Origin of the sequence: uncultured Microbacterium sp., from assembly GCF_963528945.1 — a bacterium.
Classification (GTDB): domain Bacteria; phylum Actinomycetota; class Actinomycetes; order Actinomycetales; family Microbacteriaceae; genus Microbacterium.
In genome coordinates, this window is the sequence record NZ_CAURWX010000003.1 from 112,361 (window position 1) to 167,739 (window position 55,379).

A 55,379-nucleotide genomic window follows, 5' to 3' on the forward strand; every position below is an offset into this window, starting at 1 on the left:
GTGAACACCTCGTACCTGACCCGGACGATGGACCTGAGCGAGATGACGGTATGGCGCGCACTCGATGCGCTCACAGAACGCGGGGTCCTCACCGAGACGACCGGGCGCGGACGCAACCGCGTGTGGCAGCACCGAGGGATCCTCGGCGTCCTCGACGGATACGCCGAACAGATTCGCCGCATGACCGCATCGACCGGCTGAGGCCCGCCGCAGGGCCGGTACACAGCCGGGGCGGGCAGGATGAGCCTATGGATGCTGCTCCCCTCGACTCCCGCCCGTGGCTCAGCGCGTACGCGGAGGGCGTTCCCGCTCAGATCGACGCCCCGACGCAGACCCTCCCCGAGATGATGGCGGAGAGCGTGCGGCGTTTCGCCCGGCGGCCCGCGCTCGAGTTCTTCGGCGCCGTCACCAGCTACCACGACCTCGGCGAGCAGATCGAGCGGGCGGCCGAGGGGCTGCGTCGTCTCGGGGTCGGGCACGGCGACCGCGTCGCCCTGGTGCTGCCGAACTGCCCGCAGCACGTCGTCGCCTTCTACGCGGCGCTGCGGCTCGGGGCGATCGTCGTGGAGCACAACCCGCTCTACACGGCCCGCGAGCTGCGGCATCAGTTCGAGGACCACGGCGCCCGCGTCGCCATCGTCTGGGACAAGGCCGTCGACACGATCGCGGGTTTCCCCGACGACCTCGCCGTCGAGCACATCGTCAGCGTCGACCTGGTGGCGGCGATGCCGCTCTCGAAGCGTCTGCTTCTGCGGCTGCCCGTGCCGAAGGCGCGGGAGTCGCGCGCGAAGCTCACCGCCGCGCCCCGCGCCCGGGGCATCGTGCCGTGGAAGAAGCTGGTCGACCAGCGCCGACTCCCCCGGCGCATCGCCTCGCCCGCGCTCGACGACGTCGCGCTGCTGCAGTACACGAGCGGTACGACGGGCGTTCCCAAGGGGGCGATCCTCACCCACGCCAACCTGCGGGCCAACGCGATGCAGGGCCGCGCCTGGGTGCCGGGTCTGGACGAGGGAAAGGAGACCTTCTACGGGGTGCTCCCCCTCTTCCACGCCTACGGCATGACGCTGTGCCTGACGTTCGCGATGAGCATCGGAGCGAAGCTCGTGCTCTTCCCAACCTTCGACCTGGGCCTCGTCACCGACGCCGCGCGCACGAGTCCGCCGACGTTCCTCCCCGCGGTGCCCCCGATCTACGACCAGCTCGCCCGCGCGGCCGGCCGTCGGAAGCTCGACCTCTCGACCGTCCGCTTCGCGATCTCGGGCGCGATGAGCCTGCCCGTCGCGACCGTCGAGCGCTGGGAGGAGGCGACCGGCGGTCTGCTCGTCGAGGGCTACGGCATGACCGAGGCCTCCCCGGTGGCACTCGGCAACCCGATCGGCCCCACCCGGCGCCCCGGAACGGTCGGCGTACCGTTCCCGAGCACCGACATCCGCATCGTCGACCCCGCCGACCCCACCACCGACGTGGGGCCCGGAGAACCGGGCGAGCTCCTCATCCGCGGCCCGCAGGTCTTCCAGGGGTACTGGAACAAGCCGGGCGAGACCGCCGCGGCCCTGCTTCCGGGCGGCTGGTTGCGGTCGGGCGACATCGCCGAGGTCTCGGCCGACGGGTTCGTGACGATCGTCGACCGCCTGAAGGAGCTCATCATCACGGGCGGGTTCAACGTCTCGCCGAGCGAGGTCGAAGACGCCCTGCAGGCGCATCCCGACGTCGCGTCGGCCGCGGTCGTGGGCCTTCCCCGCGAGAGCGGCGGCGAAGAGGTCGCGGCGGCGGTCGTGCTCCGCCCGGGCGCCGCGCAGGATGCCGAGGCGCTGCGCGACTTCTGCCGCACCCGCCTCACCCCCTACAAGGTGCCGCGGCGCATCGTGCTCGTCGACGACCTGCCCCGCTCGCTCATCGGCAAGGTGCTGCGCCGCGAGGTGCGCGACCAGCTGCTCGCACGCCGCTGATCGTCGCGACCCGTCGCGGCTCGTCGCGACCCGTCGCCAAGGCTCGCGGCGGTGTGTCCCGCGGCCGGGGCCGCGATGCGCCAGACTCGTCGTCAGGGGAACCGCGCCGCGCTCGACGCGTGCGCGGACGACGCACGTCGAAGCGGAGGGCCGAAGACATGAACGCAGCACCGGGATGGTACGACGCGGGCACGCCGGGGCGCGTGCGCTGGTGGGACGGCCAGCAGTGGACGGCCCACGAGGCGGATGCTCCCGCCGCGGTCGCGGCGCCCGCAGCGTCGGCGCCGGCCACCTCACCCGTATCCGCCGCACCGGCATCCGTGCCCGCACCGGCACCGGCACCTGCATCCGTGCCCGCGCCGACACCAGCACCCGCATCCGCGCCCGCCTCCCCCACGACGCAGCCCGGTTGGTACCAGACGCCCGCCGGCCCCGCCCGCTGGTGGGATGGCACGAAGTGGACCGCGATGCGCACCAAAGACGGGGTTCCCGGCACCGACTGGGCGAACGTCGAGCAGGTGGGCTTCGCCTGGGTGCTGGGAGTGGTGTTCCTCATGCTCGGAGGCACCCAGCTCTCCCTCGCCCTGATGTCGCCCTCGGTGTCGTTCTCCGCGGTGCCCACGCTGCTCCTCGCCGTTCTCTGGTTCGCGATCGCCGCCCAGACGACCGCCATCGTGCGCATTCCGGCGCCGACCTCCGCGCCGCTGATGCTCGACGTCTTCCGTCCCCTCCCGGGTGAGCAGGAAGGTGCGGGCGCGGGGTGGTACCCCATCACCGCCAGCACGACCCGCTGGTGGACGGGCACCCGGTGGAGTCAGTACACGCACGCCCGCTTCGGCATCCGGCCGACCTTCCACTCCGAGAAGACCCGCACGATGATGCGTCGGATGATCGTCGGCATCTTCGTGCTGGCCGCGGCTGTCGTGGTCGCCGGCATCATCGGCATCGTCGTCGGCTCCCTGCAGGGCACCGATGACCTGTGGACGCCGATCGGCTGGACCCTCGCCGTGGGCGGCGTCGTGTTCGCCGGGGCCGGCGGGCTCATCGCCGCCATGATGGCCACGCAGGTGCGGCTGCTCTTCCCGCCGAACGAGCCGCCGCGGGTCGCGGGGTACTGATGCCTCCGCGCATGCCGGAGGCCGGGCGGGAGTCGGCGAACGTGATCCTCGACGCGGTGTCGGCGTTCGACGTCGACCGGCCGGACAACAGTGCCGCGATGGATCTCGCCGTGCAGCGCCTCAACGACATCGAGGGGGCGTACCGCGTGCTCGTGAACGAGCGCGACGAGGTGACGCTCGACCTGTCGAACCTGGTCGGCGGCAGCACCGTCACGATCATGCGGCTGGTGCAGCTGCTCGCCGAGGCGACCGGCGTGAGCCGCGAAGAGGTCATCTCCGACCTGCGGGAGTGGCTCGGCTGACGCCGGTCGCGCCGGCCGGGCCCGGTTACGACGCGACGCCGAGCACCGTGAGCACCGCTGCAGCGGTGAGGCCGATCAGCAGCGGCACGAGGCATCCGACAGCGGCGGTCTTCGCGACGGGCGGAGACGTGAAGAGGGCGTCGAGGTGCGATCGCGCGTCGTCCCCCGTCCCGATCGCCGGTTCCGCGGCCGGCTCGGGCGCGCCGTCGAGCAGCCGTACCATGCCGGCGAGCTCGCCGACCCACTTCCAGAACGCCGGATCAGCGGTCGGCACCGCGCTCCGGGTGACCACGAAGACCTCCGTGCCGGTGACCTCGATGTCGGCGTACGCGGCGAGCGCGAGCGCCCGCCGCACCAGCGGAGTCAGGATGCCCCGCACCGCGTCGGCATCGCGCGGTGCGCACCGCACCTCGAATCGTTCGTCGAAGGATGCATCGATCGGAAGGGTGTGCCACCACGGGGCATCCTCCCAGGCGCGAGCCACGAGGCCCCGCGTCTTCGTCGCGATGACAAACGACGGCAGCCGCGACGACAGGCCGAACCGCACCACCGTGTGCGCGTGGGGCATGCGGGTGCGGCCAACGAAGGTGTCGAACGCGTACGACGAGACCGTCGGCCCCTGCGCTCCCGGTCGGTCGATGATGTCGGTGGCCACTCGGTGCTTGCCGACCCGATAGATCGCGGCGGCACCCTGCGGGTCGGGCTCGATGAGCTGGAAGGTCAGCCCGTTGGCCGCGGCGAACCGGGTGAGGCCGTACCACGCGGCCTCCGTCGCGCGACGCGACGCCATCACTCCCCGCGCCCGGATGATCGCGAACGGCAGCACGATGAGCACCGCGATCACGATGGTGAGCACGTTCGCTCCGTAGGCGCCGAAGATCATCTGCACCACCAGCACGGCGAGCGCGACGAGGATGCCGAGGCCCGCGACGAGCACGACGCTCTGCACCACGACCCACCCGAGGCCGGCGACCTCGCCGACCCGGCCTCCTGCACGTCGCCGCAGCGAGCTCGCCTCCGCGCGTGCCCGGGTCGCGTCGACCGGTGCGCGCAGGGCCGTGTCGTCGAAGGTCAGCGCCGGGGCATCCATAGGTCTCTTTTCTACCAGCGGCTCCCTCATCGGCTCAGGCTCTCCCGGTCCACCCGAGTCCTCGACTCAGGCGGGGCGGCGCACCCGCACGACGGTGTCGGAGACCTCGATCGTGGTGCCGTCGGGCAGGGCCGCCTCTCGGGACACGACCGCGTTCCGCTCGACCACCCAGTCGGCCGGCAGCTCGAGGTCGGCGAGCACCTCGTCGGGGTCGGGCAGGGGCGGGCCGGATTCCGCGTGCTGCCGACCGTGATCATGCTCCAACCCGGGAAGCGGCGTGCCGTGCCCGACGATCAGAAGCGTTCCGCCGGGCGCGACGGCGCGTGTGGCCCGCCGCAGGATCTCCTTCCGCGGGAAGTCGAAGGGCGAGTGGAAGAACGCCGAGGCGACGAGGTCGTACTCCGTGTCGGGTCGCCACGTGACGAGGTCGGCCTGCATCCACGCGATGCGGTCGGCGACGCCACGGGCGGCGGCCTGCGCGGCCCCGACGGCGAGCGCGGTGGGAGAGATGTCGAGAGCGGTGACGGACCAGCCCTGTTCCGCCAACCACAGGGCGTCTCCGCCCTCGCCGCTGCCCAACTCGAGCGCGCTACCGGGAGTGAGGTCGGCCGCTTCGCGTTCGACCGCGGGGTTGACGCGCCCGCTCCACACCTGGCCGCGCTCGTCGCGGTGCGTGCGGTAGCGCTGCTCCCAGAACTCGGCGGGTTCGATCGGATGCTCGTCGGGCGCGGGGCGCCCCGTCCGTCCGTGCGGCTCATGCGGCCACCCCGTCCGTGTCGTGCGTGGCCTCGACGGCCGCGGCGGCGACCTCCTCGGCGACCATCTCGCCGTTGATGGTCAGGCCGGCGGTCGCTCCGGTCCCCATCGCGATCGGCACGAGCGCACCCGGATTCGCCGAGGTGCCGGCTGCCCAGACGCCGGGAACGCTCGTGCGACCGAAAGCGTCGACGGCGGTCCACGATCCCATCGGCCCGTCGGCCCGCTCCGCGCCGAGCTGCTGCAGTACGTCGTCGAGCGCGACCATCGTCGGCTCCGCGAACACGACGTCGACGGTGGCGACCGCGCCGTCGGCGAGCCGGAGGCCGGTGAGGCGGTCATCGTCGGTCTCGACGCCGATCACGGGGCGGTCGTCGATGCGGATGCCGCGCTGTGCGAGCACGCGGCGCTCGGACTCGGCGACCGGATCGGCCAGCGCGGTGAACACGGTGATGTCGTCGGAGTACGACCGCAGCATGTGCGCCTTGTGCACCCCGGCGGCCGACCCGAGCAGCACGCCGATGGCACGACCGGATGCCTCGTAGCCGTCGCAGTACGGGCACGCCACCACGCCGCGCCCCCACTGGTCGGCGAGCCCGGGGATGTCGGGGAGCGTGTCGCGCACCCCGGTCGTGACGAGGAGGCGCCGGCCGGTCAGGCGCGTGCCGTCGTCGGTCACGATCTCGAAGCCATCGTCGATGGCGCGGGCTTCGACCGCACGGGCATCCGCGATCACGCCGTCGACGGCCCGCACCTCGCGGCGCCCGTCGGCGACGAGGTCGAGCGGCGAGTATCCGTCGCGACTCAGCACCCCGTGCATGTGCGGGGCGAAGCGGTTGCGCGGCTCGCGGGTGTCGAGCACGAGCACGCGGCGGCGGGCGCGAGCGAGGATGAGGGCGGCGCTGAGGCCGGCCGCTCCCCCGCCGAGGATGATGACGTCCCAGTGCTCGCGGTCGAGGATGGGGGTGGAGGTGTCGGTGTCGTGAGGCATATCGACAGGATGCTCCGGTGCTACAGTTGCAGCAAATATCCATGCCGAAATGGCAAGCTCGATCGAAGGAGAGACGGATGCCCGATGCCTCGGTCGCCCTCGTCGGCCCTCGTCTGAAGAGTTGGCGCGAGAAGCGCAGCATGACCCTCGCCGACCTCTCCGAGGCGACCGGCATCTCGTCGAGCACGCTGTCTCGGCTCGAGGCCGGCAAGCGGGCACCGAACCTGGAGCTGGTCGTGCCGATCGCCCGTGCGCTCCGCCTGGAGCTCGACGACATCGTGCCCCGCAAGGCGCCCGACCCGCGCGTCGTGCGCACCACTCGGCGCACCGACGACGTGCTCTTCGAGACACTGTCGCCCGAGACGAGCCCCGTGCAGACCTACAAGGTCACGTTCCCGGCGAACCCCGCCGGCGCGACGACATCACCGCAGCTCAAGGTGCACGACGGCCAGGAGTGGCTCTACGTGCTCTCGGGTCGCTTGCGCCTCGTGCTCGGCGAGCAGGACGTGACTCTCGGCCCCGGAGAGGCCGCCGAGTTCGACACCCGCATCCCGCACTGGCTGGGGGCGGTCGGCACACGCCCGACCGAGATCCTGTCGATCTTCAGCAAGGAGGGCAAGCGCATCCACCTGCGCGCCCGCCCGGCGACGAAGGGCGACTGACCGCGGCCTACGCGGCGAGCGCGAGCCACGCCCGCGGTGAGCGCCCGAGGCGCTGGGCGAAGGCGCGCGAGAAGGCCGACGCGCTGGCGTACCCGAGTTCCGCGGCGATCGTGCCGACGGCGACGCCGGCGCGCAGCTGCTCCTGCGCGATCGTGAGCCGCCACTCGGTCAGGTAGTCGACGGGCGTCGTGCCGACCACGTCTCTGAACCGTTGCGCGAAGGCGCTGCGCGACATCGTGGCCGCTGCCGCCATGGTCTGCAACGTCCACGCGCCGCCGGGCTCCTGGTGCACGGCGACGAGCGCCCGCGCGAGACGCTCGTCGGAGAGGCCGGGGAGCAGACCGGGCGGCAGAGGCAGACGGGTGGGATGGTCGAGCATCCACCGCAGCACGTGGATGAGCACGACCTCGAACAGGCGATCGGCCAGCAGCGGATGCCCGCACCGCACGTTGTCGACCTCGGCGAACAGCAGGTCGAGCGCGGGACGCAGGGCGGCGATCTCGTCGAGCGGCAGCACGACGACCGGCGGGAGACCTTGCACGAGCGGATGCGTGGCACCGCCGTCGAAGTCGACGGTCGCGCACGCGAACCGCGATTCCTCGGTGGGCGGATTGAAGAAGACGTGGGCGGTGGGCCGAGGGAAGAAGATCAGACTCGGTTCGGTGACCGCGATGCGCTCGGTGGAGCCGTCGTCGCGCGTCACCGCCATGTCGAGCTCGCCCTCTCGCAGCACGTGCAGGAAGCCACGGCCGATGTCGGCGGGGAAGGTGGTCGCCCCGCACAGCGGTCCGCTGTGAAACAGCCGCGTGCGCAAGTGAAAGCGGTCGAGCAGCGGGGTCAGGCGATCGACAGGGGGCATGTGGCCAGTCTCTGGACGATGTGTCAAGAAGTCAAGACCCAGAGGTGCGTATCGTCCAGCCTCGGTGGTCAGGATGGAAGCACGGCCGATCCTCCGGCCGCCGAGAACAAGGAGCATCCCATGGCCAACGTCCCCCTCATCGACCGCACCGACGCCACCGGCGCCGTGAAGGACAACCTCGATCAGATCGCCGCGGCGTTCGGCACCGTGCCGGCGATGTTCCGCGCGGTCGCGAACTCCCCGGCCGCGCTCGCGAGCATGTGGGGGTCGTTCGGGGCCTTCGGCGGCGGAACGCTCGGTGCCGCGCTCGGTGAGCAGATCGCGGTCGCCGTCGCCAACCGCAACTCCTGCGACTACTGCCTCGCCGCGCACACGGCGCTCGGCAAGAAGGCCGGCCTGAGCCGTGAGGCCCTGGCCGCCGCACAGGACGGTGACTCCGACGACCCCCGCACGGCGGCATTGCTCGCCTTCGCCCTGAAGCTCGTGAACGACCGCGGCCAGCTCGCCGCCGCCGACGTGCAGGCGGTGCGCGACCAGGGGTGGAACGACGAGCAGATCGTCGAGACCATCGGACAGGTCGCGCTGAACCTGTTCACGAACTACGTCAACATCGCCCTCGACGTGCCGGTCGACTTCCCCCGCATCCCGCTGCGCCGAGCGAGCTGACGGAGGCATCCCATGTCCGATTCCTGGCTTCCCACCCTCCTCACTCCGACGCCCGAAGAGGGCTACGCGCTCGCCGTCAAGCTCTCCCGCACCGCGGTGAAGCTCACCCAGCCGTCTGCCGAGGTGCGCGAACGCGTGCGCGCGGCCTACGCCGACGACTTCGACGCCCTCATCGCGATCTCGCACGTGGTCGCGACGAACTTCCAGACCGTCGCGGCGGCGAACGGCTACTGGCGGGCGTGACCCGGATGCTCGTCGCTACCATGACCGGATGATCACACTGCTGGACGACGTCATCCGCACCGACTACGGCCAATTCACTCTGTTGCAGGGTGACACGGGTTTCGACGGCGATGTGGATCGGTTCTTCGCCGACCAGATCAACGGCTGGGTCGGCGCCGGCGTGGACGGCGCGGTGCACGTCGTCCTGGGGCGCCGGTCCGGTGGATCGTCCGTGCGGGTCGAGCTGCACGAGGCCGCGCCCCCGCTCGATGACGCCGAAGACATCGTCGAGGTGTCGTTCTCCGTCGGTGAGGGGCCGGTCCGGTTCGAGGGGTGGGCCGGTGATCCCAGTGGCTCGCTCGACATTCCCGCGGGTCGGTATCGGGTGAGAGTCAGCGCCCGGGGGCGGGACGCCGGTCACGCGCAGGAGACCGCCGACGCCCTCGTCGACTGGTACGTCCTTCAGCTCTGGCCGGCGCCTCCCCGCCCGGACGAGATCGTGCGCACGACGAGCGCCGACGCCGCCTACTGGAACGACTGCTGGGGCGGTCGTCGCATCGAGTGATCTGGGGCCGGTGGCACCTCGACCTCCACATCTGATCGCACGCCACGAACCGGCCCCGGCTACCGCGCGGCGAGCATCCGATCGGCGGTGCGCAGCGAGAGGGCCATCTGCGTGAGACCCGGGTTGGCGGTCAGCGCGCTGGGATAGGTCGAGTTGTCGCACACCCAGAGATTGTCGATGTCGTGCGATCGGCCGTCGGCATCCACCACACCCTCGCCGGGGTCGTCGCTCATGCGGCAGGTGCCGAGGGTGTGCGCGGTGCGCGCGAGCACCCGCGTGCGCGTCGCTCCCGCCGCCTCGAGGATGCGCGTCATCACGTCGATGGCGTGGGCGTCGATCGCCTTCTCGTTGTCTCCGGGCGTGAACGAGATCGTCGCGCGCGGCAGACCCCACTCGTCCTCCTCGTCCGAGAGCTCCACGCGGTTCGCGTCGGAGGGCAGGCATTCGGCGTTCATCCCGATGCCGGCGCCGTAGCGCCCCGCCTGCAGCTCGTCCATCAGCTCGGCACCCCAGAGGCCGCCGCCGCGCACGAGTGAGGTGGCGTAGGTGAAGGGCATGACGCCGAGGCTCTGCAGCAGGTAGCCGCCCGCGAAGTCGGCGTCGCGCGGGCGCACGAAATCCTCGGTGATGAGCGCCGAGGGGTAGCCGCGGTACCCGCGGATCTGCTCGTGGAAGCGACCCCACACCTGCACCGCGCCGTGCGCGAGGAAGTTGCGGCCCACCTGACCGCTGGAGTTGGCGAGACCGTTGTGCAGCAGGAGGCGCGGCGTCTCGATGCCGCCACCGGCCAGCACCAGGGCCGCGCAGCGCTGGCGGTGGTCCTTCTCGTCCTCCCGGTACACGACCGCGGTCACGCGCCCGGTCGCATCGCGCTCGATCGTGTGCACGACGGCATCCGGCCGGATCTCCGCGCCATGCGCGACGGCAGCCGGCAGGTAAGTGATGGCGGTCGTCGCCTTCGCCCCGTGCCGTTCGCCCTGATGGATCGACCCCACATTGGTCGTCGCGTGCCGCCGCCCGTGGTGCGGCTGATCGCGGTCGCGGGTGAGGATCGCCGTCGGTCCGTCGGTGGCGCGGATGCCGAGAGCCGCCGCACCCCTGGCCATGATGTCGGCGGCCGCGTTCCGCTGCGGGGGCGGCGTGAGGTAGGTGCGGGAGGGGTCCCACGGGTACGGGGTCGGGCCGGAGACGCCGATGTATTTCTCGACCTCGGCCACGTAGCGGGTGAGTTCGTCATGGTCGACCGGCCAATCGGCGCCGAGACCCGTCTCGGTGCGCAGGCGCAGGTCGCGGGCATCCGGTCGAGGCGTGAACGCACCCCAATGCACGGTGCCCCCGCCGACGCCGAATCCGCTGTTGTTGGGCCCGAACGCCGTCGGGGCCTCTCCGCCGCTGAAGCGGCTCGACATCCAGTTGATCGCGGTCGCGTCGATCTCGTCGGGCGTGTACTCGGCAGGGTCGTGGTTCGGCCCCGCCTCGATCGCCACCACCCGCAGACCGCGCTCGGCGAGGCGGGCGAGCAACGGCGCCCCGCCGGCCCCGGTTCCCACCACGACGACGTCGACCTCGTCGGAGTGGTCGTAGGTCTTCATGCCGTCGAGGTTCACGCGGCCTCCCCCTCGTCGATCAGGTCATCCTCGGTCACCGGTTCGCCCAGCTCCGACGGCTCCCACGCGTCACGCGCATCCGCCCGCAGGGTCTCGAACCCGGCGAACGCGAGGTCCTCCGCCCCCGTGGCGAACCCGTCGTACCCGATCCGGGCCAGTGACGCCGGGTGGCAAAGCCACTCCCGCACTACGTCGACACGCAGGTCCTCGAACCAGCGGCGCAGATCGTCGGGCGGGATGCGTCCACCCTCGACGCCCTTCCCGGCAGCGACCGCGGCGATGAGGGCATCCTGCTCCTTCGCACTCACCGGCCAACCGCGGGCGAGGTCGTCGAGTCCGACGCGATACGCCTCGTCGTCGGAGAGCGCGCCCGCGGGCCGCCATCCGTCGCCACCGCCCGCCGCGAGGTCAGCATCGACCCGTGCCGCGACGTCGATGCGGCTGCCGTCGGGCTGCGGTACGAGACGGTCGGCGATCTCGCGCAGCAGGTCGAGCTGCGCGGGGCTCAGCGTGCGCGGCCGGTACGCGGGGTCGTCGGGGAGCGCACGACGCGAGAGGGTGCGGCGCACGCGGTCGGTCGTGCGCGGCGACGAGAGCAGCCGTCCCCACTCGGCGGGCACCCGCGCACTATGCGCGACGATCTCGTCCCACAGCTGCTCGATCGCCTGGCCGACCTCGGCCGAGCGCTCGTACGGCAGCAGATGACCCGCCTGCTCCAGGGCGACGAAGCGTGCCCGGGGGTAGACGTCCGCCAGGAGAGCGGGCTGAGCCGCTGCCCCGAGCTGGTCGTCGTCGTCGCCGGCGAGCACCACGCACGGCAGATCGAGCACGCCCACCGCGTCCGCCACGTCTTCGCGGCTCCCCTGCTCCAGCCACCGGCGCCAGGCGACCGGCGACACGGCCTGCACGGCATCGAGCACGGCCTGCTCCGTCGTCGGAGGCAGCGGAGCCCCGAGGTTGTCATCCACGAAGGTGCGGGCATCCGCCTCGGCGATCGGGCCGTCGGCCACCCACGACAGCATCTCGCGGCGCTTCTCGTCGGGCATCGGCTCGGGCGTCGGCGGCGACGGCGCCAGCAGCACCATGCCGAGCAGACCGAAGGTCGGCAGCTCGCCGTCGCGGACGCGTGCCGCCAGGCGCGCGGCGACCTTGCCGCCCATGCTGTGCGCGCACAGCAGCCACGGGCCCCCGTCGGCGTGCGCCTCGATCACGGACGCCGCGGCGTCGACCTGCGCCTCGACCGAACCGTGCGGGGCGTCGGCCGCATCGCCGTGACCGGGCAGCTCGACCGAGACCACGCGGAAACGCGAGTCGAGTTCGCCCGCGATGGCGCGCGCGGCGGAACGATCGAGACCGAGACCGGGAAGAACGAAGACCGTGCAGTCGTGGGCGGTCACGGGGTGACCATGCCACCGTTGACGTTGAGGGTCTCGCCCGAGACGTACCCCGATTCCGCCGAGGCGAGGAAGACGTAGGCCGGGGCGAGCTCCGCCGGCTGCCCGGCGCGCTGATACGTGTTCTCGTCGTCGAACGCCGACATCTGCTCGTCCGACACTCCGCCCGACACCTGCAGCGCCGTCCACACCGGCCCCGGCGCGACGACGTTGACGCGGATTCCGCGCGGCGCGAGCTGCAGCGCGAGCCCCTTCGACAGGTTGTTGATCGCGGCCTTCGTCGCCGCGTAGTCGAGACGGTCGGGCGAGGGCTTGTACGCCTCGAGCGACGCGGTGTTGATGATGCTCGCCCCCTCGCCGAGGTGCGCGAGCGCCGCCTTGGTGATCCAGAAGTTCGCGAACACGTTGGTGCGGAACGTCTGCTCGAACTGCTCGTCGCTGAGGTCTTCGACCCGGTCGACCGCGATCTGCTTGCCCGCGTTGTTCACGAGCACGTCGAGGCCCCCGAGGAAGTCCGCCGCCTCCGACACCAGACGACGGCACTGCGCGGGGTCGGAGATGTCGGCGATGATCGCGCGGCCCCGGCGCCCGGCATCCGCGATGAGCGCGAGCACGTGCTCGGCGTCCTCCTCCTCGCCCGGCAGGTGCGCGATGACGACATCGGCACCCTCGCGGGCGAATGCGATCGCGGCGGCGGCGCCGATTCCCGAGTCGCCGCCCGTGATGAGCGCGCGGCGCCCATCGAGTCGGCCGGTGCCGCGGTAGGTCGCCTCACCGAGATCGGGCACCGGCGTCATGCGGGCCTGCACGCCCGGCTCGGGCTGATGCTGGACCGGCGGCTCCACGCGGTCGTACTGGGTGAGGGGGTTGGTCGGCTCGTACTGATCGCGCTGCGGCATGCGTTTCACGCTAAGTCAGACGAAAATCTGGGACGAGGCCTTGCTTTCGACCGCGCTAAGTGCAAAAGCATGCTCACGCATAGATCGCTGCGGCAGGAGAATGGCGGGATGGGATCGGGCGACTTCGAACTGACGGATGACGAGCTGCGGGCGGTCGTCCGCTTCGCCGCCGCCTGTGCGGAGCGCGTGCTGCCGGTGTTCGAGGCCGCCGCGCCACTCGATTCGCGGCCGCGCGCCGCGGTCGACGCGGCTCGCGTCTTCGCCTCAGGCGGCGCCCGTTCCCAGCTGCAGCGGACGACGGCCTTCGCCGCGCACCGTGCCGCGAAAGAGGTCGAGACCGAGACCGCACAGCTCGCCGCGCTGGCCTGCGGGGATGCGGCAGGGGCTGCCTACCTGCATCCGATCGCGCGAGCCACGCAGGTGGGCCACATCCTGCGCAGCGCTGCCTGCGCCGCCCGGGTGGCGGAGTTGACCTCCGGGGTCGACGACGCGAGCGCCCTCGACGACCTGGTCGCTCTGGCGACCGACCCGGTGCCCGACGTCCTGCGCCGATACCCTCCTGCGCCGACCGGGAGTTCGCGTCTCGCGCAGCTCATGCAGGCACTCGACACGGCCATCCGCGACCGGTGATCGGATGCTCGCCGCGACGGGCGACCCTCGATCGAGTTCCGAGCTCCGCGGTCACCCGTCGCCGCACCGCGGGCGATAGCGTCGGAACATGACCTCTCGACGCGCGACCCTCATCGCCTGGACGCTCGCCGCCGTGCTCGTGGGTGCCGGCCTCCTCATGACGATCGTCGGCGTGCTCACCCCGGTGTCGTTCGGCTGGTTCGCGTACCAGCCGGAATCCAGCGCGACGTTCTCGCCGGAAGGAAACGTCGTGATCCTCACCCGCACGGCCGTCATGGGAGCCGCGGTGCTCGGCCTCGGTCTCATCGCCCTCGCGTTCCTCATGGGGGTGCGTCGCGGCGATCGCCGGTCTCGCGCGACGGGAACGGATGCGGTCGGCGACTAACCGTCATCGCGTCGCGTCACGCCGCGTCGGTGGGCGCCGTTCCCTCGTCGCCATCCGTGAGGTCCATGCCCGGGGCATCGTCGGGCCGACGACGGAAACCGTTGCGCTCGTAGAAGGCCGCCCGGCCGCGCGCGGCGAAGAGCTGGATGTCGTCGACGCCGCGCTCCCTCGCCGCGGTCACCAGCATCCGAATGATCTGCGCACCCAGCCCGCCGCCGCGTGCGCTCTCGGCAACGAGCATCTCCGTCACGAAGGCGTGCAGCACGCCGTCGCTGATGAGGCGCCCCATGCCGACGACGGTGCCGTTCTCGTCACGGGCCGTGCACGCGAGCCACGTTCCCGCCAGCGCGGCTTCGCACGTCTCGAGCGAGACGTCACGCCATCCCGTCTGCTGGTAGAGGTCGCGAAACTCGGTGGCGGTCGGGGGCACGAGGGAGAGCTGCACGTCGGCGAGCCTATCGGCGCCGGCATGAGCATGCGTCCGACGAGGCGCGGCCGCCGCTCGCGCCGCATGTCCGCCGGGCTACCGTTGAGCCTCGAGCGCGCTCGTGCTGAGCGGATGCGGGGTGCTCCCGCCGCTCGACGGAGTCGACCGTTCCGAGACGCTGCCCGTCGCCGGGGGCGCGTGCGGCGGAGCGGCGCCCGACACCACCCCGCAGACCCCGGGGAAGACGGAACGCCCGGGAGGTGACTCCTCCCGGGCGTTCGCGTGGGGCCGTGCCGACGTCAGGGAACGATGACGGCGCGACCGCGGATGCTGTTCGACGCGAGATCCTCGTAGGCCTGCGGGCCGTCGTCGAGCGAGTACGTCTCGGTCTGCACGTGGATCTTGCCGGCGCGGGCGAGGTCGAGCACCTCGATCAGCTCGGCGCGCGATCCCCAGTACGGGATGCGCACGGCGGCGTCGTAGGCGATCGAGCCGAAGCCGAGCGTCATGCTGCCGCCGCCGATGCCGACGATCGTGATGTCGGCTTCGAGTGCCGCGACGCTCTGCGCGAGGGCGATGGTCGGGTTCGCGCCGACGAAGTCGAACACGGCGTTCGCGCCGAGTCCACCCGTGATCTCGCGGATCTTGTCGGCAGCGTCGGCGTCGCTGATGAGGGCGTGGTCGGCGCCGACCTCGGTGGCGAGTTTCAGCTTCTCGTCGTTCACGTCGAGGGCGATGACGGTGGCGCCCGAGATGGCCTTGAGGATCTGGATGCCGACGTGACCGAGCCCGCCGGTGCCGATGACGACGGCGAACGTGCCGGCGCCGAGCTTCGGCAGCGAATTCTTGATCGCGTGGTACGGGGTGAGACCGGCATCCGTGAGCGACACGTTCTGCACCGGGTCGAGGTCGCCGAGCGGCACGAGGTGGCGGGCGTCATCGACGATCATGTACTCGGCCATCGACCCCTGGCTGCCCAGCCCGGGAGGGCGGATGCCCTCGGCCGCGGCGTTCGTGCAGTAGTTCTCCTTGCCCATGGAGCAGTTGTGGCAGCGACCGCATCCCCACGGCCCGTAGACGGCGACGGCATCCCCGACCTTCAGCGATGAGTCGACGCCCTCGCCGATCTCGTGCACGATGCCCGCGCCCTCGTGACCGAGGGTCAGCGGCAGCGGGTACCCCTGCTCGAGGTAGTCCTTCTCGGGCAGACCCATGACGTAGTCGTCGGAGTGGCAGACACCGCCCGCCGTGATCTTGAGCAGCACCTGACCGGGGCCGGGCTGAGGAATCGGGATGTCGACGACCACCGGGGGCTTGCCGATCTCGACGTAACGGAGGGCTTTCATGTGCTTCTTCTTCCTGGCGCCGAGAGGTCTGCCGCGCGGCGCGGAGGCGGGGGCTCTCGAAACCGTCCCTTCCAGTATCCGCCCGAGATCGGACGGAGCGAATCGAGCGGTGGGCCTTGACGAGCGGCCGCCGGCAGCCCCTTCGCTCGGGAGCACGTGACGGCCTACCGCCACTCGCCTTGCCAGGTGTACAGATCGTGGGTGATCGCGTACTCCCGCAGCGCGGCGATCTTGCCGTCGCGGGCCGTGGCGATGGTGGCGCCCAGGAAGGTGCGCTCCTCGCCCGCCTGACGGTATTCGAACCGCCACTCGGCGACGATCCGGTCACCGGCTTCGAACTCGTTCGTGATTACCCAATCCAGAACGCGCGACCCATCGGCATTCCACTTTTCGCACCACTCCCTGACGCGCTCGCGACCGTCGTACACGGGGCCGAAGCTCTCGGTGATCACGACGTCGTCGGTGACGGTCGCAACGATCCGCTCCGCCTCGTTCGTCTTCCACGCTTCGATGTAGTCGGTGAGGGCGCTCATACGACCATCCAATCGCAGTCGTCAAAGGGCGGGACGGTGGCGCTGCTCGAACCGACCGGATCGCGGGTGCATGCACGTCTCACCGGCTGATTACGTGCCAGACGATGTCCGGCCATCCGTTCGCGAGGACGTGAGCCGTGACGATCGCGGTGAAGTTGCGGAACCGCATCCAGATCACTCCCATGAGAAGGCCGAAGCTTCCCTGCACGACGATCACCGACGCGGCGTCGAACAGAAGGTCGCCTGTCGCATGGCTACCCAGATGCATGAGAGCGAATGCTGCGCTGGCGACGGTCACTCCCGCCCAGGGACTGAGAGGCGCCTCGAGTCGCGTCTGCAGGAGGCGGCGATAGAAGAGTTCCTCGCCGAAGCCCGCGGTGACCGCCGTGGCGGTCGCGGCGATCAGCAGAGTGATGGCATCCACCTCGCTGTAGTCGGGCGACGAGCTGACGAGGCTGCGGAGAACCGCCCAGACGAGAATCGCGATGCCCGGGGCCCACCATCGCCAGGCCACCCGTTCGACGTCGATGGTGACCGATCCCCTGATGAGGGCGACGGCGATCAGCGGCGCCACGATGAGCAGAACCGCCTTGGTCAGGACGTAGTCCTCTCCGTTCATCCCTGACGCGACAACAGGGAAGAGCACCGCCAGCGCGCCGAGGATCAGGATGGTCGCCGTGAGTCTGCCTCGAGAGAGCGTGCGTGCGACGAGGCGCGGTCGCCGGTGCGAGAGCGTGAGAGCGATCGTGATGCCGACGAGGGCGGGACCGATCGCCCACAGCAGGGGGACCGCGGGTGCGCCCGCATCGCGAGAGAGCGTCACCCCTCCCGGTCGCCCCACGAGCAACAGGGCCAGGGAGACGCAGGCGGTGGCCGCTCCTGCGATGACCACGATCCGCGAAAGACGCGCTCTGACAGGGACCCGTGGACTCATCACCCGAAGCTAGCACGAGTGTGCTAGCTAGTGACAGGCGCCGACGACTGTCTCATGGGAGTCGGTGCGGGGCGGTCAGACGCTCGCGCGTGTGGAATCCCGTCAGACGCGAAGTGCCGCGCTCGACGTCAGGCTACGGATGCACCGGAGTAGCTGCTCCGGTGCCGACGACTGTCGTCCACGGCTTCGCCTCCCACGACACGACGAGTCCGCCCGTGACGTACGGGTCGGCTTCCGCGAACGCGCGAGCTGCGTTCAGCGGGTCCTCACCGGTGAAGATCAACAACGCGGTGAAAGGCCCGACGCCCACAGCGCCCCCGAGCAGCAGGTCACCCCGCTCCACCGCGGCCCACGCTTTCTCGAGGTGGGCGGGCCGCAGCGCATCGCGCCGGTCGAAGTAGTCGTCGACGTAGGTGTATTCCAGGATCGCGTGCATCCGATGCTTTTCTCTCTAACGGTCGACCGTGCGTCGATCGCCGCGGGTGTCGGGAGTGCTGATGACCAGGAACCAGGCGTCCTCTGTGCCGGAGTTCACGAAACGGTGCGCGAGACCGGGCGGGATCTGCACACCACGGCGCGGACTCAACGGGATGACGCCTTCCGTCGTCTGCATCTCAGGGCTGCCCGTCAGCACGTAGAAGAACTGCGTCGCCGAATCGTGGACGTGCCACTCCTCACCCGCCCCTGCAGGAACACGTTCCTCGATCACAGACAGCCCCGGGCTATCGAGCAGTCGCCAGCCATCGGATACCTCGCCCCAGACGTAGTGTTCCGAGTCGGAGGTGCCGACAGATTCGCGCATCCCTCGATTATCCCCGCCGCCCTCGGAGGCGCCGCCCTCCGGGCGACTCATCTGTCTGTGCGGCTGCTCGATCGTCCCTCGCTGCCTCTTCCAGCCCCAGCGTGTGCCTCGCCGATAGGTTCGTCGTATGACCACGACGCACGTCCCGCTCAGCGCGCCGCTCTACGGCGCCTCACTTCCGCAGGCCGTCGCTCGCTTCTTCCGCAAGTACGCGACGTTCAGCGGACGGGCCAGCCGGAGCGAGTACTGGTGGTGGGTGCTGGCGAACGCGCTCGTCGCCCTGGCATTCAACCTCATCGGCTCCCTGACCGACCCGCAATTCACGTCTCGCATGATCGACCTCCTCTCTCCCTTCGCTTCCGGGGGATCCCTCCCGCTCACGAGCCCGGTCGGGGTGGCGTTCCTCCTCTACGCGACGGCGATCGTGATCCCGGCATTGGCGCTCACCTGGCGGCGGCTCCACGACGTCGATCGCAGCGGCGCCTGGTTCTTCATCACCCTCGTCCCGATCATCGGCGCCATCGTGCTGCTGGTCTTCACCCTGCTGAGTGCACGCCCTGGCGGCGCGCGCTTCGATGCCTGACGCTGTCGCCGATATGGGCTGAGCTCTCCGCCTCGTGCGACGCTCGCCCGGGCGCCGAGTGCCAGCGCGGCGGACTATCTCCGTAGCGCGCTCGTCGATGGCGACCGCCTACGGAAAAACCCCCTCACGAGGAGGGGGTTTCCATGGCGGTGACGGTGGGATTTGAACCCACGGTAGGGGGTTACCCTACACAACTTTTCGAGAGTTGCACCTTCGGCCGCTCGGACACGTCACCGCGGACAAGCTTACGACACCGCGCGCTCCGGCGCGAATCGAGGGCGCGAGCCGCAGCGCACAGGGCCGGTCACCAGGCGGCGGCGACCTCGGCGTGGGTGCGCAGGATGCCCTCGGTCGAGCCGGCCGGGGCGCGGCCGATGCCGCACTCGGTCGCCACGCCGAACGCGGGCGCGAAGCGCTGGGCGGCGGCGATGCGACGCTGCGCGCCCTCGACGCCGTCTTCGCGATGCACGAGTCCGAGGTACAGCTCGTTGACGGGCGCGAGGCCGGCGAGCGGAGCGAAATACGCCTCGTCGTCGCGCTCGATCGGCACGGGAAGGTGCAGCCACGTGAACGGCCGCTCGGATGCCTCGGCCACCGCGTTCGCGTAGCGCACGAGGTTCGCGGCATCCGTCGGCTCGACGAAATGGCGCTCGCCGGCGTCGCCGTAACAGAGGTGCACCCCGACCTCGACATCCGCGGGCACTGCGTCGACCAGGGTCGCGAGCCGCGCGACGAGTCCGGTGAACACGTCGCCGTCCCACCAGGCATCCATCAGCGCGCCATAGCCCGAGGCACCCTCGAGGATGCCCATCTCGCTCGCCACGTCCCACTGGATCGCGAGGTCGTCGTGCGGGATCGCGGCCGTGATCTCGTCGAGCTCGCGCAGCATCGCCGCTGTGTAATGCACCTCGAACGCCTCGCGATCGGCGCCCTGGAAGAACGACGAGATCACCGCGAGCGGGGTCGGCAGCGCCACCTCGAAGCGGATGCCCGCGGGAATCGCGCCCTCGTCGCGCAGACGTCGGAACACCGCGTACGACTCGATCGCCGCGGCCGCGTACCCGAGCGGCGGGATGGCGATGTCGCCGGGATCGACGCCCTCGGCGAGCCGCAGCCCGCGGGCGTCGAGGCCCGCACCGAACGGGATGGGCTCGTCGCCCACACGCTCGATGCCCTCAGCCTCGCCGAGCACGTCGGGCTGGAACATGATCCAGTGGAACCGCTTGCCGACCTCGCCGTCGGGGATGCGGCGGAGGTGGCCGCCGAGCAGATCGGATGCCGTGCGCATCGTCGTCTCGGCATCATCGAAGTTCACACTGCCCACGAGAAGGGCACCCTGCGGCTGCGTCATGTGTTCAGGCTAGCGCCGGCATCCGACACCGGTTATGCCCGGTGACGCCCCGCGTCATGTCGGAGGCCCCAAGTTAGGATGACCTCAGCGAAAGGACGTGCAGCGATGGGATACATCACCTCGGAGGCGCTGGCCGAGACCGGGTACGTCGTCCTCGACGACCACGATCAGGCCGCCGACCCCGCCGAGTGGCTCGACCTGCAGTACATCCCGTGGCGGTCCTCCGGCATCACCCGCTTCGCGCCCCTCGCCAGCTACGCCGGCGACCTCGAGTGCAACGGCTTCTGGAACCACACTCCCCCGCGCACCGACCGCGACGGGGTGTGGGTCTCGTCGCAGGTCGCGCTGGCTCCCACGCTGCAGGCCCGGGCCCTCGCGCCCGGCGCCCCGGTCGGCCGCTGCCGGGTGATCGAGCTGCAGCCCAACGGGTACGCCGACGCCATCTACAACCTGCATCAAGACGACAACAACCGCCTCAACGACGAGGGCACCGGGTGGGTCGTGCGCGGCTACTACAACCTCACCGACGACACCGACTCGATGCTGATCCTGCGCACCGACCGGTTCGACCCGGCGACCGAGGTGCGCCTGCCGCTGCGAGCCGGCTCGCGCATCATCGTCGACACGCAGCGCTTCTGGCACGCGGTCTGGCACCGCGGAACCGCGCCCCGCTACTCCCTCATCACCTCGTGGACCTCCGGCCTCGAACTCGACGCCTACATCGCCGCGAACCACGGCGACCCGCATCCGCCGACCGTCCATCTCGACCCGGCGTTCGTCGACGCCGCACAGCTCGAACTGCACCGCCGCATCGAAGAGCGCCGCCGCGCCTTCGAGGCCCAGGGCATCGTCATGGAACCCCCGACCCCGCTCTACGGCTGACTTCACTCGTCGCTTCCCGCCCACCTGCACGGACGCCGCACACCTGCACGACCGATACCCCGGTTTCTCCGTGCACACGTGCGGTTTCCGTGCATCCGGCGCGCACCGGTGCACCTCCCGCGCACCGCGTCGTGAACTGCAGGCAGAAACCCCGGATGCAGGCACGAAACCCCTCCCCCGTGCCTGCATGTCGCCGCGACGCCTGCACGTCGCGGCGGCACCACCCGCCGGCCCCCCCCCATCGGCATCCACCCGACCCACCTGCACGGACGCCGCACACCTGCACGACCGATCCTCCCGTTCCTCCGTGCAGACGTGAGGTTTCCGTGCATCCGGCGCGCATCACGTCGCGAACTTCAGGCAGAAACCCCGAATGCAGGCACGAAACCGTCGCCCGCGCCTGCATGTCGCCGCGCCGCCTGCATGTCGCCGCGGCACCACCCGTCGTGTGCCCCGGCACCCGCCACCTGCACGGACGGCGCGCCGCGTCAGACGGTGCGACCGCCGTCGAGACGAACGACCCGGTCGACGGATTCGGCGGGCGGGGCGACGTGCGAGATCAACAGCACCGACTGCGAACCGGCGGCGCCGAGCAGGTCGCGCAGCAGGGCGTCGGAGGCATCCGGGTCGACGCCGGCCGTCGGCTCGTCGAGCACGAGCACGGGGAATCCGCGCAGCAGCGCTCGGGCGAGCGCGATGCGCTGGGCCTGACCGCCCGACACGAGCGCGCCGCGGTCGCCGACCCGCGCATCGAGCCCGCCCCGCTCACGCACCCACGTTCCCAGGCCGACGCGGTCGAGTACGGCGAGCAGGTCGTCGTCGGTCGCGGTGTCGCGCGCGAACAGCAGGTTCTGCCGGATGTCCTCGTCGAACAGCTGCGGGCTCTGCTCGCACAGCCCCACCACACGACGCAGCGCCGGACCCGACAGCGCCGCCGCGTCGACCCCGCCGACGCGGTACACGCCCTGCGCCTTCAGGAAACCCACGAGCACGGCGGCGAGCGAACTCTTGCCCGCCCCGCTCGGGCCGGCGACGAGCACGCGCTCGCCCGGCTGCACATCGAGCGAGACCCCGCGCAGCGCCGCCGCTCCGCCCGGCCAGGATGCCGTCACATCGCGCAGCTCGATCGTCGGCGTCGTCTCCGCGGCCATCTCGAGGCCGGTGGCCGCTGTCTCGGCAGTCGCCCCCGCGCCGCCCGCGACACCCACCGCGTCGTCCGAGCGCAGCTCCGGCGGCATCCGATCCGGCAGCACGTCGACGATGCGCGCCGCGCTCGCGCGCACGCCGCGCCACGACGCCGCCGCGATCGGCACCGCGCCGAACACCTCGAACACGACCATCGGCACCAGCACCACCACGGCGAGCCAGGGGCCGTCGATCGCTCCCGACGACAGCCCGGGGGATGCGGCGGCCAGGGCCCACACCGAAGCCGCGCCCGCGACGGCCGAGACCACGCCCGCGGCGACGGCCTGTGCGAGCGAGGCCCGGGTCACGACGCGGCGGAGCGCCGCATCGGCGGTTGTCACACGTTCGCGCGCCGCGGGCTCGGCGCCGTACGCGAGCAGCACGTCGAGGCTGCCGAAGTAGTCGACGAGCGCGGCCGAGAGGTCGGCGCGTCGCGCGGATACGGCTGCCTCGGCGCGCGCCCCGAACAGCCACCCCATGCCGACCGCGGCAGTACCCGCCACGAGAAGGCAGAGCACCAGGGTCACGGCGGCGACCGGCGACACGAATGCCACGAACACCACCGCGCCGACGGCGACCAGCCCCGAGACACCGAGGGGCTGCACGACCCGCAGCGGCAGGTTCTGCAGGTTCTCGACGTCGTCGACGAGGGCCGAGAGCACCTTTCCGCGGTCGGTGCGGCCGAGTCCGGCGGGCGACAGCGGAATGAGCCGCCGCACCATGTCGGCCCGCGTCGCCGCGAGTTGACGGAGCGCGGCATCGTGACCGCTCAATCGCTCCAGGTACCGCGTGACCGCGCGGGTGACCGCGAAGAACCGCACGCCCACCACCGCGACCGACAGCGGCACGAGCGAGTCGACGATCGAGGCGCTCACGATCAACCAGCCGCTGACCGCGAGCAGGCTCACGGCCGCACCCGCCGACAGCACGCCCCAGATCAGCCCCGGTGCGAACCGCCGCGCCGACGGCTGCGCCAGACGCAGCACCTCACGAATGCGGTCGGCACGCGTGCGATCCGCGCGGATGCTCTCGGCACCGCTCCCCTGCACCACGGTCATGCGTTCACCCCCAGCGCCACGACCTGGTCGGCCACGTCGCGGGCCGAGCGGCGGTGCGAGACGAGGAGCACGGTGGCTCCGGCATCCGCCCGCTCGCGCAGCGAACGCCACAACCGGGACTCGGTCTCGGGGTCGAGGGCGCTCGACGGCTCGTCGAGGAGCAGCACCCGCCGCGGGTCGGCGGCGTGCCGGTGGAGTGCGCGCGCGACGGCGACCCGCTGGGCCTGTCCGCCGGAGAGGCCGCTGCCCTGCACGCCGAGCTCGAGGTCGGGGTCGAGGTCGGCGCAGGCCGCGGCGAGCGCCGCACGCACCGCGGCGTCGTCGGGAGCCGGGTCGCCGAGCGCCACGTTCTGCGCGATCGTGCCCTGCAACAGGCCCGGGCGCTGGCCGGCCCACGCGGTCCAGTCGGCGGGCGACAGCGCCCGCACGTCGATACCGCCGACGGTAGCCGTGCCGTCGAAGGGCACCGCGCCGCGCAGCGCGGCGAGCAGGCTCGTCTTGCCCGATCCACTCGGCCCCTCGACGAGTGTGATCGTGCCGGGCTCTGCCGTGAATGAGACGGGCGGGAGATCGCGCACCCGCAGCCCGTCGACGATGAGGGCGGCGTGGGCGCCCCGCAACACCTCAGGACCGGCACCGTCGGACGCGCCATCGCGAGCCCGAATCGCCGCGGCAGACCCCGCCGGTCCTGAGTTGGTGTCACCGAGACCCGCGTCCCCGTCGGCCACACCCGCACGCGTACCCGCCACCACGCCAGCAGCATCCGACCCACCCGCCCCCGCAGCCTCATCGAGCACCGCGAAGATGTCCTCGGTCGCGGCGACCCCCTCCGCGGCGGCGTGGAACTGCACGCCGACCTGCCGGATCGGCAGGAAAGCCTCGGGCGCGAGCAGCAGCACGAACAGTCCGATCTCGAGCGACAGGTCGCCCGACAGCAGCCGGAATCCGACGGCGACGGCGATCAGCGCCACGGCGAGCGAGGCGAGCAGCTCCATCGAGAACCCCGAGAGGAACGAGAACCGCAGCACCTTCATCGTTTCGCGGCGGTACTCGTCGGAGGTGGCCTCGATCCGGTCGGCGGCGCGGCGCTCCCGGCCGAACAGCCGCAGCGTCGCGAGTCCCTGCACCGTGTCGGCGAAGCGGGCGGCGAGCTGCTGCAGCGTCTTCCACTGCCGCTGCTGCACGGTGCGGGTGGCGATGCCGATGAGGATGAGGAACAGCGGGATGAGGGGCAGCGTCACCGCGGCGATGAGGCCGCTCTCCCAGTCGAACCACCACATGACCGCGAGCAGCACGGGCGTCGCGATCGCTGTCATGACGAGCTGCGGGATGTAGCGCGCGAAGTACGAGTCGAGCGCTTCGAGGCCGTGGCCGGCGGTGATCGCGAGTCCGGCCTGATTGCGCTGGGCGAGCCACCCCGGTCCGAGGCGACCGACCGCCCGGATGAGCGCGGCTCGCAGCTGCATGCCGGTCTTGGCCGCCGCGCGGGTTCCGGCGGCGTCGGATGCCGCGATCAGCACGCCGCGCAGCAGCGCCACGAGCAGCAGCGCCACCAGAGACCCCGAGACGTCGCGGCCGGCCAGGGCGCCGGTGACGGCATCCGTCAGCAGCCAGGCGAAGGCGATGACGACCGCGGTCTGCACGACGCCGATCAGCGCGGATGCCGCGAGGAACACCCTCGCGGCACCCGCGTAGCGCAGCAGTCTCGGGTCGACGGGTTTCACGCGTGCGCCGGAGCCCCCTCGATCGACCGACGGGTGACGCGCTTGCGGAACACCCAGTAGGTCCACGCCTGGTAGGCCAGCACGAGCGGCATGGCGATCAGCGCGGTCCAGGTCATGATCTGAAGCGTATACGGCGTGCTCGAGGCGTTCGCGATCGTGAGGCTGTAGGCCGGGTCGATGGTCGACGGCATGACGTACGGGAAGAGCGCGGCGAAGAGCATCACGACCGCGAGCATCACCGTCACCATGCCCGACACGAACGCCCACCCGTCGCGCCGCACGAGCGAGAAGCCCACGGCGGCGATGAGGGCCACCGCGGCGAGCGCACCCGCACCGAATACGAGCCACAGCAGCGGCGCCTCGCGGTTCATCGCGATCACGGCGGTCCAGACGACCGTGCCGGCGGCGGCGAGGATGGTCGGACCCGCGGCGAGCTTCGCCAGCCGGTGCGCGTCTTCATGCACCGGGCCGTCGGTCTTCAGGGCGACGAACAGCACGCCGTGCAGGAAGAACAGCAGCAGCGTGGTGACGCCCACCAGCAGCGCATACGGGTTGAGCAGCGAGAAGAACCCGCCCACGTAGATGTGGTCGGCGTTCAGTGCGACGCCCTGCACGATGTTGCCGAACGCGACGCCCCACAGCAGCGCGGGCACGACGGAGCCAATGATGATCATGCGGTCGAAGCCCTGCTTCCACTTTCGGCCTTCGCGCTGGTGGCGGTACTCGAACGAGACGCCACGCAGGATGAGCGCCAGAAGGATGAGCAGCAGCGGCAGGTAGAACCCGCTGAACAGCGTCGCGTACCACTCGGGGAACGACGCGAACAGCACGGCGCCGGCGACGATGACCCAGGTCTCGTTGAGGTCCCAGACCGGGCCGATGGTGTTGATGACTTGCCGGCGCGAGACGTCGTCCTTGCCGAGGAAGGGCAGCGACATGCCCACGCCGAAGTCGAACCCGTCGAGCACGAAGTAGCCGACGAAGAAGAAGGCGACGATGAAGAACCAGAGCGTTGCGAGATCCATGACGTGTCTCCTTCTCAGTACACGACCGACGGCAGCTGGGCCGTCTCCTCGTGCGGTTGCTCGGTGGTGTCGGGCCCCTTCTGCGCGGCCTTGACGATGAGGCGGATCTCGACGATCGCCAGGGCGGCGTAGATCGCGGTGAACGCGATGAGCGAGATGAGCACGTCGACCCCGTTCACGCCGGGCGAGACGCCGTCGCGGGTCGACATGAGGCCGAACACCAGCCATGGCTGACGCCCCATCTCGGTGAACACCCACCCCATGATGTTGGCGAGCAGCGCGAGCGGGAACGACCAGATCGCGAGCTTCCACATCCACGGCGCCGGCTCGCGCTTGGCGTTCTTGCGGGTGAGCCACAGGCCGGCGACCGCGACGAGGGCGGCGGCCATGCCGAGGCCGATCATCCACCGGAACGCCCAGTACGTGACCCAGAGGATCGGGGCGAAGTCGGTGATGCCGGTGTCGGCGTAGGTGGTGAGGTACTCGGCGTTCAGGTCGTTGATGCCGTGCACGCAGGCGTCGAGCGAGTGGGTCGACAGCAGCGACAGCAGGTACGGCACACGGATGGAGAACAACTCGGAGCTGCCGTCGGGGGTGCCGAGCGTGAAGATGCTGAACGAGGCATCCGCCCCGCAGACGGTGTTGAACGTGGCTTCGGCGGCGGCCATCTTCATCGGCTGCGCGGCGTACATCGCGAGGCCCAGCTGGTCACCCGTGAGCACGACGCCCGCGGTCGAGACGATCATCGCCCAGAGGCCGAACTTCAGCGAAATGCGCATCGTGTCGACGTGCTGGCCGCGCGCGAGGTGCCAGGCCGAGACCGAGATGATGACACCGGCGGCGAACATGAGCGCCCCGAAGATCGTGTGCGGGAACGCGGCGAGCGCGACCGGGTTCGTCAGCAGCGCCCAGAAGTCGGTGAGCTCGGCGCGGTTGGTCTCGGGGTTGTAGACGTAGCCGACCGGGTTCTGCATGAACGCGTTGGCCGCGATGATGAAGTACGCCGAGAGGGTGCTGCCGATCGCGACGCACCAGATGGTCGCGAGATGCAGCTTCTGCGGAAGTTTGTCCCACCCGAAGATCCACAGGCCGATGAAGGTCGCCTCGAAGAAGAACGCGAGCAGCCCCTCGAACGCGAGCGGAGCGCCGAACACGTCGCCGACGAAGCGCGAGTAGTCCGACCAGTTCATGCCGAACTGGAACTCCTGCACGATGCCGGTCACGACGCCCATGGCGAAGTTGATGAGGAAGATCTTGCCGAAGAAGCGCGTCAGGTGCAGGTACTGCACCTTCGCGGTGCGCACCCAGGCGGTCTGGAAGATCGCCGCCACCAGCGCCATGCCGATCGTCAGCGGCACGAACAGGTAGTGGTAGACGGTCGTCAGACCGAACTGCCATCGAGACAGGACCAGGGGGTCGAGCCATTCCATGGAGCACTCCTCTTTCTCAGCCTGCTGCCACGCTAATGAGAGGCCTGTCGGCGCCATCGGGTCGCAGGCCGTGAATAAAGCGGATGCCGTCTACGCGGCGGCCATCGCCGCCAGTCGCAGCTGCACCGTGCAGTCCTCCGGGAGGGACGACGCGCGCACGGCCTCGGCCGAGAGCGGCCCGCCGGCTTCGGCGAGCACCCCCTGCATGAGACCGAGGTGCACGGTGCAGAGCATCGGGCGGTCTTCCGCGCGGCCCGCGGCGTGCGGGCACGGGCTGAGGTCGACGGTCAGCTGCTCGTCGTCGACGACGGGCTCGAAGCCGCTCTCCTCCAGGTGTTCGATCAGGGCGTCCAGTTGGTAGGTGGCGTCGCGTCCGAGGGCGGATGCCGTGGCCGGCAGCACCCGGCGCAGCAGGTCGCCGCGGCGGGCGGCGGCCGAGACCTTGTCGCGGGCGATGGGGCTCGATGCGTCGCCCATGCCGGTCGCCGCGCTGTAGAGCGTGCGGGGGCGGCCGCGGGTGGTGCGGTGCTCGGTGGCGGCGATCACGTAGCCGCCCTCGATGAGGCGCTGCAGGTGCTCGCGCACCGTGTTGGGGTGCAGGCCGGTTGCCTCGCAGAGTTCGCCGATGGTGCGCTGCGCACGCGTCTGCACGAGGTGCAGGAGCTGCACTCGTGAGTACGTGGAGATCGGCCCGCAGACGGGCCCGGCGCTGGCCATGACTCCAGTATGGCCGCGCCTCGGGGGTGCCCGACGCCGTTCGGCCGTGAAAAACCCCCGTCGGCGATAGGAGTGTCGGATGCCCGCGATAGCGGGCGTGCATGGGGGCCTCGTGGGGGGCCATCCGGCGGTGCGGTTCGCGGGTTCGCCGCCGCTCTGCACGGAGTTCCCCCGCCTGCACGGCCGATCCGGGCATCCCTCCGTGCAGGTGTGCGGAGTCCGTGCAGGTGGCCGCCGGCCGGCGGTGTCGGATGCCCCGGCTAGCCTTGCTGCATGGCCACTCGTCGTCCCGCCCCGCCCGCTTACGTGTGCACCGAGTGCGGGTGGACCACGGCCAAGTGGGTCGGCCGTTGCGCGGAGTGCCAGCAGTGGGGCACCGTGCAGGAGCAGGCGACGAAGACGGGCATCGTGCAGCGCGTGAGCGCGCTGCCGCCGTCGACCGATCGCGCCGCCCGCCCGATCACGCAGATCACCACGACCGATGCGCCTCGGCGCACGAGCGGCGTCGGGGAGTTCGACCGCGTGCTCGGCGGCGGCATCGTGCCGGGAGCGGCGATCCTGCTCAGCGGTGAGCCGGGCGTCGGCAAGTCGACCCTGCTGCTCGAGGTGGCCGCCAAGGCCGCGCACGCCGGGCGCCGCGTGCTGTACGCGAGCGCCGAGGAGTCTCCGGCGCAGGTGCGGCTGCGCGCCGAGCGCACGAACGCCCTGCACGACGAGCTGTACCTGGCGAGCGAGACCGACCTCGCCGCGATCCTGGGACACATCGACGAGGTGAAGCCGCAGCTCGTGATCGTCGACTCGGTGCAGACCGTGTCGTCGGGCCTCATCGACGGCGCCGCGGGGCAGCCGAGCCAGGTGCGAGAGGTCGCCGCGACGCTCATCCGCATCGCAAAGGAACGCGATCTGCCGATCATCATCGTCGGCCACGTCACCAAAGACGGTCAGGTCGCGGGGCCGCGGGTGCTCGAACACCTCGTCGACGTCGTCTGCCACTTCGAAGGCGACCGCCAGACCGCCCTGCGTTTCGTGCGGGCGCTCAAGAACCGTTTCGGCCCGACCGACGAGGTCGGATGCTTCGAGATGACCGGCGACGGCATCGCCGAGGTGCCAGACCCCTCCGGGCTGTTCCTCTCGCAGGGCACCACCGAGCCGGGCACGTGCGTCGCGATCTCGCTCGAGGGCCGTCGGGCATTGCCGGTCGAGGTGCAAGCGCTGACCGTGCCCACTCAGGCCCCCAACCCGCGGCGCATCGTGCACGGCGTCGATGCGTCCCGCGTGGCGATGGTGCTCGCCATCCTCGAACGTCGCGCCGGTGTGCCCACCGGGTCGCTCGACGTGTACGTCTCGACCGTCGGCGGGGTGCGCTTCACCGAGCCCGCCGCCGACCTCGCGATCGCGATCGCCATCGCCGGGTCGATCCGGCAGTTCTCGGTACCGCGCACCCTGGCCGTGGTGGGCGAGCTGAGCCTCGCCGGCGAGATCCGCCCGGTGACGCAGGCCGCACAACGGCGGTCCGAGGCCTCACGTCTGGGCTACGAGCACGTGGTCGACGACCGGTCAAAAACGCTCCGCGCCGCGCTCGGCGACGTCAAGGCCCGCAGCGGTGAGCGCGAGGCCCGCGGCGTCCCCCCGTTCTGAGCATCCGCACTCCCGAGCCCGGCTACCCACCCCCGCCCTGAGCATCCGCACTCCCGAGCCCTACCCCCGAGCATCCGCACTCCCGAGCATCCGCATGCCCCTCACGTCCCCGCGCGTTTTCGCAGATCTGCAGGATGTCTCAGCCGCACGCTCACTTCCCTGCGAGATGCTGCAGATCTGCGAGATTGTGCGGGGCCACAGGGCACAGGGCCATGGGGCCAGGGGGGCCAGGGGGGCCCAGGGGGGCCAGGGGGGCCAGGGGGCCAGGGGGGCCAGGGCCAGGCCGACCGAAGGTCAGGCCTCCAGTGCCTTGAGGATCTCCTGCGGCGAGGCCTGCATGGGGTGCGGGCCGGCGATGTCGAGGAACACCGTGGTGATCGGATGCGCGCCGAGGAAGCTGCGCAGCCACTCGGCGGTGTAGATGCCCACGCCGGGTGGCAGGTTGGCGGGCTTATTCTTCGCGTCGCTGAAGAGCAGCAGCGCGAGGTCGCCCGAGTTCGGGTCGCGGTACGTCCACACCTCGCCGGTGTCGAGCGGGTTGTCGCGGGCCCCCGGCTTGACGAGCGGAACAACGGTGGTGCCGTTGCGCAGAGCGAGGGCGACGGCGGCGACGTCCTGCTTCTCGAGGGCCAGAGCGAGGGCTTCCGAGCGGAAGTCCTCGGGGGCCGGTTTCTTCTTCGCCTTCTTCGCTGCCATGTCTCCAGCCTAGAGCGGCGAGACCTGACCATGCCCGCGCAGCGGGCGGAGACAGATAGGGGCCCTCTCGAGTCATCCATTGGGGACTGGGGTACTCGAGAGGGCCCTCGGGTTCTCGGGCGGCGGATGTCGAAGCGCTGGGGACGCTGTAGCTCGACGCCACTGGGGATGGCATGATCGCCGCACGATCGGAGAACCGATATCAATGGTATCCCAAAGACCCCCGCCGTGTCAGCCGATCCTGAAGACTCTGCGCTTTTCGTCGGGCCAACCGCGAGATCACGCGGAACGAGTCGCCCGACGCTCCCCGCTCTTCCGATCCTGTCCTCAGAACAGCAGGATCTGCTTCGTCGTGGCGCTCGGGAACCCGCCGATCGACACCCCCACGTGGTACGAGGCACCGCCGGCGGGAGCGCGTTGGCGGTTCTCCTCGGCGCAGGTGTCGACGCTCGACCGCGTGCGATCCCACACGACCGGCTCCTTGCTCGTGACCGTCGTGCCGGCCGCGAGCGTCGCGATCATGCTGCTCGGGTTCTCCTGGCAGTCGGTCGACCGCCACCACACATCGGTGCCGCTCGAGATCGTGAACGACTGCAACGACGAACCGACGTCGAGCGTGCAGTCCGCTCCGCCGGTGTTGGTGAGCGAGATCGACAGTTTCGGCAGCTCGCCCTCGGCGTAGCTCTCGGCATCGGTCACCGCGGTCACTTCGAGGTCCTTCGCCTGGCACGCCACCACGCCCGGTTCCTCGGGCGGCGGCTCGGTCTCGGTGACCGTCGGCGACGCATCCGGAGACGCATCGGGCGAAGCATCCGGCGTTGCGCTCGGCGTGTTCGACGGGGTCGACGACGGAGCGGGCGTGCTCTCCGACGCCTGCGAGGCCCACGGCTGAGCCACGAGCAGCCACACGCCGACCCCGATCGCGGCGAGCACCACGATGAGGGCGCTCAGCACGACGAGACGCCGTCGGCGATAGACGGCTGCGGACTGACGGGGCATGAGTAAAGGCTAGTTCAGGCTCTTGAGCATCCGCGTGTTGCCGAGCGTGTTCGGCTTGACGTGTGCGAGGTCGAGGAACTCCTCGACACCCGCGTCGCCGCTGCGCAGCAGCTGCGAGTACACGTCGGGATCGACGACCTGCTCGCCGATGGGTGTGTAGCCGCGGCGGCCGAAGAAGTCGACCTCGAAGGTCAGGCAGAACAGTCGGGAGAGTCCGAGTTCGACCGCATTCTGTTCGAGGCGGTCGACGATCGCCCGACCCACCCCACGGTGCAGCCAGGACTCGTCGACGAGCAGCGTGCGCACCTCGCCGAGGTCTTCCCAGATGACGTGCAGCGCACCGCATCCGATGAGTTCGCCGTCGGCCTCGGCCACCACGAACTCCTGCACCGAGCCGTAGAGCACGGCGAGGTCTTTGCCCAGCAGGATGCGCTTCTCGACCATCGGCTGCAGCAGAGTGCGGATGCCGGTGACGTCGGCACTGCGGGCCGGTCGCACGATGTAGTCGTTCACCCGTCCAGCCTAGAACCGCCCGCCTCCGCAGAACCTGACCCCCGGTGAGAACGCGAAAGGGGCGGATGCCGAAGCATCCGCCCCTTTCGGGATCAGCGTGACGTCACTCGCCGGTGATGGCGAGGTCGGGCGTGGCCGAGATCTCTCCGCCGGTGTTGACGCCGACCGAGACCTTCTCGCCGCGCGGGCCGTGCTCGAACAGGAACTCGCCGTCCTTCGCGTCGACCTTCACGTGGTCGCCCGCGTCGAGCTCGCCGTGCAGGATCTTCTCCGACAGACGGTCCTCGACCTCGTGCTGCATCGCGCGACGCAGCGGACGGGCACCGAGGGCCGGGTCGAACCCGATCTCGATGAGGCGCTCCTTGGCGGCCTGCGACAGCTCGATCGTCATGTCGCGGTCGAGCAGCCGCTCGCCGAGGCGCTTGGTGAACAGATCGACGATCTGCACCAGCTCCTCCTTGTTCAGCTGCGGGAACACGATGATGTCGTCGACACGGTTGAGGAACTCGGGCTTGAAGTGCCGCTTGAGCTCTTCGTTCACCTTGCCCTTCATCCGCTCATAGCTCGTCGCGTTGCTGCCCTCGATCTGGAAGCCGACCGGGCCGCCCGCGATGTCGCGCGCACCCAGGTTGGTGGTCATGATGATGACCGTGTTCTTGAAGTCCACGATCCGACCCTGACCGTCGGTGAGGCGACCCTCTTCGAGGATCTGCAGCAGCGAGTTGAAGATGTCGGGGTGCGCCTTCTCGATCTCGTCGAAGAGCACCACGCTGAACGGCTTGCGCCGCACCTTCTCGGTGAGCTGGCCGCCCTCTTCGAATCCGACGAACCCGGGAGGGGCACCGAACAGACGCGAGACGGTGTGCTTCTCGCCGAACTCGCTCATGTCGAGCGAGATGAGCGCAGCTTCGTCGTCGAACAGGAACTCGGCGAGCGCCTTGGCGAGCTCGGTCTTTCCGACACCCGTGGGGCCGGCGAAGATGAACGAGCCCGAGGGGCGCTTCGGGTCCTTGAGGCCGGCGCGCTGACGACGGATCGTCTTCGACAGGGCGGCGATGGCCTCTTCCTGACCGATGACGCGCTGGTGCAGGGCCTTCTCCATGAAGACGAGTCGGCTCGACTCCTCCTCGGTGAGCTTGAAGACCGGGATGCCCGTGGCCTGGGCCAGCACCTCGGCGATCAGACCCTCGTCGACGACCGCCTGGGTCGCGACGTCGCCCGCACGCCACTGCTTCTCGAGGCGCAGGCGCTCGGCGAGGAGGCTCTTCTCCTCGTCGCGCAGCGACGCGGCCTTCTCGAAGTCCTGCTCCTCGCTGGCGGCTTCCTTCTGCTCGCGCACCTTGGCGATCTTCTCGTCGAACTCGCGCAGCTCGGGCGGGCTCGACAGGATCGACAGACGCAGGCGGGCGCCGGCCTCGTCGATCAGGTCGATGGCCTTGTCGGGCAGGAAGCGGTCGGAGACGTAGCGGTCGGCGAGGTTCGCCGCGGCCACGATCGCGCCGTCGGTGATCTGCACCTTGTGGTGCGCCTCGTAGCGGTCGCGCAGTCCCTTGAGGATGTTGATGGCGTGCGGCAGGCTCGGCTCGTTCACCTGCACCGGCTGGAAGCGGCGCTCGAGCGCGGCATCCTTCTCGAAGTGCTTGCGGTACTCGTCGAGCGTCGTGGCGCCGATGGTCTGCAGCTCGCCGCGCGCGAGCAGCGGCTTCAGGATGCTCGCGGCGTCGATCGCACCCTCGGCGGCACCCGCACCCACGAGGGTGTGGATCTCGTCGATGAAGACGATGATGTCGCCGCGCGTGCGGATCTCCTTGGTGACCTTCTTCAGGCGCTCCTCGAAGTCACCGCGGTAGCGGGAACCGGCGATGAGCGAGCCGAGGTCGAGCGAGTAGAGCTGCTTGTCCTTCAGCGTCTCGGGCACATCGCCCTTGACGATCGCCTGGGCGAGGCCCTCGACGACGGCGGTCTTGCCGACGCCGGGCTCGCCGATCAGGACGGGGTTGTTCTTGGAGCGACGGGAGAGGATCTGCATGACCCGCTCCGCCTCCTTCTCGCGCCCGATGACCGGGTCGAGCTTGTTGTCGCGCGCAGCCTGGGTGAGGTTGCGACCGAACTGGTCGAGCACCTGCGACCCGCCCTGCGCGGCGGGGGTGTCGTTGCTCTGCGCGCCGACGGCGGCGGGCTCGCGGCCCGGGGCGCCCGACAGCAGCTGGATGACCTGCTGGCGCACCTTGTTGAGGTCTGCGCCGAGCTTGACGAGCACCTGGGCGGCGACGCCCTCGCCCTCGCGGATGAGGCCGAGCAGGATGTGCTCGGTGCCGATGTAGTTGTGGCCGAGCTGCAGGGCCTCGCGGAGGCTGAGCTCGAGCACCTTCTTGGCGCGCGGGGTGAACGGGATGTGGCCGGTCGGCTGCTGCTGACCCTGGCCGATGATGTCCTGCACCTGCTCGCGCACGGCGTCGAGGGAGATGCCCAGGGACTCCAGCGCCTTGGCGGCGACGCCCTCGCCTTCGTGGATGAGGCCGAGCAGGATGTGCTCGGTGCCGATGTAGTTGTGGTTCAGCATCTTCGCCTCTTCTTGGGCGAGGACGACCACACGACGGGCTCGGTCCGTGAATCTCTCGAACATGTTGACTCCTTGATTCGCACGGTCCCCGGGTGAGTGCCACACGGGTGCGAAGCGCTTGTACATCGAGAGTAACGACCGCGGATGCCGTGTATGCCCGTGTTCGCCGTGGGCATACCGCCGCCCTTTCGGTCGGGCATCCGTCGCCTTCCGCTCCCCGTCGTCGTCGGCGCGGGATGCGGCGCGGGGTTGACGCACTTATCGGGAATCGATAACTTAATGGGAGTCGATAATAACGATCAACGATAAGGAGTCGACATGGACAACCGCACGGGACGACTCACCCGCGGCGACCGATGGTCGCTGGTGGCCTTCTCCGTCGCCGGTCTTGCGATCGCCGCGTGGATCGTCGTCGGGGCGACGGTCCGCATCGTGCAGCTGGCACAGGGCGTCGATGTTCCGGTCGCGGTCGACTTCCTCGACACCACGGTCGACGTCACCCTCACCGACGGGTCAGGCTCCGTGCCGGTGCGCCTCGACAGCGGGGCGCTCACCGCCCCCGAGCTCACGCCGATCGCGACCGTGCCCGGCATCCTCGGACAGGTCGTGCTCGCGCTCACGGTGCTGATGGTCGTCGCGTGCCTGCTGCTGCTGGCCCGCGGCATCATCCGGGGCGAGGTCTTCAGCCGCCGGCACACCGTGCTCGTCTCGGTCGCCGGCCTCGGCGGGCTGCTCGGCTTCGCGCTCGCCCGCTTCTTCGACAACATGCTCGCGAACGCGACCGTGGCGCAGCTCACCGATAACCGGCTCGACACCGCCGTGCTGACGATCGAGCCCTTCACCTGGGTGCTCGCGGCGTTCGCGGTCGCGGTGATCGCAACCGCCTTCACGGTGGGCGAGCGACTGCAGCGCGAGAACGCGACGCTCGAGAAGGAGACGGAGGGCCTGGTGTGAGCCCCGCCGACTCCGACGACGAGGCCACCGGCATCCACTGCCGTCTCGACGAGCTGCTCGCCGACCGCGGCATGACCCTCACCGAACTCAGCGCCCGCGTGGGCGTGAGCATCGTGAACCTCTCGGTGCTCAAGAACGACCGGGCCCGGGCCATCCGCTATTCGACGCTGCGGGCGATCTGCGACGCTCTCGACTGCGAGGTCGGCGACCTCCTCGTCCGCACTCCGACCCCCTGACCCCGCCCCCTCCCCGCTCCCGTCGCATTTTCTGTCGCCTCCAGCCCTCCCAGGCGACAGAAATTGCGACGGGAGCGGAAGGGGACGGGGGCGTCAGAAGGAGGGAGGGGGCGGAGACGACGGGGGCTGCGGGGCGAGAGGCTGCGGGGCCATGGGCTGCGGGGCCATGGGCTGCGGGGCGGCGGGCTGCGGGGCGAGGGGCTCGATGACGACGGCGGTGCCGTAGGCGCAGATCTCGGTGAAGTTCTGGATCGATCCGGCGTCGAAGCGCATTGCCACGATCGCGTTCGCGCCGCGCTGCTGCGCCTCGGCCCACATCCGCCCCATCACCACCTGCCGGGCCTCGTACATGACCTGCGTGTACTCGGGGATCTCGCCGCCGCCCAGCGACCGGAACCCCGCCGCGAACCCTTGGCCGAAGTCGGTCGATCGAACGGTGAGACCCATCACCTCGCCGAGCACCTGCGTGATGCGATACCCCGGAACGTCGTTCGTCGTGACCATGAACATGACGCCATCGTGCCAGACCGCCCCCTTTTACCAGATGGCGGCGCATGGGCACACCTCCCCATGCCAATATTCCTATCAATAGCCTGGGAGCCGATACCGTGGCTTTCATGATGAACTTCGACCGGAAACTGCGCACCCGCTCCCGCCTGCTGCTGGCCATCCCGGCAGCCGCCCTCGCCCTCTCCCTCACCGCCTGCGGTGCGGGCCGCCCCTCCGAAGACCAGGTCGCCGCCGGCCTGACGAAGTACTTCGAAGAGGCCGGCCAGGGCGACATCCTCGACGAGAACGCCGCGGAGTGCTTCGCGGGTCACCTCGTCGACTCCGACCTCAGCGACGAGACGCTGAACTACCTCGCCAACGGTGAGGACAAGCAGGCCAACCAGGAGGACAAGGATCTGACCACCAAGATCCTCCAGGACAACATGAACGAGTGCCTCGGCCTCGAGAGCGAGTGATCCTCGCGCGCTGACCCCCGGTCGCGCTCCACGAAGGATGACGGATGCTTCGGCATCCGTCATCCTTCGTCATTTCCGCCCAGGGAATTCTCAGCCGCCCCTAGCGTTAGACGTTCTGGCGTGCATACCGGCCCGCCGCCCCATCGTTCTGGAGTTCCCCCCGCATGAGTAGCACCACGCGCGCCCAGAAGGCGCCCGATACCCGCGGACCGGTCCGGAAGCTGCTGACCTCGTTCGGCTTCCAGATCATCGCCGCCCTCGTCCTCGGCATCGCCGCCGGCCTCATCGCCCGCCAGCTCGGCGCGACCGCCGACAACCCGAGCGGCCTCTCTGCCACGCTCGACACGATCGGCAGCTCGTACGTCACGCTGCTGCGCGCCGCCGTCGTGCCGCTCATCTTCACCGCGATCGTCGCCAGCATCTCGAACCTGCGTCGCGTGCAGAACGCCGCTCGCCTGGCCGGTCAGACGCTGCTGTGGTTCGCGATCACCGCGTTCATCGCCGTCGTCATCGGCATCGTGCTCGGCGTCACCATCCAGCCCGGCAGCCGCGCCGGCGAGGGCCTCGAGACCGGCGACCCCTACACGGTCGGCACCTGGTGGAACTTCCTGCTCGGACTCATCCCGCAGAACTTCCTCGGCATCGGCGTGAACAGCTCGTTCGACGCCGAGGCCGGTTCGGTCACGTCGAGCGTGAGCTTCAACATCCTGCAGGTGATCGTCGTCGCCGCCGTGGTCGGCATCGCCGCACTCAAGGCCGGCAAGAAGGCCGAGCCGTTCCTCGTGTTCACCGAGTCGCTGCTCAAGGTGATCCAGCGCGTGCTGTGGTGGATCATCCGCATCGCCCCGCTCGGCACCTTCGGCCTCATCGGCGCCGCCGTCGTCAAGTACGGCTGGGAGAAGCTCGCCTCGCTCGGCTGGTTCGCGATCGCCGTCTACGTCGGTCTCGCGCTCGTGCTGTTCGTCGTCTACCCGATCCTCGTGAAGACGCACGGCCTGTCGATCAAGCAGTTCTTCTCGGGCGTGTGGCCCGCGGTGCAGCTGGCGTTCGTCAGCCGCTCGTCGATCGGCACCCTGCCGCTCACCGAGCGCGTGACCGAGCGCAACCTCGGCGTGCCCCGCTCGTACGCGTCGTTCGCCGTGCCGTTCGGCGCGACCACGAAGATGGACGGCTGCGCCGCGATCTACCCGGCCATCGCCGCGATCTTCGTCGCACAGTTCTTCGGCATCGAGCTGAACTTCGTGCAGTACCTGCTGATCGTGCTCGTCTCGGTCGTCGGTTCGGCCGCCACCGCCGGCACCACCGGCGCGGTCGTGATGCTCACGCTCACCCTGTCGACGCTCGGCCTGCCGCTCGAGGGCGTCGGCCTGCTGCTCGCCATCGACCCGATCCTCGACATGGGCCGCACCGCGGTCAACGTCGCGGGCCAGGCGCTCGTACCGGCGATCGTCGCCAAGCGCGAGGGCATCCTCGACGAGGGCCGGTACAACGCGCCGCGCGCCGGCCTGCCCTTCGCCGAGGACGACGACGACACGACAGAGGCGGATGCCTCGACCACCGAGCCCGCCGCCACGCGCTGAGCCGCGGCCCGCAGCATCCGTTCGCAGAACGCCCCGCCCCACCCGGGCGGGGCGTTCTGCATTCCTGCGGTGCCGGAGCGTGGGAGGCGGACGTCAGGCGCGGTCGGCGGGGCGCGTGGCGCTGCGGGTGTCCATCGCGAGCTCCTCGGCATCCATCGCGGCGATCAGCTCGCGCATGACCTCCTCGTCGAGGTTGCCGCGGTCGCGCTCTTCGAGGAGGATCGCGCGACGCACCTGCAACCACCCCTTCGAGAGCGCGAGAAGGTCGTCGTACGACGGCTTCGCGACGGCATCCTCCACCTCCTGCACCTCATCGGTGTCGCGCTCGACGCGCGTCATGCGCTTGGCGAACGCGTCGAACAGGCGCAGGTCGACGTCGCCGTACTTCTGCTCCCACTCGATCCTCTTCTCGGCGAGGTAGGCCTTGCCCGCCTGGCGGCTGCGCTCCTTGACGGCGGCGAGCGAGCGCCGGTCCTCCTCGTGGTCGACGTCGCTCGCGATGCCGAGGCCGCGGATCAGGGCGGGCAGCGTGAGCCCCTGCAGCAGCAGCGTGCCCACGGTGACGATGAACGCGACGACGACGATCGCGTGGGACGCCTCGGTGTCGAGCGTCGCGAGGTCGGCGGCCGCGAGCGCGGTCGCCAGCGTCACCACCCCGCGCATGCCCGCCCACGAGATGACGGCGTTGTCGCGCCAGGTCAGCTGCAGACCGGCCATGCGCTCGCGCACCATCTGCCGTCGCAGCTCATCGGGGGTGAACCGGTTCCAGCGCCGCGACTGGGCGAGCCGCTTCTGGAACCCCTCGGACTCGACCCCGCGGTCCCACCGCGCGAGGCGCCGACGATCCTGCCAGTTCGCGAACGCGCTGATCGGATAGATGTAGAGCGGACGAACCACCAGCACGACCAGCAGCACTACCGCGGCGAGCAGCAGGATCTCGCCGATCGACTCGGCGCTGAGGTCGCTGATCACCCGCGGCAGCTGCAGGCCGATGTACGCGAACACGAAGCTCTCGAGCAGGAAGTCTGCCGACAGCCAGATCGGCTTCTCCTGCTGGCGCGTGGTGTAGTCGGTGCGCGGTGCGTTGAACCCCACGTAGAGGCCCATCGCCACGACGGCGAGCACACCCGAGCCGCCCAGGTGCTCGGCGATGGCGTAGGCACCGAACGGCGCGAGCAGGCCGAACGTGCCGATCACGACGGCGTCGCTGATCCGCATGCGCAGCTGGTGCAGCGCGATGCCGAACACCAGACCGATCGCGACGCCGACCGCGACGGCGACGACGAACTGCCAGACGCCGTCCCACACGGTCAGTGTGGCGCCGGCGAGGATGGCGGCGAACACGCGGTAGAGCGTCAGCGAGGTGGCGTCGTTGATGAGACTCTCGCCCGACAGCACGGTCATGATGCGCCGGGGCAGGCCGAGCTTGCGGCCGATCGCCGCGGCCGACACCGCGTCCGGCGGGGCGACGATCGCCCCGAGCAGCAGGGCACCCGGCAGGGTGAGCGAGGGGAAGATCCACCAGGCGACGAGCCCGACGGCGAGCGCGGTGATCAGGACGAGCCAGATGCCGAGGCGTCGGATCTGCGGAAGGCTGCGACGGAATCCCACGAACGACACGTCGAGGGCCGCCGAATACAGCAGCGGCGGGAGCACGAGGTTGAGCAGCAGATGGCCATCGGCCCGCAGTTCGGGCACGAAGGGAAGGAAGGATGCGGCGAGCGCGACGACCGTCACCAGCAGCGGCGCCGGCCACCCCCTCCACCGCGCGATGGCCGCCACGACGACGGCGCCGACGAGCACGTAGAAGATCTCGGCATCCATGCAGGAAGCGTAGCGCCGGGCATCCGCTCAGTCGGCGTCGAGCGCCTCGCGGAGGCCGGCGTTCTCGTCGCGCAGGCCGCTGTTCTCGTTGCGCAGACCCGCGTTGGCCGACCGGAGGCCGGCGTTGGTGCTCTGCAGTCCGGCGTTCTCGTCTTGCAGGTCGAGTACCCGCGCGATCCCGGCGATGTTGAGGCCGTCGCTGCGGAGCGCGGCGGCCCGACGCAGGCGATCGACGTCGTCGTCGCTGTAGCGGCGGGTGCCGCCGTCGCTGCGCGCGGGCGCGAGCAGCCCCTTGCTCTCGAACAGCCGTAGCGTCGCCTCGGGGAGTTCCGACAGCTGCGCGGCCACGGCGATGCCGTAGACCGGGGTGCGCGAATCACGGGTGGCCATGCGGTCCTTTCGAGGACTTGCGAGACGTCTGACTTTGATCTATAACAAATCTACAGCACAGATGCAGATAACCTGCATCACCGTTCCAGCCCCTCGGGGCCGCACGAAAGGAGACACCATGGCACTCACCTTCGATCCGTTCAGTCAGCTCGACCGCTTCGCTGCGAGCGTGCTCGACTCCGTTCGAGCACCCCGGCTCATGCCGGTGGACCTCTACCGCGACGGCGACCGCTACATCCTGCACGCCGACCTGCCGGGCGTCGACCCGGGGTCGATCGACGTCGATCTCGACGGCACCCAGCTCACCCTCCGCGCCCAGCGCACCGCCGACACCCGCGAAGGCGTGCGGTGGCTCGCCCGCGAGCGCGGAGCAGGAGCGTTCCTCCGCCAGTTCACGCTCGGCGAGGGCGTCGACCTCGATGGCATCAGCGCCTCGTACGAGAGCGGCGTGCTGTCGGTGATCATCCCGGTGAGCGAGCGCGCGAAGCCACGCAAGATCAGCGTCGAATCGCGCGAGCAGCGGCAGGCGATCGACGCCTGACCCCACGGGGCGGGGCGCCCGGCCGCGCCCCGCCCCCAGCCTCCTCCCCCATTCCTCTACTCCTCGATGCCGAAAGGAGAAGCCCATGTCCCCCTCCCCCGCCCTCGACCGCTTCCTCCGCTCCATGGAGTACCCGGCCACCCGTGACGATCTGCTGCGCGAGGCCGCCCGCGACGGTCTCGATCCCGACGACCGCGCGCTGCTCGCGGCGCTGCCCGAGCAGAGCTACAGCGCCGCCTGGAGCATCCGCTACCGGCTGGCCCGCCGGTCGCTGGCGGATGCCTTCGCGCCGAGCGCCGGCATGCCCGCGGCCGCCTGACATCGCGCCGGTCCGGCCGACGCCGTGGGCACAGACGCCCCGTGGCGTCGTCCGAACCGGTGCGTTGCGCGGGGGTGGAGCGTCGGCATCCGCCCCCGGGTACCGACGCGCCGCCTCCCGAGCGCCGGGAATGCGGCATCCGTCCCGCGCGTTGCAGAACGTGATGAATGACGTCGCCCTCTCCGTCCTCGACCTCGTGCCCGTCCGTTCCGGACAGACCAGCGCCGAGGCCATCCGCGCCTCCCTGTCCCTCGCCGAGATCGCCGACCGGCTCGGCTACCGTCGCTACTGGTTCGCCGAGCACCACAACATGCCGGCCGTCGCGTCGACCACCCCGCCGGTGCTGATCGCCGCCGCCGCGACCCGCACCGAGCGCATCCGGCTCGGATCGGGCGGCGTCATGCTGCCCAACCACGCGCCGCTCATCGTCGCCGAACAGTTCGCCGCCCTCGCCGCGATCGCCCCGGGGCGCATCGACCTGGGCCTCGGCCGCGCACCGGGCAGCGACCCGGTCATCACGCAGCTGCTTCGCGGGTCGGGTACGACGAGCGACGTCGAGCAGTTCCCCCGCCACGTGCAGGACATCGCCGCGCTCGTCTCGAACGAGGGCGCCACTGTGCGCTTCACGTCGGGCGGCGAGTACACCGTGCGCGCCACCCCCGCAGCGACCGACGCCCCCGAGGTGTGGCTGCTCGGGTCGAGCGACTACTCGGCGCAGCTCGCGGCATCCCACGGCCTGCCGTACATCTTCGCCAACCACTTCTCAGGGCAGGGTCTCGAGCGCGCCCTCGACCTGTACCGCACGAACTACCAGCCCAGCGAGGAGCACCCCGAACCCCGCACGTTCCTCACCGTCAACGCCGTGGCGTCGCCGACCGCCGACGAGGCCGAGGCCCGCGCCCTGCCGCAGCTGCGCATGATGGCGCGCCTGCGCTTGAACAAGCCGCTCGTCGCGCTCGAGACCGTCGAAGAGGCGCTGGCCGCCGAGTCGGATGCCGCCACCGACCAGGTCGTCGAGGCCGCCCGGTCGCGGTGGTTCGTGGGCACCGGCGAGTCGGTCGCCGCCGAGGTGCGCGAGTTCGCCACCCGCTGGGGCGTCGACGAGGTCATGCTCTCCCCGGTCGCAGGAGCGTACGCCGCCGAGGCCGCCGACTCGACGACCGCGCGGGCCCAGACGCTCGAGCTCGTCGCCGAGTCGCTCCGCCTCCCCGCCAACGCCGCGTAGCCCGCGCGCCCCTCCCTCCGCGTAGCCCGGGCACCCGCCCCCATCCCCTACATGCGGGATCAATATGGCGGGTTCCGGGGCCCTTTTACGCGCGATTTTGATCCGGCACGCGTAGCTGGGATGGGGCTGCTCCCTCCGCTCCTGCCCCTACCTGACTCCGGCACTCCCCCTCCCTCTCCCCCCGCCCCACCCCACGCGGGATCGATATGGCAGGTTCCAGGGCCCTGTTACGTGCGTATTTGATCCCGCACGCGGAACGGCCCGGCACGCACTCCGCCTCCGCGCCGGTGCGGGATCAATATGGCGGGTTCCAGGGCCGTTTAGCGTGCGGTTTTGATCCCGCACGGGGGAACGGGAGGGGGAAGGGGGAGCGGGAGGGGGAAGGGGGAGCGGGAAGGGGAAGAGAGCATCCGTATCCACAGGCGCGAGTTGTCCCCAGATGCTGGGCGCCGGCGAGGGCGGGCGACATCGCGGGGCCGATCGCCGCAACCCTGGGCGGATGCCCCACCGCATCGCTCTCCCGCCTCACCTCGGCCCCGTCTTCTCCGTACGCGACGCGGCGCGCGCCGGCGTCGGGCGCAGCCGTTACTCGAGCGGTGACCTCGCCCGTCCCTTCGATGGTCTCCGTGCCACGCGCCAGCCCGACACCTTCGCCGAGGTGATGGCGAGCTACCTTCCGCGATTACGGCCCGGACAGGCCTTCGCCGGTCGAACGGCAGCCAGGATCTGGGGCCTCCCCCTGCCGATGCCCTGGCGACGCGGTGAGGTGCTCGACATCGCGGTCGACACAGGCACCTCGCCCCCGCGTACCGTCGGTGTTCGCGGCCGCCGCATCCACCCCCAACGCCGTTCGGTGATAGAGGTCGACGGCATACCCGTGCTCGATCCGATAGCCACTGTCTTCGTCTGCGCCGCCGAACTGACACCGCTGCACACCGCGATCGCGGTCGAGGCGCTGATCACCCCCGCGCAGAACTACCCGGGGCTTCGGGCCGACCGCCCTGCCATCTCGATCGGCGACATCGCGGATCGTCTGGCGACCTGGAGACGTTTCCGGGGCTCGCCGGCTGTGCGGGCGGCGCTTGATGTCGTGCGAGTGGGGTCTGAGTCGCCGAAAGAGACGGAGACGCGGATGCTGCTTCACCGCTTCGGTCTGCCGGAGCCCGAACTGCAGCATGTCGTTCGGGTCGACGGGCGCTTCGTCGCCCGCGTCGACCTCGCCTACCCGCGGTGGCGCATCGCGATCGAGTACGAGGGCGACGGCCACCGGACGGATCGCGAGCAGTGGCGGCGCGACGTCCGACGACAGCGCGATCTGGAGGACCACGGCTGGATCGTGATCCGGGTCACGCAGCTCGACCTCGCGCATGGTGGCGCCGCACTCGCGTCGCGCATCCGTCGAGCGATCGCTTCGCGGGGCTGACTCTCCTCGGCGCCGCTCGCAATCGCGGATTCGCGACCTCGCGCACACCCCCTGGTGCGACCCGAATGCGCCGCCGGGAGAAGGGCTGGCCCGCGTCGCACGTCCGGCGTACCCTCCAGAGAAGGATGCCCTCGACGGGGAGGGCGACCCTCGGAAGGAGTTCGATGATGAGCACCACCACCCTGGCCCTCTGGGTCGCATACGGCAGGAACGGCGTGGTCGGAAGCATCCGCCATGATGCCGACGGCTACGTGGTGACGATGGCGGGCGCGGATGCCCTCGCCGGCACCTACCCGACGCTCGAGGTCGCGAAGTCGGCTCTGCACGCGCGCATGGCGCCCGGCAGCGACTGGCCGAGCTTCCGCGAGCACTGAGCCCGCAGCGGCCCACGCGCCGTGCGGGATCAAAATCGCACGCCAAACGCCCCCGGAACCCGCCATATCGATCCCGCATCGCGGAAGCGGGGCGCGGGCGGGAGCGGGGGCGGGAGCGGGGGGCGGGGGCTGTCAGGAGCCGGGCTCGCCGGAGACGAGGCCACGCAGCCAGTCGCGCGCCTCGACGAAGACCTCGTCGGCGTAACGCTCGGGGTAGTGCACGATGCGCCGGTCGGCCCTCGGGTACGACCCGAGGAACACCACCCGGGGGCTGAAGCGACGGATGCCGAGGAGCGCATCAGCCATGCGCTCGTGCTCGATGTGTCCGTCGGCGTCGATCACGAAGCGGTACCGTCCGAGCTCGTCACCGATCGGGCGCGACTCGATGAGTGACAGGTTGATGCCGCGGGTCGAGAACTGCTCGAGCATCTCGAGCAGCGAACCCGGATGGTCGTGCGGCAGCTCGACGATGAGCGACGTCTTGTCGGCCCCGGTCGGCGCAGGCGGGGCGGTGGTGCGCGACACGAGTACGAACCGGGTGACGGCGTTGGCGTTGTCGCCGATGCCCGAGGCGAGCACATCGACGTCGTAATGCTGCACAATGCCGGGGGCGGCGATAGCGGCCTGCGCGGGAGACGAGCCGTCGAGCACGCCGATCGCCGACGCCACGTTGCTCGACGCGGGCACGTGCGAGTGCGCCGGGATGTTCTCCCCCAACCAGCCGTGGCACTGCGCGTAGGCCACCGGGTGCGCGGCGATCACGGTGACGTCGTCGATGGTCGTGCCGCGCGGCGCCACGAGCACGAAGTTAACGCGCACCAGGTACTCGCCGACGATCCGCAGACCGGGCAGCGTCGCGAGGGCATCCTGCGTGGTCGAGACGCCACCCTCGATCGAGTTCTCGATCGCGATCATGGCGGCGTGGCTGCGACCCTCGAGCACGTCGGCGAGCGCCTCACCGACGTTGTGCACGGGCCGCCAATCCTGACCGCGGGCCTCCGCCACCTGGTCGAGAGCCGCCTCCGTGAACGTTCCTGCGGGTCCCAGATAGCTGTAGGTGCGGCGTTCGGTCACGCGTTTCACCTTATAGCGCGGCGTCAAGCCCCCGACGCGGAGTTTCGCCGCGGTGCAGCGCAGGTGCAGACTGAGAACATGACGAGCCGTGCCGGCCTCCCCGCGGAGGAAAGCGACCTGATCGATGTCGACGAGCTGATCGCCGCCTATTACGACCGCGCCCCGCGCCCCGACGTCGCCACCGAGCGCGTCGCGTTCGGCACGAGCGGCCATCGCGGATCATCGCTGAGCGGCAGCTTCAACGAGAACCACATCCTCGCCACCACGCAGGCGATCGTCGACTACCGCACCGCGCAGGGCATCACCGGGCCGTTGTTCCTCGGCCGCGACACCCACGCCCTGTCGCTGCCCGCGGAGCGCAGCGCGATCGAAGTGCTCGTGGCGAACGGCGTCGACGTGCGGGTCGACTCGCGCGACTCGTGGGTGCCGACCCCCGCGCTCAGCCACGCCATCCTCACCCACAACCGCCGCACCGAGACGGGCTCCACCGGTCAGGCCGACGGCATCGTCGTCACGCCGTCGCACAACCCGCCCCGCGACGGCGGGTTCAAGTACAACCCGCCCCACGGCGGGCCGGCCGACACCGACGCGACCGGCTGGATCGCCGACCGCGCCAACCAGCTCATCGAGAACGGACTCGACGGCGTGAAGCGGGTGCGGTTCGCCGACCTCGACGCCGACACCCTCGGCACCTACGACTTCCGCGACGCGTACGTACGCGACCTCTCGTCGATCATCGACGTCGACGCGATCCGCCGCGCGGGCGTGCGCATCGGGGCCGACCCGCTGGGCGGAGCATCCGTCGAGTACTGGGCGCTGATCGCCGAGGTCTACGAGCTCGACCTCACCGTCGTGAACCCCGAGGTCGACCCGACGTGGCGCTTCATGACGCTCGACTGGGACGAGAAAATCCGCATGGATCCGTCGTCGCCGTCGGCGATGGCATCGCTGGTCGCCAAGAAGGGCGACTTCGATGTGCTCACGGGCAACGATGCGGATGCCGACCGCCACGGCATCGTGACGCCCGACGCGGGCCTCATGAACCCGAACCACTACCTGGCCGTCGCGATCGACTACCTGTTCTCGCACCGCGCCGAGTGGCCGCGTGACGCCGCCGTGGGCAAGACCCTCGTGTCGTCGATGATCATCGACCGCGTCGCCGAGTCGCTCGGCCGCCGCCTGCTGGAGGTTCCGGTCGGGTTCAAGTGGTTCGTGCCCGGTCTGCTCGACGGATCGGTCGCGTTCGGCGGCGAGGAGTCGGCGGGCGCGTCGTTCCTGCGCAAGGACGGCAGCGTGTGGTCGACCGACAAGGACGGCATCCTGCTGTGCCTTCTGGCGGCCGAGATCATCGCCGTCACCGGCAAGACGCCGTCGGAGCGCTACGCCGAACTCGAGCAGGCCTTCGGCTCGTCGGCCTACCAGCGGGTGGATGCTCCGGCCACCCCCGAGCAGAAGGCGACGCTGGGCAAGCTCGCCCCCGAGTCGGTCACGGCCACGACGCTCGCCGGCGAGGAGATCACGGCGAAGCTGTCGCACGCTCCCGGCAACGGTGCGGCGATCGGCGGCCTCAAGGTGCAGACCGAGCACGCCTGGTTCGCCGCGCGCCCCTCGGGCACCGAAGACGTCTACAAGCTCTACGCCGAGAGCCTGCGCGGCCCGGAGCACCTCGCCGAGGTGCAGGCCGAGGCTCGCGCCGTGGTGTCGGCGGCGCTGGGGGGCTGACCCCTCCCTTCGTCGTTTTTCGCTCCCGTCGCATTTTCTGTCGCTCCCGCCGCGTGCGGGCGACAGAAAGTGCGACGGGAGTTGTGGTTTGGTGAGTTAGCCGGAGCCGCCGGTGAGGAGGGCGATCAAGGTGATCCCGAAGGCGATCCAGGCGAGGACGCCGACGATACCTAAGCGCAGAGCGCGCCGGTTCCCGCCGGGCGACCGGTCGGCCAACATTCCCCCGAAGAGCATCGCGACGCCGAACGGCGCAAGCAGCAGGAGGAAGCCGATCACTGGGATGCCAGGGATGAAGAACAGAGTGACTATGAACATTCCGATCGGCCAGATCAGCACCCAGGCAACGACGGCAGAGATCAGCGCTTGTCGCGCCGGGCGCCACAGCCGAGTCGGGTCGTTGTTCGTTCGCGTCATGCTCTAGCCGCCTTTCGGATCGGTGTGCGGAGTGACGATGGTGAACATAAGCTTCTGGGCGTGGGGCGGTGGGATCGTGTACGCACGGACGATGAGGTGGTAGCCGTCCCGGTAGTAATCCCGCTCGAAAGACTCCTCTGAGGGAGGGAATTCGCTGTCGGTGTTCCGCTTCCAGCCTTGCTCTTCCAACCACGGCTCTAGGTCGTCAGCCACCTGCGTCGGAGTTCGTACACCGTCTGCTTTGAGTTCGATGATCTGCGCCCAGTAGTAGTACTTCGGCCACTCCTCGTAATAGTCGCTCGCCAGTCGAACTCCGCCGATGTTGCGCGACTGATGAGCCGGCTCCAACTCGGACTCCGAGACCTGCGCCACGATCTCCGCACCAGCCGCGTCCGCTTGATCCGCATACTGCTTCAGCTGATTTTCCTGCACAGCGATGTCTTCCTCAGGGGACGTCGCGCACCCCGAGAACAGAACAGCCGAGAGCGCGAGAAAGACCGCGGCAACGATCGGAGGCTTTCCCGCCCGTATCGGGACAGGGTCGGATTTGGCGCCCGGTCGGTTTACGGCGCGTGCGTGGCGTTCTGGAAGAGGACACCTCTGTGCCGTCGATGACATCACGGCCTACCCGCGCCCCGGATCGGTGTGCGGGGTGACGATGGTGACCATGAGCTTCTGGGCATGGGGCGGTGGGATCGTATACGCACGGACGATGAGGTGGTAACCGTCGCGATAGTAGTGCCGCTCGAAAGACTCCTCTGATGGAGGGAATTCGCTTTCAGTGTTCCGCTTCCAGCCCTGCTCCTCCAACCACGGCTCTAGGTCGTCAGCCACCTGCGTCGGAGTGCGCGGGGCCTCTGCCTTGAGCACGACGATCTGTGCCCAGTAGTAGTACTTCGGCCACTCTGCATAATGCTCGCTGACCAGCCGCACACCACCGAAATTTCCGGTGTCTTGGCCCGGGAGTAACTCCTCCTCCGGAATCTGCGCGAAGATCTCGGCGGCTGCTCCGTCAGCTTGCGCGATGTACTCCTCCAGCTGACTCTCCTGCATTTCGACTGCTTCCTCCCCACCGGCAGTGCACCCGGCTATCGAAAATGCCGCCCCGAAAGCGAGGACGACGAGCATGAAACGCCCGAGCCGACTCATTCGTCGACTTCTTTCAGCGTGATCGGGGAGATGAGTTCCTCCGGGTGTTCCGTACCGTCGCGGTAAACGACGCCGGGCCCGCCCCGGCCACCTCGGTGGGTGATCCCGCCAGGGTGGTAAAGCGACACCGGCCTCCCGGTCACCACGTTGACGATGTTCGTCATCGACGTGCTGCCCGGCTCGAACACCCTCGTGTGGCTCGGCAGCGGGCCCGTGCTCTCGATGGTCCCGCTGGCGGGGTCATCGGCGTCGAGGAACCCCGTCTCCAACCGCGTAATGCCGTCTCCATTGAGCGGATTGGCGGACCCATGACCAGCGTTGCCCGCTGGGATGCCCTGGTTCCAGCCGACCGCGCCGTCGTTCCGCGACTGCAGCGAGAAATGCGGCACGTCTTGGGTTTCCGGGAAGTCCTGAAGACCTGAAATGTTGTGCCCGAGTCCTGCAGGTGCAACGTAGACAACCCGATCTGCTTTCAAACCGAGGCCTTCGGCCTGGCCCAGCACGGGACATCCGTAACTGTGCGCGATCGGCACCACGTCCGTGCTGGGGGCGAGCCGAAGACTGTTGACGAAAGCGGCCAACCGCGGTGCACCGACGTCGGCGAACCCCTGCTGTGCGGGCTCATTGAGATGATTGAGGTCGAACTGTGGCAAAGGGGAGCCATGCCAGGTGAAGTAAGCGGTGTCATCCGTGGACACGGCCATCATGTCCTTGGCTCGTTCGAGATCTGTGGAGAAGTCCGCCAGACGGGAGTTGGAGCCAGGCACAAGGACGCCCACTTGCCCCATCCACCCAGGGACATCGCCGGTCTGCGGATCTAGAACGCCCTGGTAGGTGATGTAACTATCCCGCAGCGGACTGAAGGCGACGATGACTGTGCCTTCATTACGCACTGGCATCCCTTCCTCGTCATAGACCAGATACTCACCGAAGACCTGGCCATTGGCCTTCTCATCGTCGTCTGGCCGGGCATACTTCTCGTTGCGGTCGCCGAGCATCGCGTCGATGCTCTTGACCTCGCCCTTCAGGTCGGCAATGAGACCTTCGAGATCGGCGACTTTCGTGGCCGCGATCGGGTCGTTCATCTCGACGCTCTGGCCCTGTTTCCACAGCGCTGACAGCAGTTCGATCTGCTTCTCGAGCTCGGCGCGATGGGCCTGGGCGGTGATGACGTTGGCGGTGTTCCGGTCGCGCAGCGGAATGCCTTCGAGGTTGCCGATCAGCATCGGGTAGTCGGTGATCAGGGCGTCGCGCTGTTCGGTGGTCATCGCATCCCACACGGCGCGGATCGCCGCCGGGTCTTTCAGCTTCGCGAGGTCGACGGCCGAGAACGGCTGCACTGTGCCGTCGGGCATCGCCACCGACACCTCCACACCGGCCGACAGCTGCGGCGCCGAGGGCAGGGCGGACCGAATGGCCGTGTACTGCGCCACCGCCTCGGTGAGCGCCGTCGCCGCCGTCGCGTCGATCCCGCGGCGCTCCTCGTCCATTGCCATCAAGCGCTGCTCCGACGCGGCGACCGCATCGCCGGCGTGCTCGGCCTGATTCATGAGTCCTCGGCGCTCGCGCTGAGCATCCGCGTCGTCGGCGTCGGCTCCACTGGCCTCACTCACCGCCTTCTGCGACGCCGCCGCGGCGACCCTCGCCAACGCGAGGGTCACCTGTTCGCTGCTCGCACGGCGAGCGATGTCCTCCATCTGCGCGCCGTACGATTCGGCGGCGTCTCCCCATGCGAGGTCGGCGACCTGCACCAGCCCGGCCGGCGCGAGAGCCGACTGGATCACGGCCGTGATGCGGTCGACCGACACCGCAGCCCCGGACTGCAGTCCGAGCTCGAACGCGGCGTCGATGAGCTTCGACCCGACGTCGGTCCCGAAGGTGCGCCCCCGCAGGTCGGAACCGACGTCGCGAACCGAACCCGAATCCCCCGCCAGCGCGGTGTCCCCAGCTGCCATGACTCTCCTCTCGTGGCGTCCTCGTTCGTGTACGTTACAGGAACGCATGCGGGCACAAACCCGTCATGTGGATAACACCGAGCACGCACACCTGGGGGTTCTGTGAGGCTGAAGTTCTCGCTGCTCGCGACCGAGCCGCAGGGCGGTACGACCGCCCGCGACATCGTCGTGACGGCCGACGTCACGGCCACGATCGGCGAGCTGGCGCGCACCCTGATCCGGGCGGGAGGCGGCGATCAGGCGCTGCTGCCGTTCGCGGTCGACCGCACGCTCCCCCTCACGATGCGGGTGCACCGGCGTCACGACCGGCCTCTCGTGCTCGACCCCCGACGACCCCCTCGGCCGGGCCGGTTTGCGCACCGGCGACGTGATCGAGGTGATCCGCGAGCAGGATGCCGGGACGGCGCAGCGTGCGGTGCCACCGTCGGCGCACCTCGAGGTGCTCGACGGGTCGCAGGCGCACGCACGCTTCACCCTCATCGCGGGCGACAACGGCATCGGCCGAAACCGCACCAACCGCGTCGAGCTGCGCGACCGCAGCGTCTCACGACACCACGCGGTGGTGACGGCCACCGGGAGCGAGCGCACCGTCCGCGACCTCGGCTCGGCGAACGGGGTCAAGGTCTTCGACGACACCGGCATCCCTCGCCGCCTCACGCGCTCGCTCCCCCTCGTGCGGCCGACGGTGCTGCGCCTCGGCGAGGTGCGCGTGCGCATCGACCCCGTGGCGACCTCCGGCCCGGCCACGCCGCGTGAACGTGCGACCGTTCGTCATCAGCGCTCGCCCCGTGTCGACCCGGTCTACGCCCCCGACCCGATCGAGCTCCCCACCCCGCCGACGCCCGCCGAGCCCGCCCGCTTCCCGCTCGTCGCCATGGTGGCGCCGCTCGCCATGGGCGCCGGGCTCTTCGCCGTCACCCAGTCGGCGTTGAGCATCGTGTTCGTCGCGCTCTCGCCGCTCATCATGGTCGGCAGCTGGCTCGACGGACGCATCGGGCAGAAGCGGCGCCTCAAGAAGCAGCGACGCGAGTTCGCCGCGACGCTCGACGACGTGCGCAAAGAGGTCGAGCGCCGCCACGACGAGGAACGCCCGGCCCGTCAGCTCGAGAGCCTGCCTCTCGCCGAGCTGCTCGTCGCCGCCCACGACCGCACGGCCGTGCTCTGGACCCGGCGCGCCGAGCACCGCTCGTACCTCGAGATCCGGCTGGGCAGCGGCGCGCTCCCCAGCCGCACCACCCTCACGCTGCCGTCGCGCGGATCCGCCACGACCGACGACTGGCGGAAGGTGGAGGATGCCCACGCCGCCCTCTCCACGGTCTCCGACGTGCCGGTGCTCGAACGGCTCGACCTCAGCGGGTCGATCGGCGTCGCCGGCGAGGGCGTGTGGGCCGACTCGATCACCCGGTCGATGCTCGTGCAGCTGTTCGCCCTGCACTCCCCCGCCGATGTCGTCTTCACGGCTTTCCTGCCGGAGTCCGCGGCGAGCAGCGACTGGGACTGGGTGAAATGGGTGCCGCACGTCGACTCGGTGTACAGCCCGATCCGTACCGCCCACCTGACGGCATCCGCCCGCGACCGCGCCCTGCTGCTCACCGAGCTCGAAGGTCTCATCGCGACCCGCTCGGCCGCCGCCGCCCGCACCATCCGTTCGCGCGAGCAGTCGAGGGCGACCGACACCGACGAGCGGCTCGCCGCGGTGAAGAAGTCGCCCCTGCTGCCCACGATCGTCGTGCTGGTGGTCGTGGGCGCAGACGACCACGACCTCACCCGCCTGGTGGGACTCGCCGAGGACGGACCGGATGCCGGGGTCCATGTGATCTGGACCGCCCCGAGCCTGTCGTCGATCCCCGCGGCGTGCCGCACGGCGGTCGACGCGACGACCGCCACGCCGAGCGCCCACTTCGTGCGCTCCGGCACCATCGTGCCCCTCGACACGGTCGAACGCATCGACATCCCCGCCGCGGAGTCGTTCGCCCGCAGCCTGACGCCCGTGGTCGACGCCGGCGCCCGGGTGCTCGACGAGAGCGACCTGCCGCGCAGCGTGACCCTCGCCGACATCGGCCGACGCAGCCTGCTCGACGACCCGCGCGAGGTGATCGCCGCATGGCAGGCGACCGACTCTCTCACGAGCCACTGGACACCCGGGGCCGACCGCGACCCTGGCACCCTCCCGGCGCGCGTCGGGCAGAGCGACGCTGGTCCGGTTGAGATCGATCTGCGCACCCACGGCCCCCACGCCCTGGTCGGCGGCACGACGGGCGCCGGCAAGTCGGAGTTCCTGCAGACCTGGATCCTGTCGCTCGCCGCCGCGTACTCCCCCGATCGCCTCACCTTCCTGCTCGTCGACTACAAGGGCGGCGCCGCTTTCGCCGACTGCGTCTCCCTGCCGCACACCGTGGGCCTCGTCACCGACCTCGACCAGCATCTCGTGCGCCGCGCTCTGACCTCGTTGCGCGCCGAGCTGCGCCACCGCGAGGAGCTGCTGAACGCCCACGGCGCGAAAGACCTCGCGGGCCTCGAACGCCGCTCCGACACGGCCGCCCCTCCCCTGCTGCTCATCGTCATCGACGAGTTCGCCGCTCTTGCGAAGGAGATCCCCGAGTTCGTCGACGGGGTGATCGACGTCGCGCAACGCGGTCGCTCGCTGGGCCTGCACCTGGTCATGGCCACGCAGCGGCCGGCGGGAGTCATCAACGACAACCTGCGCGCGAACACCAACCTGCGCATCGCCCTGCGCATGGCCGACGCGAGCGACAGCAACGACGTCATCGGCATCCCGGATGCCTCGCACTTCGCCCCGGAGACCCCCGGGCGCGCGGTGGTGAAGATCGGCGCGGGCCGTGTGGTGCACTTCCAGACCGCCTACCTCGGTGGCCGCTCCGACCGGGTGCGGCGCGACGCGATCGACGTGGCCGACCTCGCGATCGGCCCGGCCCGCCCGTGGGCGGTCGCGGCCGAACGCACCTCGACCGACGACACGCGCGCGAAGGCGGGCCGCGACATCGAGCGCCTCGTCGGGAACATCCGCGCGGCGGCGGAGAGCGTCGGCATCCGCCCGCCCCGTCGGCCCTGGGTCGATCAGCTGCCCGCCGTGCTCCCCCTGCCGGACGGGTTCGCGGCGGATGCCCCGCCCGCCGAACCTCGACGCCTCACCGTCGGACGGCGGGACGACCCCGCTCGGCAGCGGCAGGACGATCAGGTCGTCGACCTCGGCGCGGCCGGCAACGTCGCCCTGTTCGGGGCGCCCGGAACCGGGAAGACGACGGCGCTCGTCACCGTTGCCGTGGCCGCGCTCCAGGCCGATGAACGCACCCGCGTCTACGGGATCGATGCGGCCAGCGGTCGCCTCTCGACCCTCCTCGTCCTGCCCGCCACGGGCGACGTCGTGCCGGCAGACGATGTCGACCGCACCGCCCGCCTGCTCGGAATGCTGCGCGACCTCATCGATGCACGGGAGGCCGGTGCGCCACCGTCGTCACCCGTGCTTTTGCTGGTCGACGGGTTCGGGGCGTTCCGCGACGCGTACGAGCACCACGCCACCGACGGCGGCGTTTTCGCGTCGTTCGTCGAGATCGTGCGGACCGGGCGGCACGCGGGCGTGCACGTCGTCATCGCCAGCGAGCGCGCGATGTCGTTGCCCGGCGCGGTCGCTGCGGGGATCGGGGAGACCTTCGTGCTGCGGATGCCCGCCGACGCCGACTACGGCATGGTCGGTGCCTCGGTCGACATGCTGCGGGCAGCCCCTCCCGGGCGCGCGATGCACTTGCCGTCGGGCTGCGAGATGCAGTTCGCGGTGCCCAGCGCCGCGGCCGCCGCCGGCGCCAGCGCGCCAGCCGAACCCGACACCGGAGACGACGCCGACACGAGAGACTACGCCGATACGCGAGACACCGCCGACACCAGAACCGACGCCAGCGCCGGACCCGGAACCGCCGCCGACGCCGGAATCAGCACCATCGCCGACGCCGACGCCGACACCATCGACGCGGCTCTCGAGCGGCTCGGCGCCACCCTCCGCACCCGCGGCGTGCCGCCGGCACCCGGCATCCCCGAGGTGCCCGTGATCCTGCCCCGGTCGGGTCTGCCGAGCACCGCGAGCGCCGCCGCCTTCGCGGTCGAGACCACGCGCCTCACACCCGTCGATGCGCCCGGCGACGGCATGATGCTCGTGACGGGTCCCGCCGGCTCGGGGCGCACGACGGCGGTGCGCAGCATCCTCACCGCCCGACGCAGCCATGCCGAGCACCGCGGCCGCCCACTCGACCTGGTGCTCCTCGCTCCCCGCCCCTCGACGCTCGCCGACGCTCAGCCGTGGACGCATCGGGGCGACGCACCGGGACCGCGCCGGCAGCTCATCGACGCCCTGACGGTCGCGCTCGGTGGCACGCCGCGCAACTCGCCCACCGCACTGCTCTCTGCACTCCCGCTGATCGGCACACCCTCCCCCGACTCGGCCGACCCCGCGGAGACCGCCCCGGAGGCTCCGGCATCCCTCGTCTTCCCCCGCCCGGAGCACGAGGGCATCGTCGTGATCGAAGACATCGGCGGGTTCGACGGCACGGGCGACGAGTCGGCGCTCGCGACGCTGCTGAAACTGCTGCGACGCAGCGAGCTCACGGTGATCGTCGAAGGCGAGAATGCGACGCTCACCTCGGTGTGGGATCTCGCGAGCCCTCTCCGCGGCGCCCGGTGGGGCCTCGCCCTGCAGCCCGACGTGAACGACATGCCGAGCG

Annotated in this window: 55 protein-coding genes and 1 tRNA gene (2 of these 56 running past the window's edge); 24 read left to right on the forward strand and 32 right to left on the reverse strand. The window is 70.3% G+C overall.

The features are described from left to right. The 4 genes from RWS82_RS10440 to RWS82_RS10455 form a co-directional block, all read left to right on the forward strand. Positions 1-201, forward strand: partial view of a Fic family protein gene (locus RWS82_RS10440; RefSeq protein ID WP_314649794.1) — the 3' end only. 1,041 nt of this gene lie to the left of the window's left edge; only the last 201 of its 1,242 coding nucleotides appear in the window; its start codon lies beyond the left edge, outside the window; it ends in the stop codon at positions 199-201. A gap of 47 nt (positions 202-248) precedes the next feature. Continuing rightward, the gene (locus tag RWS82_RS10445) at positions 249-1,949 is read left to right on the forward strand and encodes a long-chain-fatty-acid--CoA ligase (protein WP_314649797.1); all 1,701 of its coding nucleotides are present in this window, start codon (positions 249-251) and stop codon (positions 1,947-1,949) included. A 158-nt stretch (positions 1,950-2,107) separates the two neighbouring features. Next, positions 2,108-3,067, forward strand: a complete 960-nt coding sequence (locus tag RWS82_RS10450; RefSeq protein WP_314649801.1) for a DUF2510 domain-containing protein — start codon at positions 2,108-2,110, stop codon at positions 3,065-3,067. Next, complete coding sequence (locus tag RWS82_RS10455) at positions 3,067-3,369, forward strand: hypothetical protein (RefSeq protein ID WP_314649804.1); 303 nt, start codon at positions 3,067-3,069, stop codon at positions 3,367-3,369. The genes RWS82_RS10450 and RWS82_RS10455 overlap by 1 nt, the downstream gene beginning before the upstream one ends. 25 nt (positions 3,370-3,394) lie before the next feature. On the opposite strand, the gene RWS82_RS10460 is transcribed toward RWS82_RS10455, so the two are convergent. The 3 genes from RWS82_RS10460 to RWS82_RS10470 form a co-directional block, all read right to left on the reverse strand. Further along, entirely contained in the window at positions 3,395-4,459 is a 1,065-nt protein-coding gene (locus RWS82_RS10460) for a hypothetical protein (RefSeq protein ID WP_314649806.1), read from the reverse strand. A 66-nt stretch (positions 4,460-4,525) separates the two neighbouring features. Beyond that, positions 4,526-5,170, reverse strand: coding sequence for a class I SAM-dependent methyltransferase (locus RWS82_RS10465; protein ID WP_314650634.1), 645 nt, complete (start codon positions 5,168-5,170; stop codon positions 4,526-4,528). Positions 5,171-5,213: 43 nt separating this feature from the next. Continuing rightward, positions 5,214-6,206, reverse strand: coding sequence for an NAD(P)/FAD-dependent oxidoreductase (locus RWS82_RS10470; protein ID WP_314649808.1), 993 nt, complete (start codon positions 6,204-6,206; stop codon positions 5,214-5,216). A gap of 77 nt (positions 6,207-6,283) precedes the next feature. Here RWS82_RS10470 and RWS82_RS10475 point away from each other — a divergent pair, with 77 nt between their 5' ends. After that, entirely contained in the window at positions 6,284-6,868 is a 585-nt protein-coding gene (locus RWS82_RS10475) for an XRE family transcriptional regulator (protein WP_314649810.1), read from the forward strand. Positions 6,869-6,875: 7 nt separating this feature from the next. Here the strand turns inward: RWS82_RS10475 and RWS82_RS10480 are convergent, their stop codons facing one another. After that, entirely contained in the window at positions 6,876-7,727 is an 852-nt protein-coding gene (locus RWS82_RS10480; RefSeq protein ID WP_314649812.1) for an AraC family transcriptional regulator, read from the reverse strand. A 120-nt stretch (positions 7,728-7,847) separates the two neighbouring features. Here RWS82_RS10480 and RWS82_RS10485 point away from each other — a divergent pair, with 120 nt between their 5' ends. From RWS82_RS10485 to RWS82_RS10495, 3 genes are read left to right on the forward strand one after another with little or no spacing between them, the layout of a single operon-like run. Next, positions 7,848-8,393 carry a peroxidase-related enzyme gene (locus RWS82_RS10485; RefSeq protein WP_314649814.1) on the forward strand — a complete coding sequence of 182 codons (546 nt, stop codon included), beginning with the start codon at positions 7,848-7,850 and terminating at the stop codon, positions 8,391-8,393. A gap of 12 nt (positions 8,394-8,405) precedes the next feature. Continuing rightward, entirely contained in the window at positions 8,406-8,636 is a 231-nt protein-coding gene (locus RWS82_RS10490) for a hexameric tyrosine-coordinated heme protein (protein ID WP_314649817.1), read from the forward strand. Between the two features lie 28 nt (positions 8,637-8,664). Then, positions 8,665-9,180 carry a hypothetical protein gene (locus RWS82_RS10495; RefSeq protein ID WP_314649818.1) on the forward strand — a complete coding sequence of 172 codons (516 nt, stop codon included), beginning with the start codon at positions 8,665-8,667 and terminating at the stop codon, positions 9,178-9,180. Positions 9,181-9,239: 59 nt separating this feature from the next. Here RWS82_RS10495 and RWS82_RS10500 read toward each other — a convergent pair whose 3' ends face one another. The 3 genes from RWS82_RS10500 to RWS82_RS10510 are packed head-to-tail and all read right to left on the reverse strand — an operon-like array spanning position 9,240 to position 13,080. Continuing rightward, positions 9,240-10,787: a GMC family oxidoreductase gene (locus RWS82_RS10500; protein WP_314649821.1), complete on the reverse strand. Its 1,548-nt coding sequence runs from the start codon at positions 10,785-10,787 to the stop codon at positions 9,240-9,242. Continuing rightward, complete coding sequence (locus tag RWS82_RS10505) at positions 10,784-12,184, reverse strand: alpha/beta fold hydrolase (RefSeq protein WP_314649823.1); 1,401 nt, start codon at positions 12,182-12,184, stop codon at positions 10,784-10,786. The genes RWS82_RS10500 and RWS82_RS10505 overlap by 4 nt, the downstream gene beginning before the upstream one ends. Further along, entirely contained in the window at positions 12,181-13,080 is a 900-nt protein-coding gene (locus RWS82_RS10510; protein ID WP_314649826.1) for an SDR family oxidoreductase, read from the reverse strand. Before RWS82_RS10510 ends, RWS82_RS10505 begins: the two co-directional genes overlap by 4 nt. Before the next feature lie 108 nt (positions 13,081-13,188). On the opposite strand from RWS82_RS10510, the gene RWS82_RS10515 reads away from it, so the two are divergent. Both RWS82_RS10515 and RWS82_RS10520 read left to right on the forward strand, forming a co-directional pair. Next, a complete protein-coding gene (locus tag RWS82_RS10515) occupies positions 13,189-13,710 on the forward strand; it encodes a putative immunity protein (RefSeq protein ID WP_314649827.1) in 522 nt (173 codons plus the stop codon). An 88-nt stretch (positions 13,711-13,798) separates the two neighbouring features. Beyond that, positions 13,799-14,095: a hypothetical protein gene (locus RWS82_RS10520; RefSeq protein WP_314649830.1), complete on the forward strand. Its 297-nt coding sequence runs from the start codon at positions 13,799-13,801 to the stop codon at positions 14,093-14,095. Between the two features lie 16 nt (positions 14,096-14,111). On the opposite strand, the gene RWS82_RS10525 is transcribed toward RWS82_RS10520, so the two are convergent. From RWS82_RS10525 to RWS82_RS10550, 6 genes are all read right to left on the reverse strand, one after another. After that, a complete protein-coding gene (locus RWS82_RS10525) occupies positions 14,112-14,540 on the reverse strand; it encodes a GNAT family N-acetyltransferase (protein WP_314649833.1) in 429 nt (142 codons plus the stop codon). A gap of 281 nt (positions 14,541-14,821) precedes the next feature. Further along, complete coding sequence (locus RWS82_RS10530) at positions 14,822-15,868, reverse strand: NAD(P)-dependent alcohol dehydrogenase (RefSeq protein WP_314649836.1); 1,047 nt, start codon at positions 15,866-15,868, stop codon at positions 14,822-14,824. A gap of 164 nt (positions 15,869-16,032) precedes the next feature. Beyond that, positions 16,033-16,401 (reverse strand): nuclear transport factor 2 family protein, encoded by a 369-nt coding sequence (locus RWS82_RS10535; protein WP_314649839.1) that lies wholly within the window; start codon positions 16,399-16,401, stop codon positions 16,033-16,035. A 79-nt stretch (positions 16,402-16,480) separates the two neighbouring features. Beyond that, on the reverse strand, positions 16,481-17,293 hold the full coding sequence (locus tag RWS82_RS10540) for a CPBP family intramembrane glutamic endopeptidase (protein ID WP_314649841.1): 813 nt from the start codon (positions 17,291-17,293) through the stop codon (positions 16,481-16,483). Between the two features lie 175 nt (positions 17,294-17,468). Next, positions 17,469-17,771: a YciI-like protein gene (locus tag RWS82_RS10545; protein ID WP_314649844.1), complete on the reverse strand. Its 303-nt coding sequence runs from the start codon at positions 17,769-17,771 to the stop codon at positions 17,469-17,471. A 15-nt stretch (positions 17,772-17,786) separates the two neighbouring features. Then, positions 17,787-18,137, reverse strand: a complete 351-nt coding sequence (locus RWS82_RS10550; RefSeq protein ID WP_314649847.1) for a cupin domain-containing protein — start codon at positions 18,135-18,137, stop codon at positions 17,787-17,789. Positions 18,138-18,264: 127 nt separating this feature from the next. On the opposite strand from RWS82_RS10550, the gene RWS82_RS10555 reads away from it, so the two are divergent. Beyond that, positions 18,265-18,720, forward strand: a complete 456-nt coding sequence (locus RWS82_RS10555; protein WP_314649850.1) for a DUF805 domain-containing protein — start codon at positions 18,265-18,267, stop codon at positions 18,718-18,720. A 144-nt stretch (positions 18,721-18,864) separates the two neighbouring features. Here RWS82_RS10555 and RWS82_RS10560 read toward each other — a convergent pair. Continuing rightward, positions 18,865-18,955 (reverse strand) — tRNA-Ser (locus RWS82_RS10560). Positions 18,956-19,024: 69 nt separating this feature from the next. Then, entirely contained in the window at positions 19,025-20,071 is a 1,047-nt protein-coding gene (locus tag RWS82_RS10565; RefSeq protein ID WP_314649853.1) for a hypothetical protein, read from the reverse strand. 105 nt (positions 20,072-20,176) lie between these two features. On the opposite strand from RWS82_RS10565, the gene RWS82_RS10570 reads away from it, so the two are divergent. Continuing rightward, a complete protein-coding gene (locus RWS82_RS10570) occupies positions 20,177-20,953 on the forward strand; it encodes a hypothetical protein (RefSeq protein WP_314649855.1) in 777 nt (258 codons plus the stop codon). Positions 20,954-21,441: 488 nt separating this feature from the next. Here the strand turns inward: RWS82_RS10570 and cydC are convergent, their stop codons facing one another. From cydC to RWS82_RS10595, 5 genes are all read right to left on the reverse strand, one after another. Further along, the gene (cydC, locus tag RWS82_RS10575) at positions 21,442-23,196 is read right to left on the reverse strand and encodes a thiol reductant ABC exporter subunit CydC (protein WP_314649858.1); all 1,755 of its coding nucleotides are present in this window, start codon (positions 23,194-23,196) and stop codon (positions 21,442-21,444) included. Then, on the reverse strand, positions 23,193-24,920 hold the full coding sequence (gene cydD / locus RWS82_RS10580) for a thiol reductant ABC exporter subunit CydD (RefSeq protein WP_314649860.1): 1,728 nt from the start codon (positions 24,918-24,920) through the stop codon (positions 23,193-23,195). The genes cydC and cydD overlap by 4 nt, the downstream gene beginning before the upstream one ends. Continuing rightward, positions 24,917-25,945, reverse strand: a complete 1,029-nt coding sequence (gene cydB, locus RWS82_RS10585) for a cytochrome d ubiquinol oxidase subunit II (RefSeq protein ID WP_314649864.1) — start codon at positions 25,943-25,945, stop codon at positions 24,917-24,919. Before cydB ends, cydD begins: the two co-directional genes overlap by 4 nt. 14 nt (positions 25,946-25,959) lie before the next feature. Then, positions 25,960-27,375, reverse strand: coding sequence for a cytochrome ubiquinol oxidase subunit I (locus RWS82_RS10590; RefSeq protein ID WP_314649867.1), 1,416 nt, complete (start codon positions 27,373-27,375; stop codon positions 25,960-25,962). A gap of 90 nt (positions 27,376-27,465) precedes the next feature. Continuing rightward, a complete protein-coding gene (locus tag RWS82_RS10595) occupies positions 27,466-28,092 on the reverse strand; it encodes an ArsR family transcriptional regulator (protein WP_314649869.1) in 627 nt (208 codons plus the stop codon). A 273-nt stretch (positions 28,093-28,365) separates the two neighbouring features. Between RWS82_RS10595 and radA the strand changes: the two genes are divergently transcribed. Beyond that, positions 28,366-29,730 carry a DNA repair protein RadA gene (gene radA, locus RWS82_RS10600; protein ID WP_314649870.1) on the forward strand — a complete coding sequence of 455 codons (1,365 nt, stop codon included), beginning with the start codon at positions 28,366-28,368 and terminating at the stop codon, positions 29,728-29,730. Positions 29,731-30,024: 294 nt separating this feature from the next. On the opposite strand, the gene RWS82_RS10605 is transcribed toward radA, so the two are convergent. From RWS82_RS10605 to RWS82_RS10620, 4 genes are all read right to left on the reverse strand, one after another. Continuing rightward, positions 30,025-30,426, reverse strand: coding sequence for a dehydrogenase (locus tag RWS82_RS10605; RefSeq protein ID WP_314649872.1), 402 nt, complete (start codon positions 30,424-30,426; stop codon positions 30,025-30,027). A 327-nt stretch (positions 30,427-30,753) separates the two neighbouring features. Beyond that, the gene (locus tag RWS82_RS10610; protein ID WP_314649875.1) at positions 30,754-31,425 is read right to left on the reverse strand and encodes a hypothetical protein; all 672 of its coding nucleotides are present in this window, start codon (positions 31,423-31,425) and stop codon (positions 30,754-30,756) included. Positions 31,426-31,434: 9 nt separating this feature from the next. Then, positions 31,435-31,938 carry an amino-acid N-acetyltransferase gene (locus tag RWS82_RS10615; protein WP_314649878.1) on the reverse strand — a complete coding sequence of 168 codons (504 nt, stop codon included), beginning with the start codon at positions 31,936-31,938 and terminating at the stop codon, positions 31,435-31,437. A 103-nt stretch (positions 31,939-32,041) separates the two neighbouring features. Then, a complete protein-coding gene (locus RWS82_RS10620; RefSeq protein WP_314649880.1) occupies positions 32,042-34,564 on the reverse strand; it encodes an ATP-dependent Clp protease ATP-binding subunit in 2,523 nt (840 codons plus the stop codon). A gap of 255 nt (positions 34,565-34,819) precedes the next feature. Between RWS82_RS10620 and RWS82_RS10625 the strand changes: the two genes are divergently transcribed. Together RWS82_RS10625 and RWS82_RS10630 are read left to right on the forward strand one after the other, a co-directional pair. Next, the gene (locus tag RWS82_RS10625) at positions 34,820-35,455 is read left to right on the forward strand and encodes a DUF2975 domain-containing protein (protein ID WP_314649883.1); all 636 of its coding nucleotides are present in this window, start codon (positions 34,820-34,822) and stop codon (positions 35,453-35,455) included. Beyond that, positions 35,452-35,691, forward strand: coding sequence for a helix-turn-helix transcriptional regulator (locus RWS82_RS10630; RefSeq protein ID WP_314649884.1), 240 nt, complete (start codon positions 35,452-35,454; stop codon positions 35,689-35,691). The genes RWS82_RS10625 and RWS82_RS10630 overlap by 4 nt, the downstream gene beginning before the upstream one ends. Positions 35,692-35,784: 93 nt before the next feature. Here RWS82_RS10630 and RWS82_RS10635 read toward each other — a convergent pair whose 3' ends face one another. After that, on the reverse strand, positions 35,785-36,201 hold the full coding sequence (locus RWS82_RS10635) for a YbjQ family protein (protein ID WP_314649887.1): 417 nt from the start codon (positions 36,199-36,201) through the stop codon (positions 35,785-35,787). A gap of 107 nt (positions 36,202-36,308) precedes the next feature. Here RWS82_RS10635 and RWS82_RS10640 point away from each other — a divergent pair, with 107 nt between their 5' ends. Both RWS82_RS10640 and RWS82_RS10645 read left to right on the forward strand, forming a co-directional pair. Beyond that, on the forward strand, positions 36,309-36,656 hold the full coding sequence (locus tag RWS82_RS10640; protein ID WP_314649890.1) for a hypothetical protein: 348 nt from the start codon (positions 36,309-36,311) through the stop codon (positions 36,654-36,656). Positions 36,657-36,820: 164 nt separating this feature from the next. Then, complete coding sequence (locus RWS82_RS10645) at positions 36,821-38,236, forward strand: dicarboxylate/amino acid:cation symporter (RefSeq protein WP_314649893.1); 1,416 nt, start codon at positions 36,821-36,823, stop codon at positions 38,234-38,236. A gap of 93 nt (positions 38,237-38,329) precedes the next feature. On the opposite strand, the gene RWS82_RS10650 is transcribed toward RWS82_RS10645, so the two are convergent. Continuing rightward, positions 38,330-40,060: a sodium:proton antiporter gene (locus RWS82_RS10650; protein WP_314649895.1), complete on the reverse strand. Its 1,731-nt coding sequence runs from the start codon at positions 40,058-40,060 to the stop codon at positions 38,330-38,332. A 27-nt stretch (positions 40,061-40,087) separates the two neighbouring features. Further along, positions 40,088-40,450, reverse strand: coding sequence for a MerR family transcriptional regulator (locus RWS82_RS10655; protein ID WP_314649898.1), 363 nt, complete (start codon positions 40,448-40,450; stop codon positions 40,088-40,090). A gap of 118 nt (positions 40,451-40,568) precedes the next feature. On the opposite strand from RWS82_RS10655, the gene RWS82_RS10660 reads away from it, so the two are divergent. The 5 genes from RWS82_RS10660 (at position 40,569) to RWS82_RS10680 (ending at position 44,332) form a co-directional block, all read left to right on the forward strand. Continuing rightward, complete coding sequence (locus tag RWS82_RS10660) at positions 40,569-40,991, forward strand: Hsp20/alpha crystallin family protein (protein ID WP_314649900.1); 423 nt, start codon at positions 40,569-40,571, stop codon at positions 40,989-40,991. Positions 40,992-41,076: 85 nt separating this feature from the next. Then, positions 41,077-41,310: a DUF2795 domain-containing protein gene (locus RWS82_RS10665; protein WP_314649903.1), complete on the forward strand. Its 234-nt coding sequence runs from the start codon at positions 41,077-41,079 to the stop codon at positions 41,308-41,310. A 163-nt stretch (positions 41,311-41,473) separates the two neighbouring features. Continuing rightward, positions 41,474-42,535: an LLM class flavin-dependent oxidoreductase gene (locus RWS82_RS10670; protein ID WP_314649906.1), complete on the forward strand. Its 1,062-nt coding sequence runs from the start codon at positions 41,474-41,476 to the stop codon at positions 42,533-42,535. A gap of 499 nt (positions 42,536-43,034) precedes the next feature. Further along, on the forward strand, positions 43,035-43,958 hold the full coding sequence (locus RWS82_RS10675; RefSeq protein ID WP_314649910.1) for a hypothetical protein: 924 nt from the start codon (positions 43,035-43,037) through the stop codon (positions 43,956-43,958). A 164-nt stretch (positions 43,959-44,122) separates the two neighbouring features. Further along, positions 44,123-44,332, forward strand: a complete 210-nt coding sequence (locus tag RWS82_RS10680; protein WP_400190088.1) for a methyltransferase — start codon at positions 44,123-44,125, stop codon at positions 44,330-44,332. Positions 44,333-44,464: 132 nt separating this feature from the next. Here RWS82_RS10680 and pheA read toward each other — a convergent pair whose 3' ends face one another. After that, positions 44,465-45,415, reverse strand: coding sequence for a prephenate dehydratase (gene pheA / locus RWS82_RS10685; RefSeq protein ID WP_314650635.1), 951 nt, complete (start codon positions 45,413-45,415; stop codon positions 44,465-44,467). A gap of 69 nt (positions 45,416-45,484) precedes the next feature. Between pheA and pgm the strand changes: the two genes are divergently transcribed. Next, positions 45,485-47,128, forward strand: coding sequence for a phosphoglucomutase (alpha-D-glucose-1,6-bisphosphate-dependent) (gene pgm, locus RWS82_RS10690; protein ID WP_314649915.1), 1,644 nt, complete (start codon positions 45,485-45,487; stop codon positions 47,126-47,128). Between the two features lie 96 nt (positions 47,129-47,224). Here pgm and RWS82_RS10695 read toward each other — a convergent pair whose 3' ends face one another. The 4 genes from RWS82_RS10695 to RWS82_RS10710 all read right to left on the reverse strand — a co-directional run bounded on the left by RWS82_RS10695 (position 47,225) and on the right by RWS82_RS10710 (position 50,646). After that, the gene (locus RWS82_RS10695) at positions 47,225-47,542 is read right to left on the reverse strand and encodes a hypothetical protein (protein ID WP_314649917.1); all 318 of its coding nucleotides are present in this window, start codon (positions 47,540-47,542) and stop codon (positions 47,225-47,227) included. Positions 47,543-47,545: 3 nt separating this feature from the next. Then, positions 47,546-47,974: a hypothetical protein gene (locus RWS82_RS10700; protein WP_314649919.1), complete on the reverse strand. Its 429-nt coding sequence runs from the start codon at positions 47,972-47,974 to the stop codon at positions 47,546-47,548. Between the two features lie 192 nt (positions 47,975-48,166). Further along, positions 48,167-48,691 carry a hypothetical protein gene (locus RWS82_RS10705; RefSeq protein ID WP_314649921.1) on the reverse strand — a complete coding sequence of 175 codons (525 nt, stop codon included), beginning with the start codon at positions 48,689-48,691 and terminating at the stop codon, positions 48,167-48,169. Continuing rightward, positions 48,688-50,646: a hypothetical protein gene (locus RWS82_RS10710; protein WP_314649926.1), complete on the reverse strand. Its 1,959-nt coding sequence runs from the start codon at positions 50,644-50,646 to the stop codon at positions 48,688-48,690. Before RWS82_RS10710 ends, RWS82_RS10705 begins: the two co-directional genes overlap by 4 nt. Positions 50,647-51,013: 367 nt before the next feature. Between RWS82_RS10710 and RWS82_RS10715 the strand changes: the two genes are divergently transcribed. After that, on the forward strand, positions 51,014-55,379 hold the 5' portion of the coding sequence (locus RWS82_RS10715; RefSeq protein WP_314649928.1) for an FtsK/SpoIIIE domain-containing protein. The gene runs 107 nt beyond the window's last position; 4,366 of the gene's 4,473 nt are visible here — the first part of the coding sequence; its start codon is at positions 51,014-51,016; its stop codon lies off the right edge, out of view.

What these genes read in the sequence shown, in the direction of transcription:
- RWS82_RS10555 (WP_314649850.1), top strand. Translation starts at nt 18,265, where the DNA reads ATGACCACGACGCACGTCCCGCTCAGCGCGCCGCTCTACGGCGCCTCA.
- RWS82_RS10590 (WP_314649867.1), bottom strand. Translation starts at nt 27,375, where the DNA reads ATGGAATGGCTCGACCCCCTGGTCCTGTCTCGATGGCAGTTCGGTCTG.
- RWS82_RS10520 (WP_314649830.1), top strand. Translation starts at nt 13,799, where the DNA reads ATGACCTCTCGACGCGCGACCCTCATCGCCTGGACGCTCGCCGCCGTG.
- RWS82_RS10610 (WP_314649875.1), bottom strand. Translation starts at nt 31,425, where the DNA reads ATGCCCCGTCAGTCCGCAGCCGTCTATCGCCGACGGCGTCTCGTCGTG.
- cydC (WP_314649858.1), bottom strand. Translation starts at nt 23,196, where the DNA reads ATGACCGTGGTGCAGGGGAGCGGTGCCGAGAGCATCCGCGCGGATCGC.
- RWS82_RS10710 (WP_314649926.1), bottom strand. Translation starts at nt 50,646, where the DNA reads ATGGCAGCTGGGGACACCGCGCTGGCGGGGGATTCGGGTTCGGTTCGC.
- RWS82_RS10515 (WP_314649827.1), top strand. Translation starts at nt 13,189, where the DNA reads ATGGGATCGGGCGACTTCGAACTGACGGATGACGAGCTGCGGGCGGTC.
- RWS82_RS10675 (WP_314649910.1), top strand. Translation starts at nt 43,035, where the DNA reads ATGCCCCACCGCATCGCTCTCCCGCCTCACCTCGGCCCCGTCTTCTCC.
- RWS82_RS10550 (WP_314649847.1), bottom strand. Translation starts at nt 18,137, where the DNA reads ATGCGCGAATCTGTCGGCACCTCCGACTCGGAACACTACGTCTGGGGC.
- RWS82_RS10645 (WP_314649893.1), top strand. Translation starts at nt 36,821, where the DNA reads ATGAGTAGCACCACGCGCGCCCAGAAGGCGCCCGATACCCGCGGACCG.
- RWS82_RS10450 (WP_314649801.1), top strand. Translation starts at nt 2,108, where the DNA reads ATGAACGCAGCACCGGGATGGTACGACGCGGGCACGCCGGGGCGCGTG.
- RWS82_RS10455 (WP_314649804.1), top strand. Translation starts at nt 3,067, where the DNA reads ATGCCTCCGCGCATGCCGGAGGCCGGGCGGGAGTCGGCGAACGTGATC.
- RWS82_RS10620 (WP_314649880.1), bottom strand. Translation starts at nt 34,564, where the DNA reads ATGTTCGAGAGATTCACGGACCGAGCCCGTCGTGTGGTCGTCCTCGCC.
- RWS82_RS10705 (WP_314649921.1), bottom strand. Translation starts at nt 48,691, where the DNA reads ATGAGTCGGCTCGGGCGTTTCATGCTCGTCGTCCTCGCTTTCGGGGCG.
- RWS82_RS10445 (WP_314649797.1), top strand. Translation starts at nt 249, where the DNA reads ATGGATGCTGCTCCCCTCGACTCCCGCCCGTGGCTCAGCGCGTACGCG.
- RWS82_RS10680 (WP_400190088.1), top strand. Translation starts at nt 44,123, where the DNA reads ATGATGAGCACCACCACCCTGGCCCTCTGGGTCGCATACGGCAGGAAC.
- RWS82_RS10605 (WP_314649872.1), bottom strand. Translation starts at nt 30,426, where the DNA reads ATGGCAGCGAAGAAGGCGAAGAAGAAACCGGCCCCCGAGGACTTCCGC.
- RWS82_RS10625 (WP_314649883.1), top strand. Translation starts at nt 34,820, where the DNA reads ATGGACAACCGCACGGGACGACTCACCCGCGGCGACCGATGGTCGCTG.
- RWS82_RS10650 (WP_314649895.1), bottom strand. Translation starts at nt 40,060, where the DNA reads ATGGATGCCGAGATCTTCTACGTGCTCGTCGGCGCCGTCGTCGTGGCG.
- RWS82_RS10665 (WP_314649903.1), top strand. Translation starts at nt 41,077, where the DNA reads ATGTCCCCCTCCCCCGCCCTCGACCGCTTCCTCCGCTCCATGGAGTAC.
- RWS82_RS10495 (WP_314649818.1), top strand. Translation starts at nt 8,665, where the DNA reads ATGATCACACTGCTGGACGACGTCATCCGCACCGACTACGGCCAATTC.
- RWS82_RS10480 (WP_314649812.1), bottom strand. Translation starts at nt 7,727, where the DNA reads ATGCCCCCTGTCGATCGCCTGACCCCGCTGCTCGACCGCTTTCACTTG.
- RWS82_RS10460 (WP_314649806.1), bottom strand. Translation starts at nt 4,459, where the DNA reads ATGGATGCCCCGGCGCTGACCTTCGACGACACGGCCCTGCGCGCACCG.
- pgm (WP_314649915.1), top strand. Translation starts at nt 45,485, where the DNA reads ATGACGAGCCGTGCCGGCCTCCCCGCGGAGGAAAGCGACCTGATCGAT.
- RWS82_RS10545 (WP_314649844.1), bottom strand. Translation starts at nt 17,771, where the DNA reads ATGCACGCGATCCTGGAATACACCTACGTCGACGACTACTTCGACCGG.
- RWS82_RS10660 (WP_314649900.1), top strand. Translation starts at nt 40,569, where the DNA reads ATGGCACTCACCTTCGATCCGTTCAGTCAGCTCGACCGCTTCGCTGCG.
- RWS82_RS10655 (WP_314649898.1), bottom strand. Translation starts at nt 40,450, where the DNA reads ATGGCCACCCGTGATTCGCGCACCCCGGTCTACGGCATCGCCGTGGCC.
- radA (WP_314649870.1), top strand. Translation starts at nt 28,366, where the DNA reads ATGGCCACTCGTCGTCCCGCCCCGCCCGCTTACGTGTGCACCGAGTGC.
- RWS82_RS10510 (WP_314649826.1), bottom strand. Translation starts at nt 13,080, where the DNA reads ATGCCGCAGCGCGATCAGTACGAGCCGACCAACCCCCTCACCCAGTAC.
- RWS82_RS10565 (WP_314649853.1), bottom strand. Translation starts at nt 20,071, where the DNA reads ATGACGCAGCCGCAGGGTGCCCTTCTCGTGGGCAGTGTGAACTTCGAT.
- RWS82_RS10695 (WP_314649917.1), bottom strand. Translation starts at nt 47,542, where the DNA reads ATGACGCGAACGAACAACGACCCGACTCGGCTGTGGCGCCCGGCGCGA.
- RWS82_RS10535 (WP_314649839.1), bottom strand. Translation starts at nt 16,401, where the DNA reads ATGAGCGCCCTCACCGACTACATCGAAGCGTGGAAGACGAACGAGGCG.
- RWS82_RS10640 (WP_314649890.1), top strand. Translation starts at nt 36,309, where the DNA reads ATGATGAACTTCGACCGGAAACTGCGCACCCGCTCCCGCCTGCTGCTG.
- RWS82_RS10570 (WP_314649855.1), top strand. Translation starts at nt 20,177, where the DNA reads ATGGGATACATCACCTCGGAGGCGCTGGCCGAGACCGGGTACGTCGTC.
- RWS82_RS10470 (WP_314649808.1), bottom strand. Translation starts at nt 6,206, where the DNA reads ATGCCTCACGACACCGACACCTCCACCCCCATCCTCGACCGCGAGCAC.
- RWS82_RS10475 (WP_314649810.1), top strand. Translation starts at nt 6,284, where the DNA reads ATGCCCGATGCCTCGGTCGCCCTCGTCGGCCCTCGTCTGAAGAGTTGG.
- RWS82_RS10595 (WP_314649869.1), bottom strand. Translation starts at nt 28,092, where the DNA reads ATGGCCAGCGCCGGGCCCGTCTGCGGGCCGATCTCCACGTACTCACGA.
- RWS82_RS10530 (WP_314649836.1), bottom strand. Translation starts at nt 15,868, where the DNA reads ATGAAAGCCCTCCGTTACGTCGAGATCGGCAAGCCCCCGGTGGTCGTC.
- RWS82_RS10635 (WP_314649887.1), bottom strand. Translation starts at nt 36,201, where the DNA reads ATGTTCATGGTCACGACGAACGACGTTCCGGGGTATCGCATCACGCAG.
- cydB (WP_314649864.1), bottom strand. Translation starts at nt 25,945, where the DNA reads ATGGATCTCGCAACGCTCTGGTTCTTCATCGTCGCCTTCTTCTTCGTC.
- RWS82_RS10670 (WP_314649906.1), top strand. Translation starts at nt 41,474, where the DNA reads ATGAATGACGTCGCCCTCTCCGTCCTCGACCTCGTGCCCGTCCGTTCC.
- RWS82_RS10485 (WP_314649814.1), top strand. Translation starts at nt 7,848, where the DNA reads ATGGCCAACGTCCCCCTCATCGACCGCACCGACGCCACCGGCGCCGTG.
- RWS82_RS10490 (WP_314649817.1), top strand. Translation starts at nt 8,406, where the DNA reads ATGTCCGATTCCTGGCTTCCCACCCTCCTCACTCCGACGCCCGAAGAG.